Origin of the sequence: Herbidospora yilanensis (assembly GCF_001570565.1) — a bacterium.
In the GTDB taxonomy this organism is placed as follows: Bacteria; Actinomycetota; Actinomycetes; order Streptosporangiales; family Streptosporangiaceae; genus Herbidospora; species Herbidospora yilanensis.
This window is the reverse complement of the sequence record NZ_BBXE01000041.1, coordinates 1-54,666: the sequence shown is the minus strand read 5'-3', so window position 1 is coordinate 54,666 and position 54,666 is coordinate 1. Positions and strand designations below refer to the sequence as shown.

At 71.0% G+C, this 54,666-nt stretch carries 63 protein-coding genes (1 of these 63 only partly in view); 32 read left to right on the top strand and 31 right to left on the bottom strand.

Annotation, left to right across the window (positions count from 1 at the left end; all coding sequences use genetic code 11):
* On the bottom strand, positions 1–113 hold the 5' portion of the coding sequence (locus tag AW273_RS31100) for an alpha/beta fold hydrolase (RefSeq protein WP_269750273.1). The gene continues 775 nt to the left of window position 1, outside the view; only the first 113 of its 888 coding nucleotides appear in the window; the start codon lies at positions 111–113; its stop codon lies beyond the left edge, outside the window.
* Between the two features lie 184 nt (positions 114–297).
* On the opposite strand from AW273_RS31100, the gene AW273_RS31095 reads away from it, so the two are divergent.
* Positions 298–858 carry a hypothetical protein gene (locus tag AW273_RS31095; protein ID WP_062356061.1) on the top strand — a complete coding sequence of 187 codons (561 nt, stop codon included), beginning with the start codon at positions 298–300 and terminating at the stop codon, positions 856–858.
* 141 nt (positions 859–999) lie between these two features.
* Positions 1,000–1,344, top strand: a complete 345-nt coding sequence (locus tag AW273_RS31090) for a hypothetical protein (protein ID WP_062356058.1) — start codon at positions 1,000–1,002, stop codon at positions 1,342–1,344.
* Positions 1,345–1,358: 14 nt separating this feature from the next.
* On the opposite strand, the gene ku is transcribed toward AW273_RS31090, so the two are convergent.
* Entirely contained in the window at positions 1,359–2,189 is an 831-nt protein-coding gene (gene ku, locus AW273_RS31085; RefSeq protein WP_062356054.1) for a non-homologous end joining protein Ku, read from the bottom strand.
* A gap of 77 nt (positions 2,190–2,266) precedes the next feature.
* Here ku and ligD (AW273_RS31080) point away from each other — a divergent pair, with 77 nt between their 5' ends.
* The 5 genes from ligD (AW273_RS31080) to AW273_RS31060 all read left to right on the top strand — a co-directional run bounded on the left by ligD (AW273_RS31080) (position 2,267) and on the right by AW273_RS31060 (position 5,371).
* Positions 2,267–3,196, top strand: a complete 930-nt coding sequence (gene ligD, locus AW273_RS31080; RefSeq protein WP_232327685.1) for a non-homologous end-joining DNA ligase — start codon at positions 2,267–2,269, stop codon at positions 3,194–3,196.
* Positions 3,193–4,059, top strand: a complete 867-nt coding sequence (gene ligD, locus AW273_RS31075; RefSeq protein ID WP_062356052.1) for a non-homologous end-joining DNA ligase — start codon at positions 3,193–3,195, stop codon at positions 4,057–4,059. Before ligD (AW273_RS31080) ends, ligD (AW273_RS31075) begins: the two co-directional genes overlap by 4 nt.
* Positions 4,060–4,081: 22 nt before the next feature.
* Positions 4,082–4,318: a hypothetical protein gene (locus AW273_RS31070; protein WP_157556360.1), complete on the top strand. Its 237-nt coding sequence runs from the start codon at positions 4,082–4,084 to the stop codon at positions 4,316–4,318.
* A 115-nt stretch (positions 4,319–4,433) separates the two neighbouring features.
* Positions 4,434–5,054 carry a TetR/AcrR family transcriptional regulator gene (locus AW273_RS31065; protein ID WP_030451799.1) on the top strand — a complete coding sequence of 207 codons (621 nt, stop codon included), beginning with the start codon at positions 4,434–4,436 and terminating at the stop codon, positions 5,052–5,054.
* Between the two features lie 86 nt (positions 5,055–5,140).
* Complete coding sequence (locus AW273_RS31060; RefSeq protein ID WP_062356046.1) at positions 5,141–5,371, top strand: DUF3107 domain-containing protein; 231 nt, start codon at positions 5,141–5,143, stop codon at positions 5,369–5,371.
* A gap of 288 nt (positions 5,372–5,659) precedes the next feature.
* On the opposite strand, the gene AW273_RS31055 is transcribed toward AW273_RS31060, so the two are convergent.
* Positions 5,660–6,313: a ferritin-like fold-containing protein gene (locus AW273_RS31055; protein WP_062356042.1), complete on the bottom strand. Its 654-nt coding sequence runs from the start codon at positions 6,311–6,313 to the stop codon at positions 5,660–5,662.
* A 351-nt stretch (positions 6,314–6,664) separates the two neighbouring features.
* On the opposite strand from AW273_RS31055, the gene AW273_RS31050 reads away from it, so the two are divergent.
* Both AW273_RS31050 and AW273_RS31045 read left to right on the top strand, forming a co-directional pair.
* Positions 6,665–8,353, top strand: a complete 1,689-nt coding sequence (locus tag AW273_RS31050; RefSeq protein WP_198168450.1) for a DEAD/DEAH box helicase — start codon at positions 6,665–6,667, stop codon at positions 8,351–8,353.
* Between the two features lie 63 nt (positions 8,354–8,416).
* The gene (locus AW273_RS31045) at positions 8,417–9,292 is read left to right on the top strand and encodes an alpha/beta fold hydrolase (protein WP_062356039.1); all 876 of its coding nucleotides are present in this window, start codon (positions 8,417–8,419) and stop codon (positions 9,290–9,292) included.
* A 52-nt stretch (positions 9,293–9,344) separates the two neighbouring features.
* Here the strand turns inward: AW273_RS31045 and AW273_RS31040 are convergent, their stop codons facing one another.
* From AW273_RS31040 to AW273_RS31030, 3 genes are read right to left on the bottom strand one after another with little or no spacing between them, the layout of a single operon-like run.
* Positions 9,345–10,154, bottom strand: coding sequence for a RecB family exonuclease (locus tag AW273_RS31040; protein ID WP_198168449.1), 810 nt, complete (start codon positions 10,152–10,154; stop codon positions 9,345–9,347).
* 29 nt (positions 10,155–10,183) lie between these two features.
* Positions 10,184–10,897 (bottom strand): MBL fold metallo-hydrolase, encoded by a 714-nt coding sequence (locus AW273_RS31035; protein WP_062356160.1) that lies wholly within the window; start codon positions 10,895–10,897, stop codon positions 10,184–10,186.
* Positions 10,898–10,907: 10 nt separating this feature from the next.
* Positions 10,908–11,537 (bottom strand): DUF6758 family protein, encoded by a 630-nt coding sequence (locus AW273_RS31030; RefSeq protein WP_062356033.1) that lies wholly within the window; start codon positions 11,535–11,537, stop codon positions 10,908–10,910.
* Positions 11,538–11,609: 72 nt separating this feature from the next.
* Here AW273_RS31030 and AW273_RS31025 point away from each other — a divergent pair, with 72 nt between their 5' ends.
* On the top strand, positions 11,610–11,969 hold the full coding sequence (locus tag AW273_RS31025) for an NUDIX hydrolase (protein WP_062356029.1): 360 nt from the start codon (positions 11,610–11,612) through the stop codon (positions 11,967–11,969).
* Positions 11,970–11,972: 3 nt separating this feature from the next.
* Here the strand turns inward: AW273_RS31025 and AW273_RS31020 are convergent, their stop codons facing one another.
* Complete coding sequence (locus AW273_RS31020; RefSeq protein WP_157556358.1) at positions 11,973–15,290, bottom strand: beta propeller repeat protein; 3,318 nt, start codon at positions 15,288–15,290, stop codon at positions 11,973–11,975.
* 99 nt (positions 15,291–15,389) lie between these two features.
* Positions 15,390–16,316: a CPBP family intramembrane glutamic endopeptidase gene (locus tag AW273_RS31015; protein ID WP_062356013.1), complete on the bottom strand. Its 927-nt coding sequence runs from the start codon at positions 16,314–16,316 to the stop codon at positions 15,390–15,392.
* Positions 16,317–16,462: 146 nt separating this feature from the next.
* On the opposite strand from AW273_RS31015, the gene AW273_RS31010 reads away from it, so the two are divergent.
* The gene (locus tag AW273_RS31010) at positions 16,463–17,128 is read left to right on the top strand and encodes a hypothetical protein (RefSeq protein ID WP_157556356.1); all 666 of its coding nucleotides are present in this window, start codon (positions 16,463–16,465) and stop codon (positions 17,126–17,128) included.
* A 34-nt stretch (positions 17,129–17,162) separates the two neighbouring features.
* Positions 17,163–17,720 carry a DUF6529 family protein gene (locus AW273_RS31005; RefSeq protein ID WP_062356007.1) on the top strand — a complete coding sequence of 186 codons (558 nt, stop codon included), beginning with the start codon at positions 17,163–17,165 and terminating at the stop codon, positions 17,718–17,720.
* A 7-nt stretch (positions 17,721–17,727) separates the two neighbouring features.
* On the opposite strand, the gene AW273_RS31000 is transcribed toward AW273_RS31005, so the two are convergent.
* Entirely contained in the window at positions 17,728–18,663 is a 936-nt protein-coding gene (locus AW273_RS31000; protein ID WP_083950179.1) for an HpcH/HpaI aldolase/citrate lyase family protein, read from the bottom strand.
* A 115-nt stretch (positions 18,664–18,778) separates the two neighbouring features.
* Here AW273_RS31000 and AW273_RS30995 point away from each other — a divergent pair, with 115 nt between their 5' ends.
* Both AW273_RS30995 and AW273_RS30990 read left to right on the top strand, forming a co-directional pair.
* Entirely contained in the window at positions 18,779–19,339 is a 561-nt protein-coding gene (locus AW273_RS30995) for a biotin transporter BioY (RefSeq protein ID WP_062356001.1), read from the top strand.
* A gap of 32 nt (positions 19,340–19,371) precedes the next feature.
* Positions 19,372–19,737, top strand: coding sequence for a hypothetical protein (locus AW273_RS30990; RefSeq protein WP_062355998.1), 366 nt, complete (start codon positions 19,372–19,374; stop codon positions 19,735–19,737).
* Here AW273_RS30990 and AW273_RS30985 read toward each other — a convergent pair.
* Positions 19,721–20,668, bottom strand: a complete 948-nt coding sequence (locus AW273_RS30985; protein ID WP_062355995.1) for an EamA family transporter — start codon at positions 20,666–20,668, stop codon at positions 19,721–19,723. The genes AW273_RS30990 and AW273_RS30985 overlap by 17 nt on opposite strands.
* An 81-nt stretch (positions 20,669–20,749) precedes the next feature.
* Between AW273_RS30985 and AW273_RS30980 the strand changes: the two genes are divergently transcribed.
* On the top strand, positions 20,750–21,958 hold the full coding sequence (locus tag AW273_RS30980; RefSeq protein ID WP_062355992.1) for a magnesium transporter MgtE N-terminal domain-containing protein: 1,209 nt from the start codon (positions 20,750–20,752) through the stop codon (positions 21,956–21,958).
* Positions 21,951–22,424: a DUF1003 domain-containing protein gene (locus tag AW273_RS30975; RefSeq protein ID WP_062355989.1), complete on the top strand. Its 474-nt coding sequence runs from the start codon at positions 21,951–21,953 to the stop codon at positions 22,422–22,424. Before AW273_RS30980 ends, AW273_RS30975 begins: the two co-directional genes overlap by 8 nt.
* Here the strand turns inward: AW273_RS30975 and AW273_RS30970 are convergent.
* Positions 22,383–22,832, bottom strand: coding sequence for a MarR family winged helix-turn-helix transcriptional regulator (locus AW273_RS30970; RefSeq protein WP_232327683.1), 450 nt, complete (start codon positions 22,830–22,832; stop codon positions 22,383–22,385). The genes AW273_RS30975 and AW273_RS30970 overlap by 42 nt on opposite strands.
* A gap of 64 nt (positions 22,833–22,896) precedes the next feature.
* Between AW273_RS30970 and AW273_RS30965 the strand changes: the two genes are divergently transcribed.
* Entirely contained in the window at positions 22,897–24,036 is a 1,140-nt protein-coding gene (locus tag AW273_RS30965; protein ID WP_083950178.1) for an Mrp/NBP35 family ATP-binding protein, read from the top strand.
* A gap of 140 nt (positions 24,037–24,176) precedes the next feature.
* Here AW273_RS30965 and AW273_RS30960 read toward each other — a convergent pair whose 3' ends face one another.
* From AW273_RS30960 to sigE, 4 genes are all read right to left on the bottom strand, one after another.
* Positions 24,177–24,533 (bottom strand): sec-independent translocase, encoded by a 357-nt coding sequence (locus AW273_RS30960; protein ID WP_062355983.1) that lies wholly within the window; start codon positions 24,531–24,533, stop codon positions 24,177–24,179.
* A gap of 62 nt (positions 24,534–24,595) precedes the next feature.
* Positions 24,596–25,978, bottom strand: a complete 1,383-nt coding sequence (locus tag AW273_RS30955) for a S1C family serine protease (RefSeq protein WP_062355980.1) — start codon at positions 25,976–25,978, stop codon at positions 24,596–24,598.
* 181 nt (positions 25,979–26,159) lie between these two features.
* Positions 26,160–26,693 carry an anti-sigma factor family protein gene (locus AW273_RS30950; RefSeq protein WP_062355977.1) on the bottom strand — a complete coding sequence of 178 codons (534 nt, stop codon included), beginning with the start codon at positions 26,691–26,693 and terminating at the stop codon, positions 26,160–26,162.
* Positions 26,690–27,319, bottom strand: a complete 630-nt coding sequence (gene sigE / locus AW273_RS30945; RefSeq protein WP_062355973.1) for an RNA polymerase sigma factor SigE — start codon at positions 27,317–27,319, stop codon at positions 26,690–26,692. Before sigE ends, AW273_RS30950 begins: the two co-directional genes overlap by 4 nt.
* 127 nt (positions 27,320–27,446) lie before the next feature.
* Here sigE and AW273_RS30940 point away from each other — a divergent pair, with 127 nt between their 5' ends.
* Positions 27,447–28,076 carry an O-methyltransferase gene (locus AW273_RS30940; RefSeq protein ID WP_062355969.1) on the top strand — a complete coding sequence of 210 codons (630 nt, stop codon included), beginning with the start codon at positions 27,447–27,449 and terminating at the stop codon, positions 28,074–28,076.
* Here the strand turns inward: AW273_RS30940 and AW273_RS30935 are convergent.
* The gene (locus AW273_RS30935) at positions 28,060–29,439 is read right to left on the bottom strand and encodes a leucyl aminopeptidase family protein (protein ID WP_062355966.1); all 1,380 of its coding nucleotides are present in this window, start codon (positions 29,437–29,439) and stop codon (positions 28,060–28,062) included. The genes AW273_RS30940 and AW273_RS30935 overlap by 17 nt on opposite strands.
* 131 nt (positions 29,440–29,570) lie before the next feature.
* On the bottom strand, positions 29,571–29,738 hold the full coding sequence (locus tag AW273_RS36680; protein WP_083502187.1) for a DUF3117 domain-containing protein: 168 nt from the start codon (positions 29,736–29,738) through the stop codon (positions 29,571–29,573).
* A 183-nt stretch (positions 29,739–29,921) separates the two neighbouring features.
* Between AW273_RS36680 and AW273_RS30930 the strand changes: the two genes are divergently transcribed.
* The gene (locus AW273_RS30930) at positions 29,922–30,689 is read left to right on the top strand and encodes a PaaX family transcriptional regulator (RefSeq protein WP_062355963.1); all 768 of its coding nucleotides are present in this window, start codon (positions 29,922–29,924) and stop codon (positions 30,687–30,689) included.
* Here the strand turns inward: AW273_RS30930 and AW273_RS30925 are convergent.
* Both AW273_RS30925 and AW273_RS30920 read right to left on the bottom strand, forming a co-directional pair.
* Positions 30,679–31,224, bottom strand: a complete 546-nt coding sequence (locus AW273_RS30925) for a DNA-3-methyladenine glycosylase I (RefSeq protein ID WP_062355960.1) — start codon at positions 31,222–31,224, stop codon at positions 30,679–30,681. The genes AW273_RS30930 and AW273_RS30925 overlap by 11 nt on opposite strands.
* Positions 31,218–31,553, bottom strand: coding sequence for a hypothetical protein (locus AW273_RS30920; RefSeq protein WP_062339040.1), 336 nt, complete (start codon positions 31,551–31,553; stop codon positions 31,218–31,220). The genes AW273_RS30925 and AW273_RS30920 overlap by 7 nt, the downstream gene beginning before the upstream one ends.
* A 44-nt stretch (positions 31,554–31,597) precedes the next feature.
* Here AW273_RS30920 and AW273_RS30915 point away from each other — a divergent pair, with 44 nt between their 5' ends.
* Entirely contained in the window at positions 31,598–31,795 is a 198-nt protein-coding gene (locus AW273_RS30915; protein WP_062355957.1) for a hypothetical protein, read from the top strand.
* Here AW273_RS30915 and AW273_RS30910 read toward each other — a convergent pair.
* From AW273_RS30910 to dapE, 3 genes are all read right to left on the bottom strand, one after another.
* Complete coding sequence (locus AW273_RS30910) at positions 31,792–32,361, bottom strand: LOG family protein (RefSeq protein WP_062355954.1); 570 nt, start codon at positions 32,359–32,361, stop codon at positions 31,792–31,794. The two genes, AW273_RS30915 and AW273_RS30910, sit on opposite strands and share 4 nt — an antisense overlap.
* Entirely contained in the window at positions 32,361–33,131 is a 771-nt protein-coding gene (locus AW273_RS30905) for an LOG family protein (RefSeq protein WP_062355951.1), read from the bottom strand. Before AW273_RS30905 ends, AW273_RS30910 begins: the two co-directional genes overlap by 1 nt.
* Positions 33,132–33,316: 185 nt before the next feature.
* On the bottom strand, positions 33,317–34,363 hold the full coding sequence (gene dapE / locus AW273_RS30900) for a succinyl-diaminopimelate desuccinylase (protein ID WP_062355948.1): 1,047 nt from the start codon (positions 34,361–34,363) through the stop codon (positions 33,317–33,319).
* 47 nt (positions 34,364–34,410) lie between these two features.
* On the opposite strand from dapE, the gene AW273_RS30895 reads away from it, so the two are divergent.
* The gene (locus tag AW273_RS30895) at positions 34,411–35,181 is read left to right on the top strand and encodes a hypothetical protein (RefSeq protein ID WP_063910166.1); all 771 of its coding nucleotides are present in this window, start codon (positions 34,411–34,413) and stop codon (positions 35,179–35,181) included.
* Here the strand turns inward: AW273_RS30895 and AW273_RS30890 are convergent.
* Genes AW273_RS30890 through fdxA form a run of 3 tightly spaced genes read right to left on the bottom strand, consistent with a single transcriptional unit; the run spans position 35,178 to position 37,276 of the window.
* Positions 35,178–35,783: a DUF4178 domain-containing protein gene (locus AW273_RS30890; RefSeq protein WP_062355945.1), complete on the bottom strand. Its 606-nt coding sequence runs from the start codon at positions 35,781–35,783 to the stop codon at positions 35,178–35,180. The two genes, AW273_RS30895 and AW273_RS30890, sit on opposite strands and share 4 nt — an antisense overlap.
* 56 nt (positions 35,784–35,839) lie before the next feature.
* Positions 35,840–36,925 (bottom strand): succinyldiaminopimelate transaminase, encoded by a 1,086-nt coding sequence (dapC, locus tag AW273_RS30885; protein ID WP_062355942.1) that lies wholly within the window; start codon positions 36,923–36,925, stop codon positions 35,840–35,842.
* 24 nt (positions 36,926–36,949) lie between these two features.
* On the bottom strand, positions 36,950–37,276 hold the full coding sequence (fdxA, locus tag AW273_RS30880) for a ferredoxin (RefSeq protein WP_062339033.1): 327 nt from the start codon (positions 37,274–37,276) through the stop codon (positions 36,950–36,952).
* A 97-nt stretch (positions 37,277–37,373) separates the two neighbouring features.
* On the opposite strand from fdxA, the gene AW273_RS30875 reads away from it, so the two are divergent.
* From AW273_RS30875 to AW273_RS30830, 10 genes are all read left to right on the top strand, one after another.
* Positions 37,374–37,580, top strand: coding sequence for a putative acetyltransferase (locus tag AW273_RS30875; protein ID WP_062355939.1), 207 nt, complete (start codon positions 37,374–37,376; stop codon positions 37,578–37,580).
* 47 nt (positions 37,581–37,627) lie between these two features.
* Positions 37,628–38,707 (top strand): ABC transporter substrate-binding protein, encoded by a 1,080-nt coding sequence (locus AW273_RS30870; RefSeq protein WP_083950177.1) that lies wholly within the window; start codon positions 37,628–37,630, stop codon positions 38,705–38,707.
* 83 nt (positions 38,708–38,790) lie between these two features.
* Positions 38,791–39,543, top strand: a complete 753-nt coding sequence (locus AW273_RS30865; protein WP_062355936.1) for a class I SAM-dependent methyltransferase — start codon at positions 38,791–38,793, stop codon at positions 39,541–39,543.
* Between the two features lie 105 nt (positions 39,544–39,648).
* On the top strand, positions 39,649–41,388 hold the full coding sequence (locus AW273_RS30860) for a hypothetical protein (RefSeq protein WP_062355933.1): 1,740 nt from the start codon (positions 39,649–39,651) through the stop codon (positions 41,386–41,388).
* Positions 41,389–41,394: 6 nt separating this feature from the next.
* Positions 41,395–43,449 carry a UvrD-helicase domain-containing protein gene (locus tag AW273_RS30855; protein WP_062355928.1) on the top strand — a complete coding sequence of 685 codons (2,055 nt, stop codon included), beginning with the start codon at positions 41,395–41,397 and terminating at the stop codon, positions 43,447–43,449.
* Between the two features lie 48 nt (positions 43,450–43,497).
* Positions 43,498–45,327 (top strand): sigma factor-like helix-turn-helix DNA-binding protein, encoded by a 1,830-nt coding sequence (locus tag AW273_RS30850; protein WP_062355925.1) that lies wholly within the window; start codon positions 43,498–43,500, stop codon positions 45,325–45,327.
* A gap of 46 nt (positions 45,328–45,373) precedes the next feature.
* A complete protein-coding gene (locus tag AW273_RS30845) occupies positions 45,374–46,336 on the top strand; it encodes a GH25 family lysozyme (RefSeq protein ID WP_062355921.1) in 963 nt (320 codons plus the stop codon).
* Positions 46,337–46,346: 10 nt separating this feature from the next.
* Positions 46,347–47,045 carry a hypothetical protein gene (locus AW273_RS30840; RefSeq protein ID WP_062355918.1) on the top strand — a complete coding sequence of 233 codons (699 nt, stop codon included), beginning with the start codon at positions 46,347–46,349 and terminating at the stop codon, positions 47,043–47,045.
* A 20-nt stretch (positions 47,046–47,065) separates the two neighbouring features.
* The gene (locus AW273_RS30835) at positions 47,066–47,332 is read left to right on the top strand and encodes a FitA-like ribbon-helix-helix domain-containing protein (protein ID WP_198168448.1); all 267 of its coding nucleotides are present in this window, start codon (positions 47,066–47,068) and stop codon (positions 47,330–47,332) included.
* The gene (locus AW273_RS30830) at positions 47,329–47,718 is read left to right on the top strand and encodes a type II toxin-antitoxin system VapC family toxin (RefSeq protein WP_062355915.1); all 390 of its coding nucleotides are present in this window, start codon (positions 47,329–47,331) and stop codon (positions 47,716–47,718) included. The genes AW273_RS30835 and AW273_RS30830 overlap by 4 nt, the downstream gene beginning before the upstream one ends.
* Here the strand turns inward: AW273_RS30830 and AW273_RS30825 are convergent.
* From AW273_RS30825 to mshB, 5 genes are read right to left on the bottom strand one after another with little or no spacing between them, the layout of a single operon-like run.
* Positions 47,711–48,661 carry an MBL fold metallo-hydrolase gene (locus AW273_RS30825; RefSeq protein WP_062355911.1) on the bottom strand — a complete coding sequence of 317 codons (951 nt, stop codon included), beginning with the start codon at positions 48,659–48,661 and terminating at the stop codon, positions 47,711–47,713. The two genes, AW273_RS30830 and AW273_RS30825, sit on opposite strands and share 8 nt — an antisense overlap.
* Before the next feature lie 28 nt (positions 48,662–48,689).
* The gene (locus AW273_RS30820; protein ID WP_062355908.1) at positions 48,690–49,127 is read right to left on the bottom strand and encodes a hypothetical protein; all 438 of its coding nucleotides are present in this window, start codon (positions 49,125–49,127) and stop codon (positions 48,690–48,692) included.
* 15 nt (positions 49,128–49,142) lie between these two features.
* On the bottom strand, positions 49,143–49,631 hold the full coding sequence (locus tag AW273_RS30815) for a flavin reductase family protein (protein ID WP_062355905.1): 489 nt from the start codon (positions 49,629–49,631) through the stop codon (positions 49,143–49,145).
* Positions 49,632–49,636: 5 nt separating this feature from the next.
* Positions 49,637–50,080 carry a DUF6113 family protein gene (locus AW273_RS30810; RefSeq protein WP_062355901.1) on the bottom strand — a complete coding sequence of 148 codons (444 nt, stop codon included), beginning with the start codon at positions 50,078–50,080 and terminating at the stop codon, positions 49,637–49,639.
* Positions 50,081–50,089: 9 nt separating this feature from the next.
* Positions 50,090–50,878: an N-acetyl-1-D-myo-inositol-2-amino-2-deoxy-alpha-D-glucopyranoside deacetylase gene (gene mshB, locus AW273_RS30805; RefSeq protein ID WP_062355898.1), complete on the bottom strand. Its 789-nt coding sequence runs from the start codon at positions 50,876–50,878 to the stop codon at positions 50,090–50,092.
* Between the two features lie 19 nt (positions 50,879–50,897).
* On the opposite strand from mshB, the gene AW273_RS30800 reads away from it, so the two are divergent.
* Entirely contained in the window at positions 50,898–52,931 is a 2,034-nt protein-coding gene (locus AW273_RS30800; protein WP_062355894.1) for a prolyl oligopeptidase family serine peptidase, read from the top strand.
* Positions 52,932–52,939: 8 nt separating this feature from the next.
* On the opposite strand, the gene AW273_RS30795 is transcribed toward AW273_RS30800, so the two are convergent.
* The coding region (locus tag AW273_RS30795; RefSeq protein ID WP_232327682.1) for an ABC transporter ATP-binding protein at positions 52,940–54,666 on the bottom strand (1,727 nt) is incomplete at its 5' end.

Genomic DNA, 54,666 nt, shown 5'->3' with positions numbered 1-54,666 from the left:
GAGCCCGCCAGGCCGTGGATCATCACGGCCTTTTCCCGGGGCCCGTCAGGCGTGGATCGGTAATTCAGCCGCAGATCGCCAAGATCGGCCCGGTCGCTCGGCCAGTCGGGCACCGGGCCCGGAATCTCCGGGGGAATCGGGTTTGTCACGTCACGTCCTCCCGCCGTTTACGGACAATCCACCCCATCGTACTCCATGACTACGCTAAGTGACCGCAAAGGCCGGATACTGCCCGTTTTGTCACGCTGAGTGAGGACATAACACGATCAGGCACCAGCCAATCACAAGGAGTAATTGATGCAGCTCAAGAAGCTCGCCAGCACCCTGGCTACCGCCGCCCTCGTCGGCGGCGGCGCCGTCCTCGCCCTCGCGACTCCCGCCGCCGCCGGCGACGGTGGCTACGAGTGGTCGGGTGACGACTGGGGCCACGGCCACGGCCACCACGGCCACCACCACTTCCACAACCACACCTGCGTCTTCAAGGTGCGGCACGGCTCGCACCACGCCGACCCGAAGCTGCACCACGGCGCCTTCCCGGCCGGCCGGTTCCGTCACTACATCCGGGTGCACCACCGTCCGCACCACCACAGCCGGATCGTCGGTTACCTGCACGCGGGTGGCTACACCATCGGTAAGTGCCACCCGGTCCGCGGCCACCACGGCGGCTGGGACGGCGACGGCGGCGGCTGGGACGGCGGCGGCGACGGCGACTGGGGCGGCAACTGGGGCCACGGCTTCCACGGCGGCCACCACTTCCACAAGGTCAAGTCGCACTTCAAGCGTCACCGCTGGAGCCCGCGTACCGGCTTCACGGAGGGCTGGCACCTCCACAAGCAGTACCGCTGGCACCGCAACTAGCAGGACCTGATCACGGAATGACCTGAGTGGTCTTCTGAGATCCCGGCGACGATCGTGCCGCGATGACTCCGGTCATCGCGGCACGTTTCGTTTGGTCACGCAGGGTTATCACCCAGAGCACCACATTGATTACTGGGAGTGATGATGATAACCCGTCTGACTGGTATCGCCGTCGCGGCGGCCCTCGCCTCCGGCACCCTCGTGACCGCGGCGGCCACCCCCGCGCACGCGGAGGCCTGCTCCTATCAGCTCATGAGGGGCGCCAAGAGCATGTTCAACGCGGCCGCCCCGGTCCATACGGAGCCCAACGTCAGCAGCAAGATCGTTGACGACCTCTACAACCTCGGCGACTTCATCACCGGCAGTTGCCGGCTCTTCGGCGAGGGCGGCAAATGGCGCCGGGTCGTCGGCGTCGGCAACGGCCGCGTGGGCTACACCCAGGACGCCTACCTGAGGAGAGGCAACAGGTTCGAGCTCGACCTCTGACGCGACGAGCGCCGCTAAGCGGTCTTGCGGGCCTTCTTCTTGGGCTCCGCCTTCTTCTTCTGGGCGCCCTCGCGCTCGCGCTTCGCGGCGTCGACGCTGGCCCGAAGGGCGGCCATGAGGTCGACGGCGGGGCCCGCCTCGGCCGGCGCCTCGACCGGCACGACCTCGCGCCCGGCCACCTTGGCGTCGATGACCTCCTGGAGCGCCTCTCTGTACGCATCCTTGTACTCGCCCGGGTCGAAGTCGGCCACCATCGTCTCGATCAGCGACTCGGCCATCTTGAGCTCCTGCGGGCGCAGGTCGATGTCCTCGTCGAGGAACGGGAAGTCGGCGGTGCGCACCTCGTCGGGCCAGAGCATCGTCTCCAGGACGAAGATCCCGTCACGCACCCGCAGGGTGGCCAGCGACTCGCGCTGGCGCAGCGCGACCTTCACGATCGCGACCTGACCCGACCGCTCCAGGGCGTCGCGCAGCAGCACATAGGGCTTCGCGCCCTGGGCGTCGGGCTCCAGGTAGTAGGACTTGGCGAAGTAGATGGGGTCGATCTGCTCCACCGGGGTGAACTGGAGGACGTCGATGCGGCGGGAACTCGACAGCGGCAGGTCGGCGAAGTCGTCGTCGGTCAGCACCACCATGTCGCCGGTGGGCAGTTCGTAGCCCTTGGCGATGTCGGCGTAGGCGACCTCTTCCCCGTCGACGGTGCACACGCGCTTGTATCGGATGCGGCCGCCGTCTTCCCGGTGCACCTGGTGGAAGGAGACGTCCTTCTGCTCGGTCGCCGAGTAGAGCTTCACGGGGATCGTCACCAGGCCGAACGAGATGGCGCCTTTCCAGATGCTGCGCATAGCCACATTCTCGTCTCTGTGTTCGAATATCGCCATGCCGGGATTCGGATGACTTACCTAATGGGCACATACCCCCTGTGGCACTGCCATACCCGGTCGAACCGATGCTCGCCGTACCCGGCCCGCTGCCGTCGGACGGCTCCCGTTACGTGGTCGAGGTCAAGTGGGACGGCATCCGGGTGATCGCCTACCTGGAGGGTTCGCCGCGGCTGTTCGGCCGCAAGGGCGTCGACGTCACCGGGCGTTATCCCGAGGTCGGCCGCCTGGAGGTGCCCGGCCACTCGGTGGTGCTCGACGGAGAGGTCGTCGCGTTCGGCCACGACGGGAAGCCGTCGTTCGAACTGATCCAGCGGCGCATGCACGTCGGCGACCCGGGCGCCCATGGGCTGCTGCGGGTGGTGCCGGTGACGTACATGCCCTTCGACCTGCTCGCCCTCGACGGCGAGGCGCTGCTCGACCGGCCCTACCACGAGCGGCGGGCACGGCTGGAGTCGCTCGGGATCGCGGTCGCGCCCACCTTCCCCTGCCACCCCGACGTCGTGGCCGCCACCCGGGAGCAGGGGCTCGAAGGCGTGGTGGCCAAGCACGTCGACTCGCGTTACCGGCCGGGCACCCGGTCACCCTGGTGGGTCAAGGTGAAGAACATCCGCGAACGGGAGGTCGTCATCGGCGGGTGGCGGCCGGGCCGGGGGCGGCGGTCGGGCGGGATCGGGTCGCTGCTCATGGGCGCCTTCGGGGCCGACGGCCTGGTCTTCCTGGGTCATGTCGGCACGGGGTTCAGCGACGCCGCCCTCGACGAACTCTTCGCGCTGCTCGCGCCGCTGGAGATCACGCGCGGCGCGTACACAAGAGAACTGCCCAGGGAGATCGCCAGAGGCGCGCACTGGGTGCGCCCGGAGCTCGTCGGCGAGGTCACCTACGCCAACCAGACCGCCGAGGGCCGCCTGCGCGCCCCCTCCTGGCGCGGCCTGCGGCCGGACAAGATCCCGGCGGAGGTACGGCTGTGAAGAAGGTCCCCGTCCAGGTCGAGGGACGTGACCTGGTGCTGAGCAACCTCGGCAAGACGCTCTACCCCGAGGCCGGGTTCACCAAGGCCGAGGTGATCGACTACTACACCCGCATCGCGCCGGTCCTGCTCCCCCACCTGCGCGGGCGCCCGCTGACCGTGAAGCGCTACCCGAACGGCGTCGGCGGGGCCTTCTTCTTCGAGAAGAACGCGCCCGCCCACACTCCCTCATGGGTCCGCCGGGTACGCCTGCCCGTCCCCGGCAGCACCAAAGACCGCGAGACCATCGACTTCGCGATCGTCGACGACCTGCCCACGCTGGTCTACTACGCCAACCTGGCCGCCCTGGAACTGCACGTGCCCATGTGGCGGGTGTCGGGCGACGGCGACCCGCTGCCCCCCGACCTGCTGGTCTTCGACCTCGACCCGGGGGCCCCGGCGACGATCGTCGAGTGCTGCGAGGTGGCGCTGCTGCTGCGCGACACCCTGGCCGACGAGGGACTCGACTGCTTCGCCAAGACGAGCGGCAACAAGGGCATGCAGCTCCACGTGCCGTGGACCTCCGAGGTCAACACCTCGCAGTTCGCGAAGGCGGTCGCCGAGCGGCTCGCCCGCCGGCACGACTTCGTCACCGCCGTGATGGCTAAGCGGGAACGCCCGGGGAAGGTGTTCATCGACTGGAGCCAGAACAACCCCGCCAAGACCACCGTCGCCGTCTACTCCATGCGCGCCAACCCCCAGCCGACCGTCTCCACCCCACTGACCTGGGCGGAAGTAGCCGAATGCGACCACCCCGACCAGCTCAGGTTCACCACGTCCGACGTGCTGGCCCGGGTCGAGGCGTGCGGAGACCTGTTCCCGTAGTGTGGGCCGAGAGGAGGACGCCATGTCCGAGACAAGCGAAGAGCGAGACGCCGACGACCGAAGGCCGGCCGTGGCCCGCGCCGGCAATCTGCCGCAGACACCCGACGCGCCCGAGGCCGACGTCGCCGAGCAGAACCGCCCCCTCGACGACGAGCCCGAAGAGAGCCCCTGGCCGGAGGATCTGCCCCTGGAGGCCGACCCGGCGGACACCGCCGACCAGAACCGGACATATGCCGACGACGAGGACGACTATCGCTGACCTGGTGGCCCAGCCGTAGGATGGGGGCCGCCGAAAGCGAGACGCGGACGGCCGAAGGCCGGCCGTGGCTCGCGCCGGGAACCTGCTCGAACAAGCCCGCGTGCAAGGAGAGGCCGTGACCGCAACCCCGGACGCCAAGCCCCGGGGCACCCGGCTGCCCCGGCTCGCCCGCCGTCGCCAGCTGCTCAGCGCCGCCCAAGAGGTCTTCGTGGAGAACGGCTACCACGCGGCCGCCATGGACGAGATCGCCGAACGGGCCGGTGTCAGCAAACCCGTGCTCTACCAGCACTTCCCGGGCAAGCTTGAGCTCTACCTGGCACTGCTCGACGTCCACGTCGACGACATGGTGTCGCGCTGCAAGGAGGCGCTGGCCTCCACGACCGACAACAAGCAGCGTGTCCAGGCCGCCATCGGGGCGTTCTTCGACTTCGTCTCCAGCCAGGGCGAGGCCTTCCGGCTGGTCTTCGAGAGCGACCTGCGCAACGTCGCGGCCGTGCGCGAACGCATGGAGCGCTCGCTGCGGCAGAGCGCCGACGCGATCGCCGAGGTGATCCAGGAGGACACCGGCTGCTCCAGCGAAGACGCCCACCTGCTCGGCGTCGGACTCGTCGGCATGGCCGAGGTGAGCGCCCGCTACTGGCTGACCAGCGGCGGCGCGATCCCGAAAGACGCCGCGGCCGGGCTCATCGCCCGTCTGGCCTGGCGCGGCATCGGCGGATTCCCGCGCACGACCTAGACGCCCCCTGGTTACGCCCGCCGCGATCAGCGCTCTGCCGGAGCGATTTCCGGGGCCACGATGGAACCCTCTCGAAAGGGGCCCAGATGGAAATCAAGATCGGCGTGCAGTCGGTGCACCGTGAACTCGTCGTCGAGACCGACCTCACCGTCGAGGAGATCGAGACGGAGATCCGCAACGCGCTCGCGGCCGACCGCGGCGTCTTCTCCATCACCGACGTCAAGGGAAACCGGGTGATCGTGCCCGTCGCGGCGCTCGGCTTCATCGAGATCGGCGAGGGGGCCAGCCGTTCGGTCGGGTTCGGCGGCACTCTCTAGATAAAACGCCATCGGGCGCCGCTTTTGGACGGCGGCGCCCATTGGCTTCTCTAACGGGGACCGTGGATACAGCCCGGCGGACGTCTGCGTGGGATGTGTGCGTCGTCCCTGCGTCTGCTGATGGTCGGGCATCCTGAGCTCGCCCTGCGCAACACGGCGCGGGAGGCCCATCGGTTCGGTCCACATCTTGTCAAGGAACTGCCGTAGCGGCGCGAGGCCCTCATAACTCGCACGGTACAACCCCATGGCGCCTTCACGCCTCTCGATCATTACTCTGGGACGCCTGATTCAGCCTCCGGGGGTGAGCCCGAGCGCCGACATCCGCTTGCCGTGCTCCTCTGTCAGCTGGGCGAACATCCGTCCGATGGCGGCCAGGTCGTCGCCGTCGACCAGCAGCGCGGCCAGTTCCGGCCGGGCCGTGGCGACCCGGTGGGCCTGGCTCAGCGCCTCGCCGACCAGCCGCCGCGCCCACAGGGCCAACCGGCCGCCCAGGCGCGGATCGTCCTCCAGGGCCTTCCTGACGCGCTCGACGACCAGTTCCGAGCGGGCCTCGTCGGCCAGCGCCTGGTCGACCAGCTTCTGGGTCTCCTCGTCGACCCTGCGCGCCGCCACCCGGTAGAAGTCGCCGGCCAGCCCCGTGCCCACGTAAGCCTTCACCAGGGCCTCGTACCAGTCTCCCGGCTGGGTCTGCTCGTGCCAGGCGTCGAGGGCGTCGGCGAAGGGGGCCATCGCCTCCTCGGGGTCGGATCCGAGGTCGGCGATCCGGTCGCGGACCAGCCGGAAGTGGCCGTATTCGGTGGCCGCCACGTCGCCGAGCGCCGCCCTGTCGGTCAGCGAGGGGGCCAGCACGGAGGCGTCCTGCGCCATCCGGAGGAACGCGGTGAGCTCGGCGTAGGCGAGCACACCCAGAAGGTCGACGACACCGGGCCGGGAAATGGTCATGGCAGCAGGGTAGGGCCAGGGTCTCGCGCAGAAACATGCGAAACACGCCGCAAATCGGTGAGCAGCTGTGGTATCGAGTAGACTGCTCGGTGAGAAGTGCGACCGCACTGTGTTGATCCGGGGTATCTGTTCCCGGTAACCCCCAGAGAGTTTGGCTGCGCGCGGTCGCGTACGACGTCGAAGGCGCCTTTCGTAAGGACCCGGCACGCGAGCCCGTTTGGTCACGAAACCGCCTTCGCCACACGACTGAGGCAGGCGACGATTACGACGTTCCGAGACCTGGGTGTCATCCCAGAGATCGCCGATGCCCTGGAGACCGAGGGCATCGTCTCACCCTTCCCAATTCAGGAGATGGCTCTCCCCCTCGCGCTGTCCGGCCAGGATGTCATCGGCCAGGCCCGCACCGGCACCGGCAAGACCTACGCCTTCGGCGTCGCGATGCTCCAGTCCGTCGGGAAGCCACGCAAGAACCGCAAGAAGCCCCGGGGCCTCGTTCTGGTCCCGACCCGTGAGCTGGCCCTCCAGGTGACCGAAGACCTCGTCCTGGCCGCCGGGAAGCTCGGCTCCCGCATCCTGACCGTCTACGGCGGGCGCGCCTACGAGCCGCAGGTCGAGGCGCTCAAGAGCGGCGTCGACGTCATCGTCGGCACCCCGGGCCGGATGCTCGACCTGATCAAGCAGAAGCACCTCGACCTCAGCCAGATCACCATGATGGTGCTCGACGAGGCCGACCGGATGCTCGACCTGGGCTTCCTGCCCGACATCGAGCGCATCATCAAGCTGGTGCCGGAGCAGCGGCAGACCATGCTCTTCTCGGCCACCATGCCGGGCGAGATCGTGGCGCTGTCGCGGCGTTACCTGACCCGTCCCATCCACGTGCGCGCGGAGACCACCGAGGCGGAGAACGACGCCCCCTCGCAGGTCACCCAGTACGTCTACCGCACCCACCGGATGGACAAGATCGAGATCCTGGCCCGGCTGCTGCAGGCGGAGGGACGGGGTCTCACGATGGTCTTCTGCGAGACCAAGCGGGCCTGCGACATGGTCCACGAGCAGTTGCGCGACCGAGGGTTCGCGGCGGCGGCCGTCCACGGCGACCTCGGCCAGGGCCAGCGCGAGCAGGCCCTGCGGGCGTTCCGCAACGGCAAGATCGACGTGCTGGTGGCCACCGACGTGGCGGCCCGCGGCATCGACATCGACGACGTCACCCACGTCGTCAACTACGACCTGCCGCAGGACGAGAAGACCTACGTCCACCGCATCGGCCGGACCGGCCGGGCCGGTCGCACCGGCGTCGCGGTGACGTTCATGGAGTGGACCGAGATGACCCGCTGGAAGGTCATCAACAACGCGCTGGGCCTCGGCAACCCCGAGCCGGCCGAGTCCTACTCCAGCTCGCCCCACCTGCTCGAAGAGCTGCGCATCCCGCCGGGCACCAAGGGCGTGCTGCCGCGCGCCAACCGCTCGCGGGCCGGCCTCGACGCCGAGGAGATCGAAGACCTCGGCGAGACCGGCCGCACCCGCAGCCGCCGCGACAAAGACCGTGATCGCGACAGAGACCGCGACCGGGACCGAGACAGGGACCGAGACAGGGACCGCGACAGGGAGAAGGACGAGCGCAGAGAGCGCCCGGCCCGCAACCGCCGTCGCACCCGGGGCGGCCACGCGTCCGACGAGGTCGCCGAAACCGTCACTGAAACCGTCACCGAGACCGTCGCCGAAGTCGTCGACGTCGTCGAGGTTCCCGAGGCGGTCGCCCCCTTCGAGGGCGACATCCTCGATCCGATCCACGATGAGATCCACGATGAGATTCACGAAGTTGAGGAAGAGGTGGAGGTGACTCCCATGGAGACCACCCGGCCGGCCGAACCCGAGAAGATCATCCCGGCCAGCCCGTTCGCGATCGTCTTCCGTTCGCCCGACCTGGCCACCGAAGACGACCTGCCCGCGCCCTCGGCAGCCACCGAGCGCAAGGCCCAGCGCGGCAACGGCCGTCAGTCCGGCTCCGGCGGCAACCGCCCGCGCCCGCGCCGGAACTAGCTCGAACACCGCAGGGCTCCGCTCATCTGCGGCGCCCTGCGGGTTTCAGTATCGTGGCTTCACGTGAGTACGCCGAGATTCCTGGACCTGCCACCCGGGGTGAGCCCCAAGCGGATCGAAACCCCTGAAGGGGTGTTCGCCGCCCTGGAGGCCCTGCCCGGCAGCGGCCTGCCCGACCGGTGGCCGGCCCTGCTGGTGCCCGGCTACACGGGCAGCAAGGAAGACTTCCTCTCGGTGCTGCAGACCCTGGCCCAGGCGGGCCGCCGTGTAGTGGCCGTCGACCTGCGCGGCCAATACGAGACACCGGGCCCCGACGACCCCGCCGCCTACACCCGCGCGGCCCTGGGCCACGACGTCGACTCCCTGGTGGCCGTCGTGGGCGGCGGAGAGCCCGTCCACCTGCTGGGCCACTCGTTCGGTGGTCTGGTCACCCGCGAGACCGTGCTCGACGGCACCGGCAAACTGGCGTCCTACACGCTCATGAGCTCCGGCCCGGCCGGGATGGTGGGCGCCCGCGAGCTGGCCGGCCGGCGCATGCTGGAGAAGATGCCCCACCTCGGCCTCGAAGCCATGTGGACCGAGAAGATGGAGCCCGACGCCCTGCGCGCCGGCGTTCCCGAGGAGATCGTGGCCTTCCTGCGCCGCCGGTTGTTCGCCAACTCGCTGGTCGGCCTCGAATGCATGGGCAGGGCGGTCCTCGACGCCGACGACCGCGTCGACGAACTGGCCGAGACGGGCCTGTCGATGCTGGTCCTCTATGGGGAGCACGACGACGGCTGGCCGCCGAGGCTGCAGGCCGAGATGGCCGACCGGCTCGACTGCGAGTGCGTCGTGGTGCCGGGGGCGGCCCATTCACCGGCCGTGGAGGCCCCGGAGACGACGGCGGCCGCGCTCACCCGTTTCTGGAACGCGGCCGAGAGCACCATGCTGGCCCGCTGACAGGGCCGATCACCACGAACCATGTATCGAGCACGGCTCCGTCCGGCGACGCCTAGATGGGCGCCAGGCCGTCCCACGGTTCCTTGTCGGGGGCGGCCGCCTGGCCCTCGGGGCAGTGTCTGCGGAAGTCGCACCACGAGCACAACACGCCGGGCGACGGCGCGAACGTCTCGTCTGTGGCCTCGCCCGCGCGGTAGGCCTCGTCGGCCTCCTGGGCCTCGGCCGCGATCTGGTCGGCCCGGGACAGGTGGCGGGCCAGGGACTCGTCGGTGTGCTCCCACTCGACGACCTCGCCGGTCGGCAGGTGGTGCAGCTCCACGCGGTGACAGGGCCGTCGTAACACCCGGGCCGCCGCCACGGCGTAGACCGCCAGGGCCAGGGAGCCGCGTGCGTCGTCGCTGGTCAGCGGCCTGCGGCCGGTCTTGTAGTCGACCACCACCAGTTCGTCGCCGCGGCGGTCGAGGCGGTCGATGCGGCCCGACAGGGCCATCACCGACGTGCGGGTCGCGACGGTGCGCTCCACGCCGACCGGCTCGGCGGAGGGGTCGAGCGTGGCGGCGTAGCCGGAGACCATCTCGCGGGCCCGGTCGCGCCATCTCAGCGACTGTTCCGAGTCGCGGAAGCCCTCGGTGATCCAGCCGTTGGAGACCAGGATCGCCGCCGACAGCGGGGTGCGGCGCTCGTAAGGCTCCCGCCACCAGGCCGCCAGGGCGTTGTGGACCGACGCGCCCACGCTGTTGTGCGCCCACGGCGGGCCCTTCTGGGGCGCGGGACGGTCGAGGTAGGTGAACCGGTAACGCCGGCGGCAGTCGAGCCAGGAGTTGAGCCGCGACGGCGTGCACGAGAAGAGCCGCCGCGGCATTCCTTCCAGGGGGAGCTGCTCCACCGCGCTCAGTCGTCGTCGGCGTTGAGGCGGATGCCCGACACGCGGGTGCCGTCGGTCAGCGGGCTCTCCTGCTGCTCCTCGGGGGCGGCGGTCAGCGAACCGGAGAGCCACCGGTCGAACAGGGGCTCCAGGTCGCCGATCGTGGTCTCCTCGCCGTGGGCGGGCAGGACCCGGGTCTCGCCCGAGAGGGTGAAGAGCCGCTCGCCGATCGAGGTGAGCTGGTCGGCCAGGGCCGGGTATTCGCCGCCGAGCTTGCCCGGGCCGTCGGCCAGCAGGGTCTTGCCGGTGAAGACGACGCCCAGCGACTCGGCCAGGAGCGACACGCCGCCCGCCGTCACGCCCGGGGTGTTCATGACCTCGAGCTCGGTGTCGGCGACGGCGAACAAGCCCTCGTCCTCCATCTCGATGTCGGGCCAGGTGTCTTCCCAGGTCTGCCGCCACAGGCGCTTGTCTTTGGGGCCGAGGGCGATCACGGCCTCGTCGCGGGCGGCCACCTCGATGGCGCCGCCGACGTGGTCGGGCAGCCCGTGGGTGCAGATGACGGCGAGGACCTGCCGCTCGCCCACCTTCTCCAGGATCTTCTCCGCGTCGCGCGCGGGGTCGATGACGATGACCTCGTCGTCGTCTCCCACGATCCAGGTGTTGTTCTCAACCTTGTGCTCGACGTCGTCGATCTCGACGACCCCCGAGGTCACCACTCGCTCGATACGCGCTGTCACGAACAGCACTCTAGCCCGTTCCCGCCGCGCCTTCCCCCGCCAGACGTGGAGAGAACGCCCCGAACGGCACGTCCCACTCGAGATCGCGGAGATCGGCGAGCGCGAGCTGCATCAGGGTGATCAGATTTCCGGCCTCGGCGGGCCAGGCGACCATCCAGAGCCAGCGCCCGGCGGCCTCGCCGACATAGACGGCCCGGTCTCCCGGCACGCCGTCGGTCACCACCCAGAGCGGTATCGAGTGCCCGTCGACCTCGATCTTGGTGAGGGGAACGCCCGTGACGACGTCACCGGGGTCGGGGCCCGGCAGTCCGGCGTACGCCGACCCGAGGCCGACCCCCGGCTCCTCCGAGACGATCAGTACGTCGGCGGGCCCGTAACTGAGCGACGGCCCCGAGACGGCGACCACGGCGGCCCGGTCACCCGCCTCGGCGAACCCGGTCACCAGCCACCCGGCGGGCAGGGGCCACGGCACCCAGGCGGGCACGGCCGAGCCCCTGATCAGTTCGACGGCGGCCGGGCCGGGCCGGTGGGAGCGATGTGGCAGCACCTCGCCGTGCACGAGACACCGCCAGGCGCTCGACCAGAGGTTGGGTTCGCTCAGCGGGCCGAAGCACCGGGGACAGGTGGGCGCGGCTCTCACAGTTACTCACCGTGCTCCGATGCCCGGGACCCGTCAAGGCCTCCCGGGGCTTTTAGCCGTAATCTTGGTGTTATGCGCTGTGTTGGGGCAATCATCCGCGACACCGAGGGTCGCCTCCTGCTCATCCAGCGTGGCCACCCCCCGTCGGAGGGACTGTGGTCCCTGCCCGGCGGCCGCGTCGAGGAGGGCGAGACCGACGACGAGGCCCTGCGTCGCGAGATCCGCGAGGAGACCGGCCTGGAGATCCAGGTGGGCGCGCTGGCCGGGATGCTCGTGATCGGCTTCTACGAGATCTTCGACTACTACGCCCACGTGGTCGGCGGCGACCTCAGGCCGGGCGACGACGCGGCGGCGGCCGTGTGGGCAACCCCGGACGATCTCGTACGCCTGCCGCTGACGAAGGGCCTCCTCGACTTCCTCGACGAACTCTGATCGTTACGCGTCTCCCGACGACAGGGTGCTGCGCCAGATCGTGATGTTGTCGGTCGTGCTCGTCGTCGAGCGGCCCACCGCGATGACGCGCTGGCCCGAGATCGTCACCGCCTCCAGCCACTGCGCACCCGCCCCGCCGAGCCCGTCTTCCACGAGCCCGTGCCGGACCCACACCAGGCCGTCCTCCGACGCCCACACCGAACTGTCGACCTCGCTGCCGGTCCCGTGAGCGCCCACGGCGACGATGCCGCGCTCGCTCGCCGTCAGGTCGAGGACCACGGCCGGCGCCTCGGCGGGCAACCAGGCGAACTCCCAGTTCTCGCCGCCGTCGCCGCTCACGGCGGAGAACGGCCGGGTGCCGTCGTCGGTCAGGGCGGTCCCGGTCGCGATCAGCCTTCCGTCGCGCGCGACGATGTGGCGCAGCCCGGCCGACTGTGCGTCGTCGGGCAGCACCCGGTTCCTGGCCTCCCACTTCAGCCCGTCGGCGGAGACCCAGACGACCCCGTTCTCCCGTTCTGACCGGCCGGTCCCGCCGATGGCCACGAAACCGTCGTCGGTCGCGGCCACGTCGTGGATGCGCACCTCGGCGGCCCCGGCGGGCAGTTCGCCCACGCGGGTGAACTTCTTCAGGTCGGCGGTGAACCAGAGCGCGGGGCCGATCCCGGCGCCGGTCTGGTCCTCCCCGGCCAGCACGTAGCCCTTGGGCCCGGCGGCGACCGTCTGGGGCGCCAGGTAGTAGTGGCCCTCGGGCGCGGACATCTCCGGCCCCGGCCGCCACCCCTTGCCGTCGGACGACACCACCAGCAGCGGCTTGGTCACCAGCAGGTCGGCCATCGTGCTGCCGACGGCGAGCCAGCCCTTGGGACCGTAGGCGACGTCCGAGAGCGCCTGCCGGCCGGACCCGCCGAGCCACTGGGAGTTGATCGCCCGCCAGTTGGCCCCGTTGTTCCCGCTGGTCCAGATGCCCGCGTCGCCGTTGGCCGAGCCGACCGCCACGAACGCGCCCCCGGCCGCCAGCACGCCCGAGGTGTGGCGCGCCAGCCGGTTCAGGCCGGGCACGCTCTCCAGCGGCACGGCGCGGGCGGCCTTGCCCTTCTCGGCCGTCATCAGGACGGGCAGGTTCTCCACGTCACCGGCCCCGCGTTTGTCGCCACCGGCGACCAGGCGTCCGCTGTCGGTGATGGTCAGCCCCCGCAGCGTGCCCGGGATGACGCCGAGGTCGGCCCGTTTGCGCCAGTCGCGGCCGTCGTCGCTGGTGAAGAGGGCGTACTCCTCCCACGCCGACTCCACGACGGCGGCCAGGCCCGCTCCCGAGGCCGACAACCCGCGCACGCCGCTACCCGCCGGGCTGAGGGGCCCGATCGTCCCGCACGCGGTCCAGTTCTGGCCTTCGGGCGAGCAGTGGACCCGTACACCCGGACCGGGGAACCGCTGCCCGGTCGGCACCAGCACGAAGCCGTCGCCCGACGCCGCCAGCGCGCCCGTCTCGGGCCTGATGTCGGGCAGCGCCGTCGCCGTACGCAGCCACGACCGCCCCCCGTCGTCGGAGCGGAGGATCACCGTGGCGGTGCCGGACCCGGGTTCGGCCAGGGCGACGACCCGGTCTCCCTTGGCCACGACGGCCTTGACGGTGCGGATCATGTCGGGGGTGCCGATCCTGGGGGTCTCCACCCGCGTCCACGCCTGACCGTCGGCGGAGGTCCAGGCGACCGCGCCCGGCGTGCCGTCGGCCTGGACGGTGCTGCCGACGGCGACGAAGCCGGTGGCGGTCCGGGCCAGGTCGGTCACCCGGTCGGATTCGAGGAACATCCCGAGCCGGGCCGGATCGACCGCCGCCCACGACCGGCCGTCGGCCGACGTCCACATGCCCCGGCCCTCGGGCCCGGCGGGGTCGGTGCTGACCGCCAGCCACTTCCCGCCGCTCCCGACGACCCGGCCGGGCGATCCCGGCGCGGCCTCGTAGCCGGGCGGCCCGTTGACCTCGCCGAGCGTCCAGTCCTTGCCGTCGTTGGCCGAGACGATGAAGAGGGGCCGCGCGATGGCGCCGGTGGTGTCGGTGCCGACCGCCACGATCGTCGACCCCGACGAGGCGACCGAGGTCAGCACCTGCCGCGACCCGTTGCCGGGCAGCCCCGGGGCCTGGAACGCCGAGTCCCCCGACTGCCCGTCGCCGACCGCCAGCCGGATCCCCGACGTGGCCGGGGCCGTGGCCCACCGCACCACGAACAGCCCGAACGCCGCGGCCGTGATGACCGCCACGACGACCAGCAGCGGCAATCCGATCCTCGGCCGCCTGCGCTGCGCCCGGACCCCGCGCCGCCCGTGCTTCCCGCCCCGCGGCGGCCCCAGCGTGGCCAGCACGTCGGGCCGCAACGGCCGGCCCCCGGGCGGCTTCCCGATCCGCTCGGGCGAGGCCTGCCGAACAGCCGGAACCGCCGCCGGTACGTCCTTCTCCCGCCGCCCCGGCCCGAACTCGGGCTCGGGGACGAACTCGGGCTCCGCGGCGATGGCGGGCCGGACCCGGATGCCGTGCTCACGCGGCGGCCCGGAGGCGACCAGCTTGTCGGGATACTCCCTGCGCTCGGACCTCTCGTCGTCGTCGGGCCGCTGCGGGGTCGAGTAGGGCCGGTGATGCCGGGGCGGAAAATCAGAGGGGCGGTTCTGCCGCAAGGAAGGGTCGGGCGGATAGATGCCCTCGGGCGTCGCCTCTTCGCTCCGGAGGGCGGGGTCGACGGGATACATGGGCTCGACACCGGGCGGCAGTGCCCCCTCCCGAGCGCCACGGGACCCCGCGTCACTCGCCGCGCCCAGCGATCGACCGGTCTCGGCATAAGGGTCGGCACCCCGCGAACTGCCGAGCCCTTCGACCGCCGCGACCTCTCGTGGCCGCTCGGGGCCAGGCAAGGGCCCCTCCGGTCCGGCGGAGTCGCCCTCGCCCGAGGGCGCCGGCGGCGGGGGTAACGGGGATTTGCCGAGGGGCCAGATCACCTGGTCCTGGGGTTCGCCCGGTCGAGGGCCGATCGGGCCGTGGCGGCGTTCGCCCAGGGCCTCGAAGGGTAACGAGCCGATCGCGCGCCGGGGCTGGGTCGTCTCCAGGTCGCCCGGCCGGGGCTCCGGCTCGTCGAGGTCGGCCGCGGCGTCGTAGGGGCGGCGGCCGCGTACCGGAGGGTCTTCGGGCGTCGGAGCGGCGAAGGGGGGCAGGGCCCAGGGTGAGGTGCGCGGGCGGGGACTCTCCTCAGGGGTCGTGGCAGGGCCCGGTGGCGAGTGATGGAGCTTCGGGGGCACATCCGGCTGCTCCTCGTCTTCGGGGGGCACGGCCACTTACCTCCTCTATCAGGACCGTTCCACATATGTCTGGGAGGGACGTAATCCCTCTGATACCCCTCCCGCAACCCACGATCACCTCCTCTCTAGTGAGATTTATCCGCCCTCCACCGAAATTCCCGACTTACGAGCAAGAACCACGACACCAACCCCAAAAACGCCAAATTGCACGATCGTTCCCACCAGGGTCTGCCAGGGCAGCGAACCCTGCTCCAGCGCCGAGCCGAGTTCCCCCGCCACCGCCGCGATCCCGAACGCCCCCACGTTGTTCACCGCGTGCAGCGCGATGGCCGCCTCAAGCCCGCCGGTGCGTACCGACACCCACCCCATCAGCACGCCGAACCCGAACGTATAGGCGATCCCGAAGTCGGTGTAGCCGTGGAAGGCCGCGAAGACGGCCGCCGAGATGACGATCCCCCACCAGGGATTGCGCAAATAGGCGCCGAAAGCCTGAACCACCCAGCCCCGGAACGCGTACTCCTCTGCAGCCGCCTGCACGGGCACGAGGACAAGGATCACCACCAGCGGCACGAGCAGATTCGACCAGCCCGCCCAGCCGTATCCCGGAGAGACCCCCGTCGCCAGCAGGGTCAGGCTCTGGGCCGCCTCCCCCAGCACCACCGCGAGGACAGCCAATGGAACGCATCGCAGGAGCCACCGCCATCGCAGCCGTCCCGCGACCGAGGAAAGGGTGCCGGGCGGGCGCCGCTGCACCAGCCAGGCCGCCCCCAGCACGATGGGGATCATGATCGCGATCGCCACGAGCTGGAAGGCGAGGTCGAGCACGGGGTTCTCGAACAGGATCCGGCCCGGGGACGTCGCCGTCGGCAGGCCTCCGGCCACGGCCAGGAGCACCGCGGCCAGGCCCATCGCCGCCGTCAGGGCGACGTAGACGACCACGATCAGCAGAGTCCCGAGCGGAGGCCGCCACCAGCGGTGCACCGGGGTGCGCGCGAGCTGGTCGTACCGCGAACCCGGAGGCGGCGGGACGATCCACGACGTGAGCGATGGCTGCTGGATCACGCCCCCATTCTCATCCCAGACGAGTGCGCATTAGTCCACAGACAGACGCGCCCCGCCGCGATTCACTCTGGGGCAGTAAACAAACCCAGGAGAGACGGAACATGAGCCGGCTAGGACCCATTTACACATTGGCCGTCGGAGTGGTGATGACCGCGGGCCTGACGGTGGCCAGCGCGACCGCCTCACCCCAGATCCAGGAGACCTCGGCCGTCCCGGCGGCGGCCGGGGCCGACCCGCTCGCCACGCCCGGGGTGACCGAGGAGGCCACCCCCGACGCGACCCAGGAACCCGAAGAGGTGGCCGCCCCCGAACCGGAGGAGGACCCCACCCCGAAGAAGGCCGACTACGCCGGCGTCGTCGACCAGAACGGCGGCCTGATCGCCATCTCGATCAGGAACGGCAAGGTCGTCGGCTACTTCTGCGACGGCAAGATCGAGGCGTGGCTGAGGGGCACCGCCGCGGACAACACGGTCACCCTCGAAGGCAAGGACACCCTGGTCACCGCCGCCCTGCGCGGCGGCAAGGCGCAGGGCCGCATCGAGTACAAGGACAAGAGCTGGCGCTTCTCCGCCGCCACGGTGAAGAAGCCCTCGGGTCTCTACCGCGCCACCGCCCAGGTCCGCGGCGCCCGCGTCGTCGGCGGCTGGATCAAGCTGCCCAACGGCCAGTCGGTCGGCCGCATCATGCTCGGCGAGAACTCCGGCGAGGCCGCGGCGGCCTTCGACGGCGGCGTCCAGGAGTGGTACGGCATCCCCCTCACCCCCCAGGACCCCGACCAGTTCATCGACTCCTTCCTGGCCCCGGCCTCCTGAATCCCGACGCCCCCCGAACGCTTGAGAGCCTGAGATGTCTCACACCCAAGTCGCCCCGCAGAACCGTGGCGCCGTCGCCCTCCTCGTCGTCCCCGTCTTCGCCGGCGGGCTGGTCGCCGCCGCCCTCGGCGTGTACGGCGAACTGCACCCCCCGACCGGTTTCGCCTACGGCCTGGCCGGGTTCTCCGGCCCGCTGGCCATGAAGGTCTGGCTGACCACACTCGCCGCGCTGCTGGCGATCGTGCAGGTGTTCTCGGCGTTCGCCATCTGGGGCAGGATCCCGGTGCGGGGTTCCTGGCCCGGACCGGTGCACCGCTGGTCGGGACGCCTGGCGTTCCTGGCCACCGTGCCGGTCGCCTTCCACTGCCTCTACTCGGTGGGCGCGCGCTACGACGACCCGCGCGTCATGTTCCACTCGATCTTCGGCTGCCTCTTCTACGGCGTGTTCGTCACGAAGATGTTGTCGCTGCCCAAGCGCGGCCTGCCCGGCTGGGTGCTGCCCGTGGCCGGGGGGCTCGTCTTCACCCTGCTGATCGGCCTCTGGCTGACCTCGTCGTTCTGGTTCTTCACCACGATCGGCGTGAAGTTCTAGGCGCGCTTCAGGGCCGCTCGAAGCTCTTCTTCCGGGCGAGCCCTGCGGCGCGGCCCTTGGCCGCCACCACCAGCGCCATCTTGCGCGACGCCTCGTCGATCATCTCGTCGCCGAGCATGACCGCGCCGCGCCGCTCGACCGTCGTGTAGTAGTCGTAGGCGTCGAGGATGAGCTCGGCGTGGTCGTAGTCGTCCTGCGCGGGTGAGAAGACCTCGTTCCCGGCGTCGATCTGCCCGGGGTGCAGCACCCACTTCCCGTCGAACCCCAGCGCCGCCGCCCGCGCCGCGACCCGGCGGAACCCGTCGACGTCCTTGATCTGCAGGTAGGGGCCGTCGATCGCCTGGAGGCCGTGGGCCCTGGCCGCCATGAGGATGCGCATCAGGATGTAGTGGTAGGCGTCGCCCTCGGCGTAGCCGGGCGGCTGTTCCCCGACCACGAGCGTGCGCATGCCGATCGACGCCATGAAGTCGGCCGGCCCGAAGACGAGCGTCTCGACCCGGGGCGAGGCCCGGGCGATCTCGTCGACGTTCACCAGCCCCCGGGCGCTCTCGATCTGCGCCTCGATCCCGATTCCGCCGACGGGCAGCCCGGCGGCCTTCTCGACCTGGGTCAGCAGCACGTCGAGCCACCGGACGTGGGACGCGTCCTCGACCTTGGGCAACATCAGGCAGTGGAGCCGGTCGCCCGCGCCCTCGACCACCTCGATGACGTCGCGGTAGGTCCACGAGGTCGACAGGTCGTTGACCCGCACGACGACGGTCTTCGCGCCCCAGTCGCCCTCTTTCAGCGCGGCGACGACGTTGCCCCGCGCCGACTCCTTGGCCAGCGGGGCCACCGAGTCCTCCAGGTCGAGGAACACCTCGTCGGCCGGCAACCCCTGGGCCTTCTCCAGGAATCGGGGGTTGCTCCCGGGGACCGCCAGACACGTACGACGCGCGCGCATGGGCCCAACCCTACAAAGCGGGGCGGTGGACGTTGTGCCGGGGCGCATACAGGCTCTCCAGGTGGTCTATGTGATTAATAGGGAGGTAATGCCTCTTCCATCAGGGAGTCCAGAGATGTCCCGAGCCGTCGCCGCGAGCCGTCCCGCGGTTCTGTCCGACCTCATCCCCGGCACGATCGTCCGCGACGTCGCGCTCGTCGTCGGCGCCGCCGCGCTGACCGGTCTGGCCGCCCAGGTGGCGTTCCCGGTGCCGGGCAGCCCCGTGCCGGTGACCCTCCAGACCTTCGCCGTGCTGCTGTCGGGCGCCACCCTCGGCCTGTGGCGGGCCGCCGCCGGCATGGCCCTCTACCTGCTCGCGGGCCTGGCGGGCGTGCCGTGGTTCACCGCCGCGGGCGACGCCACGCTCGGCTACGTCGTCGGCTTCTTCCTGGCCGCGTCGGTCGTCGGCGCGCTGGCCGGGCGGGGCGGCGACCGCACCGTCGGCAGGACCGTCGTCACCATGGTCGTCGGCACGGTCCTGATCTACCTCGTCGGCGTGCCGTGGCTGGCCGTGGCCGCCGACATGAGCCTGGCGACCGCGATCGAGAAGGGCGTCGTGCCCTTCCTCGTCGGTGACGGGCTGAAGATCCTGGTCGCCGCCGGACTGCTTCCCGCGGCGTGGAAAATCGCCTCCTGACAGGCGTTTTGACCTGTGGAAAACTGGCGGTCATGAGCCTCGCGTTGATCGAAGACGCCGCGAAGCGGTCGAGCGTGTTGTGGGTGGTGCTGCCCGAGGGCACCCGCCTGGCCTGGCACGTCTGGCATGACGACGCCATCTACATGGTGGTCGGGGGCGGGGAGCAGAACCTCCCCGGCCTCACCGCCCAGCACGAGATCGAGGTCGTGCTCCGGAGCAAGGACAACGGCGCCCAGCTCGTCCGCTTCCCGGCGGCGGTCGAGGTCGTCGACCAGAAGACCAGCCCGGAGGTGGTGGCCGCCCTCGCCAAGGAGCGGCTGAACGCCACCGACGCGGCCGGGCTGCCCGCCCGGTGGGCCAAGCGGTCGTCGGTGGTCCGGCTCAGGCCGACGGGTTGAGCACGGGCTCGCGCGCGGCGGGCGCCTCCGCGGGGGCCCGCCGTACGGTCGCCGTCTGGGCCAGCAGCGCGCCGAGCAGCACCACCGCGCCACCGATGATCTGGTAGGCGCCCAGCGCCTCCCCCAGCAGGACATAGGCGATCAGCGCGCCGGTGATGACCTCCAGCGAGGCCACCGTCGCCCCCACCGCCGCCGAGAGCCGCCGCACCGCCGTCACCCCGGCGATGTACGCCACCACCGTCGCCACCAGGATCAGCCAGCCGGCCGCCCCGGCGACCGGCAGGGTGTTGCCCGCCACGGTCACCGCGTCGCCGAAGACCGCCCACTCGATCGACCAGGGCCGGGCGAACGGCAGCAGCACGACCGCCGCGCCGATCATGCCCCAGGCCACCAGGCCCAGCGGGTCGACGTGCAGGTTGTCGCTCATCAGGAAGTATCCGGCGCAACACGCCGCCGCCAGCAGGGCCAGGATCAGCCCGATGGCGTCGAGCCGCAGCCCGTCCCAGACCTCGACCACGACCGCCAGCCCGGCCACCGCGATCACCGCGCCGATGTAGGCCCCCTTCGGCAGCCTGATCCGGCGGACGAACCGCACCCAGAGCACCACCAGGACCGGCGAGGTGTACTCGATCAGCAACGTGACGCCGACGGGCAGCCGCTGGATGGCCAGGAAGTACAGGGCCTGCACCCCGGCGACGGCGACCAGGGCGTACACCCCGAAGAAGAGCCACTGGGAACGGGGGATGCGCAGCGCGGCGGGCCGCAGCAGCGCCAGCGCGGCCAGGAGCAGCAGCCCGGCGCCGGCCATGCGCACCCACACCGACTCCAGCGGGGCGAGCCCGGCGGCGTTCAGATACTTCGCCATGGGTCCGGAGAACCCGAAGCACACGGCGGACACGGCCGCGATTCCAAGGCTGACTGACCGGATCATGACTCTTCCCTGTAACTACCGTTGACCTACTTTGATCCTGTCATATCCAACCCGACCGGGGCATCCCCATAACCTGCCAGCGTGGAGCGGATCTTCGTGGCCCGGCTGGCCGGGCTCGCGGTGTTCGATCCCGCCGGTGACAAGATCGGCCGGATCCGGGACGTGGTCGTCGCACTGCGCGGCCCGCTGCCCCCGCGCGTCCACGGCTACGTCGTGGAGGTCCAGCCCCGCCGCCGGGTCTTCCTGCCCGTCACCCGGGTGATCTCGGTGGAGGCGGGGGCGGTCATCTTCACCGGACGCCTCAACCTGCGCCGCTTCGAGCAGCGCGAGTCGGAGACCCTCGCGATCGGCGAGCTCCTCGACCTGAAGATCACTGTCGAAGGCGAGCCAGGCACCGTCCTCGACCTGGCCATGGAGCAGCCGAACCCGCCCGACTGGCTGATCACCAAGGTCGCCTTCCGGCGCGGCACCCGCCGCAGGGGCGAGACCACGGTCGTCGACTGGGGCCAGGTCAGCGGCTTCGAGGTGGCGCAGAAGGACCAGGGCGCCCAGAGCCTGCTGGCCGCCTTCGACGCCATGCGCCCCGCCGACCTCGCCGGCGTGCTCCAGGAGCTCCCCGGCAAGCGGATGGCCGAGGTCGCCGCCGCGCTCAACGACGACCGGCTGGCCGACGTGCTGGAGGAACTCCCCGAACGCGACCAGGTCACGGTGCTGGGCAACCTCGACGTCGAACGGGCCGCCGACGTGCTGGAGCACATGGGCCCCGACGACGCCGCCGACCTGCTCCAGGAGCTCCCGTCCGAACAGGCCGAGCGCCTGCTGGCCCTGATGATCCCCGAAGAGGCCGATCCGGTACGCCGCCTCCTGGGCTACGCCGAGGACACCGCCGGCGGCATGATGACCACCGAGCCCGTCATCCTGCCCCCCAACGCCACCGTCGCCGAGGCGCTGGCCCGGCTGCGCGTGCGCGAGCAGCCGCCGTCGATCGCCGCCCAGGTCTTCGTGGCCCGCCCGCCGACCGAGACCCCCACCGGCCGCTACCTCGGCATCGCCCACATCCAGCGGCTGCTCCGCGAGCCCAGCTTCGCCCTGATCGGCTCCCTCGTCGACGGCAGCGTCGACCCGATCAGGCCCGAGTTCTACCTCCCCGAGGTGGCCTCCTACCTGGCCACCTACAACCTGGTGGCGGCCCCGGTGATCGACGAGGACGGCCGCCTGATCGGCGCGGTCACGGTCGACGACGTCCTGGACCACCTGCTGCCCGAAGACTGGCGGGAGCGACATGACTGAAGGCCGGCTCGACCAGCCCCGCGAACTGCGCAGGCAACTGCCCATCCGCTACGACCCCGAGGCGTTCGGCAAGTGGTCGGAGAAGTTCGCCCGCTTCCTGGGCACGGCCCGGTTCCTCGTCTACATGACCGCCTTCGTGACCGTCTGGGTCGCCTGGAACACCCTGAGCCCACTGCGGTTCGACCCCTACCCCTTCATCTTCCTGACCCTGATCCTCTCGCTCCAGGCGTCGTACGCCGCCCCGCTGATCCTGCTCGCGCAGAACCGGCAGGACGACCGCGACCGCGTCCAGGGCGAGCAGGACCGCCACGCGGCGGAGCAGAACCGGGCCGAGCTCGAATATCTGACCCGGGAGATCGCCTCGCTGCGCATCGCCCTCGGTGAGGTCGCCACGCGCGACTTCATCAAGGCCGAGGCCGAGTGGCTAGTCGACCAGCTTGACGGCAAGAGCGGCACACTGCCCTAGCTCGGCCCCGCTCAACCGCTCGACGAACTGGGCCCGCACACCACGCAGGTAGGTCGGGGTGGCCTCGTCGAGCAGAGCCGTGCCCTTGTCGGTGAGCACGGCGTAGAGGCCGCGCGCATCGCTCGGGCAGGCCTGCCGTTCGACCAGGCCGTCGCGTTGCAGCCGGTCGATCAGCCGGGTCAGCCCGCTGCGCGACAGCAGCACCCGGTCGGCGAGGTCGTTCATCCGCAGCCGCTTGTAGGGCGCCTCGGACAGTTGGAGCAGCACGTCGTACGAGGCCATCGCCAGATCGTGGGACTCCAGGAGGTCGGATTCGATGCTCCGGGTGATCCGCATCTGGGCACGCTGCATCGTGCGCCAGACCTCGATTTGTTCCGCCGACAGGACAGGCGGACTTGTCGGACTCACGCGCGCAATCTTAGAGGTGCGACCTCGATTCGTAGGACTGGTCGCCAGTTCGTAGCATGACTACATGGCACCGACCCCAGAAGTGGTGACCGCGGCCCTGGCGACGGTCAACGACCCCGAGATCCGCCGGCCGATCACCGAGCTCGACATGGTCAAGAGCATCGACATCGCCCCTGACGGGCTGGTGCGCGTAGGCGTCTTCCTCACGGTCGCCGGCTGTCCGATGAGAGACACCATCACCCGCGACATCACGGCCGCCGTCTCCAAACTCGACGGCGTCACGCGCGTCTCCGTCGAGATGGACGTGATGAGCGCCGAGCAACGTAAAACTCTGCAAACGAAACTGCGCGGCAACCGGGGCCCCGAGAAGGAGATCCCGTTCGCCCAGCCCGGCTCGCTGACCCGCGTCTTCGCGGTCGCCAGCGGCAAGGGCGGCGTCGGCAAGTCGTCGGTGACGGTCAACCTGGCCGCCGCGATGGCCTCATCGGGCCTCAAGGTGGGCGTCGTCGACGCCGACATCTACGGCCACAGCATCCCGCGCATGCTGGGCGTCGGCGAGCGGCCGACCAAGGTCGAAGACATGATCATGCCGCCGGTGGCCCACGACATCAAGGTCATCTCGGTCGGCATGTTCAAGCCCGAGGGCAACAACCCGGTGGTCTGGCGCGGCCCCATGCTCGACCGGGCGCTCCACCAGTTCCTCGCCGACGTGTTCTGGGGCGACCTCGACGTCCTGCTGATGGACCTGCCGCCGGGCACCGGCGACATCGCGATCTCGGTCGCGCAGCGCATGCCGTCGGCCGAGATCCTCGTGGTCACCACCCCGCAGCAGGCCGCCGCCGAGGTGGCCGAGCGGGCCGGTTCGATCGCCGCCCACACCCACCAGCAGATCGCCGGCGTCATCGAGAACATGTCCTGGTTGCCCTGCCCCCACTGCGACGAGCGCATCTCGGTCTTCGGCGAGGGCGGCGGCCAGACCGTCGCCGACGCCCTGACCCGCACCCTCGGCTCCCGGGTGCCGCTGCTGGGCCAGATCCCGATCGACACCCGCCTCCGCGAGGGCGGCGACGAGGGCAAGCCCCTCGTCCTCACCGACCCCGACGCCCCGGCCGCCGCCGAACTCCGCCGCATCGCCGCGGGCCTCAGCAAGAAGAAGGGCGGCCTCAAGGGCATGAAGCTCGACATCAGCCCCGCCGGCCGCTAGATCTCCTTCTTCTCCGTTACGGCTCCGCCGACCCTGGCAGCCGCCCGCCGCCTCCGGTCCGCGCCGTAACCGCCGCCGACCGGCCGCGCCCGGGCAAAACGAAAGGCCCGCTCCTCTGGGAGCGGGCCTTTCCGTTCGCCTCAGGTGGCCTCGTTGTCATAGGGCGGGATCTCGCCCGCCGTCAGCTCCACCGTCACCGGAGGGGGCGGCGGGTCGGCCGCGGCCGTCTCCTCCGGGGTGGCGTTCCAGTCCTTCTCGACGTCGTCGAGCAGGTGCTTGCGGACGAAGTTCTTGGGGTTGAGGTCGGTCGGGTCGAAGTTCTTGAACTCCGGCCCCAGGTTGGCCTCAAGGTCGGTGCGCGCGTTGTTGGCCATCTGCCGGAGCTGCCGGAGCGTGCGGCCCGCCTGCGAGGCCACTCCCGGCAGCTTCTCCGGCCCGAACACGAGCAACGCGATCACTACAAGCGCCAGGATCTCCGCCCAGCCGAGTCCGAACACCGTAGATCTCCCTTGCCCTGCCCTAACCGTCGTGAATCAGACTAGTACCAGGGCAGGCGTGCTCACGAGGGCTGGGCCGACGGAGCCGGCGCCGCCCCTATCACGACATCGACTGTTCGCTCGGCGCCCGCCCGGCTGTATTTGAACGGGACCCGGTCACCCGGCGTCTTGCTGCGGATCGTGACGATCAGCTCGCGGCTGTCGCTGATCGGCTGCCCGTCGACCTCGAGGATCACGTCGCCCGCCCGGAGCCCGGCCTTGTCGGCGGGCCCCTGCGGGGTGATCGGCGGAACCCCCCGATCGGGCGCGTCGGCGATCCGGACGCCCTGACCCTGGTAGTTCTGGTCGATCGTGATCCCGATCCGGGACGTGCGGGCCGAGCCGGTCGAGATGAGCTCCTCGGCGATCCGGCGGACCTGGTTGACCGGGATGGCGAAGCCCAGGCCGATGCTGCCCGACTGCTGCCCGCCGAGTTGCTGACCCGCCCCTATCGTGGCGATGGCCGAGTTGACGCCGATGACCTCGCCCCGGCCGTTGACCAGCGGGCCGCCCGAGTTTCCGGGGTTGATCGCCGCGTCGGTCTGGATGGCGTTGATCAGCGCCGAGTCGCGCCCGCTCTCACCGCCCGCCTCGACGGGCCGGTTGAGCGAGCTGACGATGCCGGTGGTGACCGTGCCGCTCAGGCCGAGAGGCGAGCCGATCGCGATGACCGGGTCGCCGACCACCATCGAGTCGGAGTTGCCCAGCGCCACCTCGGGCGAGCCGAACGTCTCGTCGGGCTTCACCACGGCGATGTCGGAGTTGGGGTCGCGTCCCACGATCTGCGCGCTGGTCGACTCGCGGTTGGCGAACCGGATGCGGATCCCCCCGCCCGACCGAGCGGCGGCGGCCACGACGTGGTTGTTGGTGACGATGTAGCCGCCCCGGATCAGGAACCCCGACCCGGTGCCCGACTGCCCGCTGCCCTGCACTTCGAGCGAGACCACGCTGGGCAGCACCTTGGCCGCCACCCCGGCGACCGACTCGGGCGCCCGCCCCGTCGGCGCGGCGGCCGGGGCCGGGATCGCGTAGCCGGGGTCGATGCCGGCGGTCGGGCGGGTCAGCAGATAGGTCCCGCACGACGCCGCGCCTCCGGCCACCAGCGCGACCACCAGGCCCAGCGCGGCCAGGGTGCCGGTCCGGGGACCGGCGCGGCGCTCCCGCCGGGGCAACTCGGGCATCCCGCCGGGCGGCGGCGCCCACCCCTGCCCCATGCCATAGGCGTTGGGCGGCGGGGGCGGCGGGAAATAGGTCTGGGTCGGCTCTCCACCGGGAAGCGGAGGCGGCGGATGGGCCGCGCCCGGCTGCTGGGGCCGACGGGGGGCGTGCTCTTCCTCGCCCCACTCGCCCGCCGGATAGAACTCAGGCCGCCCGTACGCGTCGTCGTCACGCGTGTCGTCGGTCATCGGTGCAGTCACTCCCAGCGGTTGTGGCGGGGCCGCCACCCAGTCTCGGCTACCTCGGGGCAGATTCCGACGCGGGCCACCCCCGGCTTTCGGCCGTCAGCGTCTCGCTCCAGGCATACGACCCGTGTCACGCCAGATCGTATGCCGTCTCACTGCCCAGACGCGGTGCCGGTTAGTCGCGTCAAGGAACAAGCTTGGGCGAGGGACCGGGCGACGGAGAACCCGGCAGCCGGCTGTGGGGCGACGCGGTGACCTGCGGGGGGAACATCATCTCAGGCGCGGGGGCAGGGCGAGGTTCGCCGTTGACCAGGAAGAGCGACCCGAGGGCGACCGCCGCCGAGGCCACCCCGACCGCGACGTAACCGGCCGCGCGGCGGCGGGGGCTACGGCCGGGGCCGGTCGCGCCAAAAGGACGGCGGGCCGGGCGGGTGTCGGCGGGCGCGATGCTGTAGGGGCCGGGAAGCTGCCGGGGCGGCTGACCCGGTAGCTGGCGGGCCGGAGGGCCCATGTCTCCCAACCGCAGCAGCGACATCGTCAAATCGGCCGGCATGGCGGGCGGGTCGAGGGAGCGCAGGCGGCTCTTCAGCGCCCGCATCCCGTCGACCTCGGCCCGGCAGTCGGCGCAGAACGTGAGATGGGCGAGGGCGCGCTCGCGCTCGTGGTGCGCGAGCTCACCGTCGATCAGCGCGGAAACGCGCTCACCAAGATGCGTCATGCTCCCTCCCGGGTGAACGATGAAGGGGGAAGCTGGTCACCGCGCGGCGCGCGGTGATCGAGCGCGTCACGCAGTTGCGCGCGCGCCCGGTGGATGCGGCTGCGGACGGTGCCGAGCTTGACGCCCAGCGTCGCCGCGATCTCCTCGTAGGAGAGGCCCTCGATGTCGCAGAGCACCACGGCGGCCCGGAAATCAGGCGCCAGCGCGTCGAGCGCGGCCTGGATGTCGGCGTCGAGGTGGTTGTCGTCGTAGGCCCGCTCGGGGGACGGCTCGCGGCCGTGCATGCGCTCGGCGGCGTCGTCGGCCAGCCCCTCGAACCTGATCCGCTGCTTGCGGCGGGCGCCGTCGAGGAACAGGTTGGTGGTGATGCGGTGCAACCAGCCCTCGAACGTGCCCGGCTGGTAGCTGGACAAGGAGCGGAACACCCGGACGAAGACCTCTTGGGTCAGGTCTTCGGCGTCGTGGACGTTGCCGGTCAGCCGGTAGGCCAGCCGGTATACCCGTGCCGAGTGGTTTCTGACGACCTCCTCCCAGGTGGGAGGTGTCCAGGTGGACGCCTCAGCACCCGCCTGGTGGTCGTGATCGTCCACCGGCAATCCTCTCTCCAGGACCGTTGCTACAGCCATAGTGCCTGGTTTCGCCCCTTCCTGCGTACCAGCGGCGAACGGGCTGAACAAAGACCGTTCAAAGCTGCAACGTCCCCGTTGCGGCGTGAGTTCCCGATCGGGGCGTACTCCCCTACGCTTGCCAACCATGAACACGGCGAGCCTGGCCCATGCGGAGGACTTCGTCCCGGAGGACGACGTCCTGCGCAACGCGCGACAGCGCGGCGAGGAGGTGGGCGCCCCGCCCATCCTGCCCGGCGGGGGCGCCGCGCTCTGTTTCCTGGCGACCGCGGTCAACGCGCGGTCGGTGGTCGAGATCGGCACCGGCTGCGGCGTCTCGGGCCTGTGGCTGCTGCGGGGAATGCGTTCTGACGGCACGCTGACCAGCGTCGACGTCGAGCCCGAACACCAGCGGCTGGCCCGGCAGACCTTCGCCGAGGCGGGGTTCGCCAGCGGGCGCACCCGGCTGATCGTCGGGCGGGCCCTCGACGTGCTGCCGCGGCTGGCCGACGGCGGCTACGACCTGGTCTTCTGCGACGCCGCCAAGCAGGAATACGGCGACTACCTGAGCGAGGCGCTGCGGTTGCTGCGGCCCGGCGGGATCGTGGCCTTCGACAACGCCCTGTGGCACGACAGGGTGGCCGACCCCACGCAGCGCGACCCCGAATCGGTCGCGGTCCGCGAGGTCGGCCGTCTGGTCAGGAACGACGAGCGGCTGCGCCCGCTCATGCTGCCGCTGGGCGACGGCCTGCTCGCCGCCGTCAAGCTGACGAACTGAGCCAGTCGAGCAGCAGCCGGACGCCGAAGCCGGTGCCGCCCTTCTCGTTGCGGGCCGGGCCGGCGATGTCGAGGTGGGCCCAGGGCCGGTCGCCGGTGAACTCCCGCAGGAACAGCGCGGCCGTGACCGAGCCCGCCCCGGTGCCGCCCTTCGTCTCGATGTTGGCGATGTCGGCGACGTCGGAGTCGAGACCGGCCCGATAGTCGGCCAGCAGGGGCATCCGCCACAACCGCTCGCCGGTCCGGCCCGCCGCCGCCAGCAGGCCGCCGGCCAGGGCGTCGTCGGTGGCGTAGAGCGCGCCGAAGCCGGTGCCCAGGGCGACCTTGGCGGCGCCGGTCAGGGTGGCGATGTCGATCATCACGTCGGGGTCGAGGTTGCGGTCGGCGTAAGCCAGCGCGTCGGCCATCACCAGGCGGCCCTCGGCGTCGGTGTTCAGCACCTCGACGGTCCGGCCGCCGTACTGGGTGATCACGTCGCTGGGGCGCTGGGCGTTGCCGCCGAAGGAGTTCTCGGCGCAGGCGATCAGGCCGGTGACCTTGACCGGCACGTCGAAGGCCGTCAGAGCCGAGATGACGGCGATCACGGCGGCGCCGCCGGCCATGTCGGTCTTCATGTCCTTCATGGACGCCGACGGCTTCAGCGACAGGCCGCCGGTGTCGAAGGTGATGCCCTTGCCGACCAGCACGACGTGGCGGGTGGCGCCCTCGGGGGCGTAGGTCATCGTGATCAGGCAGGGCGGGTTGACCGAGCCCTGGCCGACGGCGCGGATGCCGCCGAAGCCGACCAGCTCGGTGTCGACGGTGACCTCGACGCCCTCGCCCGCCAGCGCGATCGCCTGCTCGGCCAGCCAGGCCGGGGACTTGATCGAGGCGGGGGTGTTGGTCAGGTCGCGGGCGTCGCTGGTGGCCTTGGCCACCGCCTTGCCGCGGGCGACCGCGGCGGCGTCGGCGCCCGACAGGACGATCTCGTGGACGGGCGTGGTCTTCGGCTCGCCCAGCTTGAAGGTGTAGGTGCCCAGGAGGGCCCCGGCGACCAGTTCGGCCACGTCGCCCTCGGGCGGGGCGACGATGGTCAGGCGGTCGCGGCCCTGGACGCGGCCGGCCAGGGCGGCCCCCGCCTTGCGGAGATCGGCCGCCGCGGGGCCGGTGCCGTACAGGAGGACGCGGCGCACGCCGTCGGCGGCGGCGACGGGTATCTCGACGACCTCTCCGGGCTCGCCCTTGGCCTCGTAGTGCGCGAGCAGGGCCGGCGCGGAGACCGGCAGCTCGACGTCGGGGGCCAGGTCGGGGCCGAACGGGACGGCGAGGAACTCGGCGTCGCCCTCCGCATGCGCCACGGTGGTCACGGTGGTCTCTATGGGCACGGTCTCTCCACGTCGGGATGGAAGCAGGACACGGACCGCGCAGGCCGACCGTGCCCTGCCCCAAAGAAAGGAATGCGGCCCCGGCGCGGAGATCCGCGGCGGGGCCGACGTCGCTCGATATCCGGCTGTAGTCAGCCGACCACGTTCTTCAGCGCGTCACCGAGGGCGCTGGCCTCATCCGCCGATAGCTCGACGACAAGCCGGCCGCCACCTTCGAGCGGGACCCGCATGACGATGCCCCGGCCTTCCTTGGTGACTTCCAGCGGACCGTCACCAGTCCGCGGCTTCATCGCCGCCATGCGTGTATCCCTTCCCGCGTTGTCGGCCGTCCAATGAAGGGTGGCCGGCGCATTCACGTCTTCTGTGATGTCCTATTATCCCGCCTCCGGGTTCAAAAAGGTAACGGGAGAGGACTCGGTTGAGGATCAAAGCGGTTCGCCTATGGATTGTGGGCGGCAGTTCCTGACTCCACACTGGGTGAGATGAACGCCCGAGCCGCGCTTTTCGACCTCTACGGCGACCATCTGCGCAGCCGGGGAGGCCAGGCGTCGGTGGCCGCCCTGGTCCGGCTGCTGGCGCCCCTGGAGATCGCCGCGCCCGCCGTCCGGACCGCGATCTCGCGGATGGTCCGGCAGGGGTGGCTCGATCCGGTCCGGTTGCCGCACGGCCCCGGCTACGCGGCCACGCCGAAGTGCGTGCGCCGTCTCGACGAGGCGGCGGCCCGGGTCTACCGGGGCGGCACGATCACCTGGCCGGGCCGCTGGCACCTGCTGGTGATCGAACCCGTCCGCGACCGGGCCCGGCGGGAGCGCCTGCGGGCCCACCTGTCCTTCCTCGGGTACGCCCCCCTCTCGGAGACCACCTGGATCGGCCCCCGGGCCTCGCCCGAACTCGACCAGCTCGACCTGCGCGCCGACCGCTTCGAGGCGGTGCTCGACGGAGATCCGGTCGATCTGCTGGCCAGGGCCTGGGATCTCGACGCGATCGGCCGCGCCTACGAGGAGTGGCTCGCGGGGGCCCGGCCGCTGGTCGACGAACTGCCCGACGACGCCCCCGACGACCAGGTCTTCGCGGTCAGGTCGCGGCTCGTGCACACCTGGCGCAACTTCCTGTTCCGCGATCCGGGGCTCCCGGCGGCGCTGCTGCCCTCGGGCTGGCCGGGCGACAAGGCGCGGGCCTATTTCGAGCAGGAGGCGTCGCGGCTGATGCCGAGGGCGGCGGCGTTCGTGGAACGGACCCTCACGTCCTAGCGACGCAGCCCTCGATGTGGTCGTCGACCAGGCCGATCGCCTGCATCAGGGCGTAGGCGGTGGTGGGGCCGACGAACCGGAAGCCCTTCTTCTTGAGCTCCTTGGCCAGCGCTTGGGAGTTCACCGTGGAGGAGGGGATGTCGGCCATGGTCTTGCGCACCGGGGAGTCGGGCTCGGCGTACTTCCAGACCAGGGCCGACAGGCCTTCGGGGAGTTCCAGGGCGGCTCTCGCGTTGGCGACGGCGGCATCGACCTTGGCCCGGTTGCGGACGATCCCGGCGTCGGCCATCAGGCGTTCGACGTCTTTCTCGGTGTAGGCCGCCACCTTCTCGATGACGAAGCCGTCGAAGGCCCGGCGGAAGTTCTCGCGCTTGCGCAGGATCGTGATCCACGCCAGGCCCGACTGGAAGGCCTCCAGCGTGACGCGTTCGTAGACCTTGTCGTCGCCGTGGACCGGACGGCCCCACTCGTGGTCGTGGTAGTCGAGGTAGAGCTGATCGCTGGTGGCCCAGGCGCAGCGGACGATCTCTACCATGCCTCTTCCGAATCGAGCGACTTGGCCTGGAGGCGGCTCGCCATGAGCTCGGCCACCTTCTGCTCCAGGACGGCGATGCGGGTGTCTCGGTCGCGGATGGCGGTCGCGGCCCGCTGGAGGGTCTCGTCGACGGAACCGGTGTGGTAGCCGACCAGGCCGACCGGGAACTGCACGGTCACCAGGTCGACGGCGGTCACCTGGGCAGCGTCGGGGAGCTCCAGCGGCGGCACGTCGGGCGGGAACTCCGCCATCGCCCCGCCCTGGCCCATAGACACCCAGACCACGCAGCCCACGACCGCGAGCGCGGCGAGAACGAGTACGACCAGCACATACGAATCGTGCCACATGTGCCGAGCGTGAGAGCATCGAGGACGTGGCAACAGAGATCATCGAGCTGCCGGCCGACCTCGACGAGGCCATCGCCGTGGCCGCCGTCGTCACCTGGCGCGGCCCGGCCGAGTTCCGCCCGGCCGACCCGGCCCACGCCGAGGCGATCGCGCAGGCGGTGGCCATGACCGAGGCCATCGCCGGGCGCAGGCCACCGGCCCTGGCCCGGCGCGGGCTCGCCTAAGCCTCGTCGAGCCCGGGGATGATCCGGGGGACGGAGTGTTCCAGCAGGTCGAACGCCTCTTCGACGGTCGTGGCCCACGAGATGCCGTCGAAGACGTCGGGGCGGGTGAAACCCTGGTCGTACATGCCGTCGACGAGGGTTCTCAGCGGGCTGTAGAGGCCCCACGGGTCGAGCAGGACCAGGGGCCTCTGGTGGATGCCGAGGACCCGGGCGGTCCAGATCTCGAAGAGTTCCTCCATGGTGCCGATGCCGCCCGGGAGGACCAGGAAGGCCTCGGAACGGGCGTCCATGACGCTCTTGCGCTCGCGCATGCCGGTCGTTACGACCAGCTCGGTCGAGTCGGTGTCGGCGATCTCGATGTCCACCAGGACCTGGGGGATCACGCCGATCGTCTGGGCGCCGCCGGCGCGGGCGGCGCGGGCGACCTCGCCCATGCACGACACGATCGCGCCCCCGCTGACGAGGTGGTGGCCGCGCCGGGCCAGCTCGGCGCCGACGTCGGCGGCCAGCCGGAAGTACTTCGGGTCGATCTTCTGGGAGGAGGCGCAGAAAACGCAGACGAACATTACTGCGCGTCTCCCACGAGGCTGGCCTCCTCCTCGCGGCGGCGGTCGGCCTCCACGATGATCCGCACGGCCTCGTCGACGTCGTCGGTGACCCGGATCAGGTCGACGTCCTGCGGGGAGATCTTGCCCTCGCCGAGGAGCGACGAATTGATCCAATCGACCATCGGGCCCCAGAACGACGAGCCCATGAGGATCACCGGGAACGAGGTGACCTTGCGGGTCTGGACGAGCGTCAGCGCCTCGAACAGCTCGTCGAGGGTGCCGAAGCCGCCCGGGAGGGTGACGAAGCCGCACGAGTACTTGACGAACATGGTCTTGCGGACGAAGAAGTAGCGGAACTCGACGCCCAGGTTGACGTATTCGTTCATCGACTGTTCGTGGGGGAGCTCGATGCCGAGGCCCACGGAGATGCCGCCGGCCTCCACGGCGCCCTTGTTGGCGGCCTCCATGCAGCCGGGGCCGCCGCCGGTGATGACGCCGTAGCCGGCGTCGGCGAGCGCGGCCCCGAGGCGGACGCCGAGCTCGTAGTCGGGCGAGCCGGGCTTGGTGCGGGCCGAGCCGAAGACGGTGACCGAGGGCGGGATCTCGGCCAGGGAGCCGAAGCCCTCGACGAACTCGGCCTGGATGCGCAGCACCCGCCACGGGTCCATGTGGAGCCAGTCGGCCGGTCCGCGCCGGTCGAGCAGGCGCTGGTCGTGGGTGGAGTCGGGCACCATCTCGCCTCGGAGGAGCTGGGGGCCCTGGCGACGTTCACGGCGAATCGTGTTCATGGGACGCCACGCTAGCCCCTCAGGGTGACCGTGGAAAAAATCTTGAGAATCCGCACGGAACCGTGGAACCGGATTTCGTTCAGGCCTCGTCTAACAGTCGAGGGTGCTGCTCGGGACGGAAAGTGGCTTTCCCCGCCAAATGGCCGGCGAGGAAAGCCACTTTCTTCTTTCTGCGGCCAGTTTGCTCAGGTCAACCACTGGGTCATGACCCGCTCGGCCTCGACGATCTTGTCGAGTTCGACGTATTCGTCGACTTTGTGGGCCATCGCGGGATCGCCCGGTCCATAGTTCACCGCCGGAACTCCGAGTGCGGAGAAACGGGCCACATCGGTCCATGCGACCTTCGCCCGGGGTTCGCCGCCGACCACTCTCGTGAATGCCGCCGCGACCGGGTGATCGAGGCCGGGCCGGGCGCCGGGGGCCGAGTCGGTGATCGTCACCTCGAAGCCGTCGAAGACCTCGCGCAGGTGGTTCTGGGCCTGCTCCTCGGTGAGGTCGGGGGCGAAGCGGTAGTTGACCGTCACCACGCACTCGTCGGGGATGACGTTCCCCGCGTGGCCGCCGCGGATCAGCACGGCGTTGAGGCCCTCGTGGTATTCGAGGCCGTCGACGACGGGCCGCCTGGGCTCGTAGCCGGCGAGGCGGTTCAGGATCTGGGCGGCGCCGTGGATCGCGTTGAACCCCAGCCAGCTCCGGGCGCTGTGGGCGCGTACGCCCCGGGAGAGGATCTCGGCCCTGATGGTGCCCTGGCAGCCGCCCTCGATCACGCCGTCGGTCGGCTCCATCAGCACGGCGAAGTCGCCGCGCACCCAGTCGGGGTGTTCGCGCACCAGCAGGGCGAGGCCGTTGCGGGCCGCCTCGACCTCCTCCTGGTCGTAGAAGACGAGCGTCAGGTCGCGGTTGGGGGCGCTGAGAAGGGCCAGTTTGAGCTGTACGGCCACGCCGGCCTTCATGTCGGTGCCGCCGCAGCCGATCAGGCGGTTCCCCTCGACCCGGCTCGGCACGTTGCCCGCGATCGGCACGGTGTCGAGGTGACCGGCCACGACGACGCGCTCGGCCCGGCCCAGGGAGGTGCGGGCCACCACGTTGTTGCCGTGGCGGTCGACGGTCAGGTGGGGCAGCCGCCGCAGCGCCTCCTCGATCGCGTCGGCCAGGGCCTTCTCGTCACCGCTCTCGGATCGGACGTCCACCAGATCGGCGGTCAGCGTCCTCACGTCCTGATCAAGTCGCATGTCTGCCGAGCCTACGGCAGGGCCCCGAGAAGGTAGGTTCTTGGGCTGTGACGAGCCGTCCCTCCAGAACAGCACTGACCATCGTGGCCATCGTGGTCGTTTTGGCGGGAGCGATCTTCTTCGCCGGTTACCAGCTGATGAAGAAGACCGAGCCGTTCGTGCTGGGCGAGGGCTGCACGGTCACCGTCCCGTCGGGCACGCTCGACCTCGATCTCGAACAGTCGCAGGTGGCGGCCACCATCGCGGCCGTCGCGGCCCGGCGCAGGCTGCCCAAGCAGGCGCTGGAGATCGCCTACATCACGGCGATCCAGGAGTCGAAGATGACCAACATCGCCTTCGGCGACCGCGACTCGGTCGGCATCTTCCAGCAGCGGCCCTCCCAGGGCTGGGGCACGGTCAAGCAGATCATGGACCCGGTCTACTCCACCCGCCGCTTCTTCGCCGCCCTGGAGAAGGTCGACGGCTACCTCGACATGAGCCTCCACGACGCCGCCCAGGCCGTGCAGCGGTCGGCCGACGGCGGCGCCTACGCCGACCACCGGCGCAGCGCCGAGATCCTGGCCACCGCCTTCCGCGGCGACCAGCCCCGGGCGGTCCACTGCTGGTATCCGCCGAAGGAGTCGCCGCCCCCGCCGCAGGAGGCCGCCGCGAAGAAGGAGTTCACCCGGGCCAGGGGCGCCTCCAGGGAAGACTGGCTGAAGGCCACCTGGTTCGTCACCCACGCCCCCGTCTACGGGCTGCGCCAGGTCGTGCACGACGGATACGTGTGGACCGCCTCCGCCGGTCAGGACGGCTGGCAGCCGGTGCCCGAGGGTTAGGGCTTCCTGTCGACCTGGATCGAGCCGGGCGTCAGGGGTGAGGCGTAGGAGGCGACCCACTGGCCGCCCTGGACCCGCTGGAACGACAACAACCGCCCGTCGTGGGCGCGGTAGTCGGCGAAGTCGAGCAGGCCCCGCTCGGGCAGGCCGGTCATGCCCTCGGCCCGGTAGGCGACGGTGCCCCGGTCGCCGGGGAAGAACTCGACGCCCTCCATGATCAGCATGCTCTTGGCCGGGACCATGCCCTGGGCCGGGACCGGCGTCCACAACATGACCTCAAGGCCCTCAGGCCGCTCCTGGACCGAGAGCCAGTGGACCCGGCGGCTGCCGTCGTCGAGCAGGTGCTCGGTCCACTCGTCGCCCTGCCGCATCAGGTGCAGCGCGCCGATGGCCTTGAACCGGGTCCCCTCGACGGTGGCGGTGTCGCCGACCTGGAGGGTGCGGGGATCGAAATAGTCGAGTTCGTCGAATTCGTCGAACACGTCGGCCTCGACTGCCGTACGGGCCCGGCCACGCCCCTGCCGGCGAGCGGTGGCGAAGTAGGCGACCAGCACGACGACCACCGCCGCGAGGCACAGAACGAGCACCACCGCTGTCGTCATGGCGCGCGATCCTATCAACACAAACGCGCCATATCCGCCCGTATGAGGGCGGCTCGCTATGCCGTTGTGAGGCGTGCGACCGCTGCGGCGATTCTTTCGTCCGTGGCGGTGATCGCGACCCGGACGTGGCCCTCTCCGGCGGTGCCGTAGAAGCTGCCCGGCGCCACCAGGATGCCCAGTTTGGCCAGCCGGGCGACCTGGTCCCAGCAGCCGGTGCCGTCGGTGGCCCACAGGTAGAGGCCGGCCTCCGAGTGGTCGACGCGCCAGCCGGCCGCTTCCAGCGCGGCCCGCAGGACGGTGCGCCGGGCCGAGTAGCGCTCGCGCTGCTCGTCGGCGTGGGCGTCGTCGTCGAGGGCGGCCGTCATCGCGGCCTGGACGGGCTCCGGCACGATCATGCCGGCGTGTTTGCGCACCTCCAGCAGGCGCTTCACCAGGGCCGGGTCACCGGCCACGAAGGCGGCGCGGTAGCCCGCCAGGTTGGAGCGCTTGGAGAGGGAGTGGACGGCCAGCAGGCCCTCGTGGGAGCCGCCCGACACGTCGGGGTGGAGGATCGAGACGGGGCGCTTCTCCCAGCCGAGCTCGATGTAGCACTCGTCGGAGGCGACGATCGCGCCGTGCTCGCGGGCCCAGGCGACCACCTTGGCCAGGTGTTCGGCCGGGAGCACCTTGCCGGTGGGGTTGCTCGGCGAGTTGACCCAGACCAGGGGCACCCGCTCCGGGCCGAGCGAGAGCAGGCCGTCGGTCGGGAAGGGCTCGGCGCCGGCCAGCCGGGCGCCCACGTCGTAGGTCGGGTAGGCCAGCGCCGGGAAGATCACCTTGTCGCCCGGGCCGACGCCGAGCAGGGTCGGCAACCAGGCGACCAGTTCCTTGGAACCGATCGTGGGCAGCACACCGGCCGGGTCGGCGGTCACGCCGTGGCGGCGGGCCAGCCAGCCCGCCGCGGCCTCGCGCAACCGGGCCGTGCCGTAGGTGAGCGGGTAGCCCGGGCTGTCGGCGGCGTCGGCGAGCGCCCTGCGCACGACTTCGGGAACCGGATCGACGGGGGTGCCGACCGACAGGTCGGCGATGCCGTCGGGATGAGCCTCGGCGCTCGTCTTGTACGAGGCCAGGCTGTCCCACGGGAAGTCGGGCAGGGCGATCACGAAGGACTCTCCAGTGCTAGAGCGTCAGTGGTCTTCCGCCTGCGGCGGCAGCGCGGCCACGATCGGATGGTCCTTCTCGATCTTGCCAACCTTCGAGGCGCCGCCGGGCGAGCCCAGGTCCTCGAAGAAGTCAACATTGGCCTTGTAGAAGTCCTTCCACTGCTCGGGCAGGTCGTCTTCGTAGAAGATGGCCTCCACCGGGCAGACCGGCTCGCACGCCCCACAGTCGACGCACTCGTCGGGGTGGATGTAGAGCATGCGCTCGCCCTCGTAGATGCAGTCGACAGGGCACTCTTCGATGCACGCCTTGTCCAGGACATCCACGCAAGGCTGCGCGATGACGTAGGTCACCTCTAGCTCCTTCTTTCCGGCACGACATGGGCCGCAGGTTGCTCCGTCCTAGTATTGCGGTGACTGTCAGGTGGCCGGAACAGGAGGGGCCAATGTCATGGCCTTCCAGCTCAAGGTGACCATCACGCCGGCCGACGTCGGCAGGCGCGTCACCGTCCGCAGGGCGCTGCCCGAGGGCTTCCGCGACGTCGTGGGCGTGCTGGAGGCGTGGGAGAACGGCCTGCTCTCGGTGCGGAAGCGGGACGGCACGCTCGTGGAGTTCCCAGAGAACGTCATGGCCGCGGCAAAGGTCGTCCCAGGCTGAGGCGTGCCGTCTCGACGCGGCGTGGCCCGGCCCCAAGCATTCGATCCGTGACCAGACTCGTGACCACTCCCGCGCTGGCGGCCCTGCTGGCCCTCGCGGCCTGTTCGTCCCAGGGCGGCGAGACCAAGGCCCTCCCGCCGGTCAACGTGAAGGGCGCCAGCCTCCAGGCGGGCTTCGGCAACTTCGACCGGCTGGTCGAGGCCGCCCAGAAGGAGGGCAGGCTCACCGTCGTCGGGCTGCCCCGCGAATGGGTCAACCACGGCGAGCTGATGGACGTCTTCGCCGACAAGTACGGCATCCAGGTCGAGTCGCTCAACCCGGCGGCCAACAGCCAGCAGCAGATCGACGCCGTCGCCACGGCCCAGAAGCCCGACGTGTTCGACCTGAGCGTCGACGTCGCCCTGGCCAACGCCGCCAAGTTCGCCCCCTACCAGGTGACCGGCTGGACCGACATCCCCGACGAGGTCAAGGCCGCCAACGGCACCTGGTACGCCGGCTACGGCGGCTACATGTCGATCGGCTACGACCCGCGCAAGATGAAGGCGCCGGCGTCGTACGCGGAGCTGCTCCAGCCCACCGGCCGCCCGGCCGGCACCACGGTCGCGCTCGCGGGCGACCCGCTGAAGAACGCGAGCGGCTTCAACGGCGTGATGGCGGCCTCGATGCAGGGCGGCAAGTTCGACGCCCGCAAGGGCGTGCAGGCCTTCGCGGCGCTGAAGAAGGCCGGGGCGGTCGCCGCCGCGCCCGAGCAGGCCACCGCGGTGCTCGACTGGGACTACCTGAACGCCGCCCGCTCGGCCGCCAACAAGGCCAACTGGCAGGTGACCATCCCGGCGGGCTCGATCCTGGCCTCGCCCTACGTGCAGGCGATCAGCGCGAGCGCGCCCCACCCGGCGGCGGCCCGCCTGTGGACCGAGTTCCTGTTCTCCGACGAGGGCCAGAACATCCTGCTCAGGGGCTACGCGCGGCCGTCGCGGATGGAGGCCATGCAGATGAAGAGCACCCTCGACAACGAGGCGGCCGGGAAGCTGCCGAAGGTCAACGGGACGCCGGTCTTCCTGACCATCCCGCAGCAGGACGCCGCGAAGGTGTATCTCCAGAAACACTGGTCTCAGCAAATGAGCTGAAAAACACTGATTCCACGGCTGGCGTACTCTATGCGGACAACCGTGGAAGTGAGCCCATCTTGCGATATGACACACCTCCGCTCATGAGGTGGAACGCTCGCGCCTACGACAGCTCATTCGGCTACGTCTCGGCGCAGGGCGCTCCGCTCGTGGAGCTGCTCGACCCGCAGCCGGGTGAGCGCGTGCTCGACCTCGGCTGCGGCACCGGCGTGCTGAGCGGCGAGATCGCCATCCGCGGGGCGTACGTGCTGGGGATCGACGGCTCACAGGCGATGATCGAGACGGCCATCGCCCAGTTCCCCCGGCTCGACTTCACCGTGGGCGACGGCCACGACTTCACCGTCGCCCAGCCGTTCGACGCGGTGTTCTCCAACGCGGCCCTCCACTGGATGAGCCGCGACCCCGACGCGGTCATCGACTCGGTCCGCGACGCGCTGCGGCCCGGCGGCCGGTTCGTGGCCGAGCTCGGCGGGGCCGGCAACTGCGCCGCCCTCACCTCGGCCATGCTGACCGCCTGGCGCGAGCACGGCCTGCGCGAGCCCGAACTCCCCTGGTATTTCCCCAGCCCGGCCGAGTACGCCGTCCGTTTGGAACGCGCCGGGTTCACCCTGCGCATCCTGGAGCACTTCGACCGGCCGACCCCGCTCGACGAGTGCCCCAACGGCGCGGCCGACTGGGTGCGCATGTTCGCCGGTTCGCTCCTCGACGGCGTGCCCCCGGCGACGGTCGAGCCACTACTCCGGCGGGTGAACGAACTCGCCGCCCCGGCCCTGCGCCACGACTCGGGCTGGATGGCCGATTACGTGAGACTGCGTTTCGCAGCGGTGCGCCACTGAAGGGTGACACCATCGTTTGTGGCTGTTCGTCACGGATGAAACTCCCGCCACGGCAGGGGATTTGCCAGACTATGGTCTGGTCTTACGGAAGTGATGGGGATAGCGATGAACTTCTGCCTGAGTGACCTCGTGCCACCGCTGCGCTGGAGTGACGCTGCCACCATCCTGGCCGGCCGGGCCGGATTACCCGACGCGTGGTGGCGCTCGCTCCCGATGGGCCGTGTGCTGCCCGCCTTCGGGGTCGACGCGCTCGCCGGGTTGCTGACCGATCTGACCCTGGAGCAGTGGCCGGCGGCGGCGGTGGGCGACGTGCTGCCCGCGCTGCACGTGCTCGACCCCGACGACGCCGACGACCCCCAGGTGGGCATCGCGCTCGACCGGGCGGGCTCGTGGCCCGGCCTGCTGGCGCTGACCGGCCGGGAGCTGACCGAGCAGCCGTTCGTGAAGGCCCGTCCGTTGCTGGCGGCGCTCTATTCGGCGGTGCTGGCGAAGCTGGCGGCGACCGAGGCGCCGTCCAGGACCGCGGAACCCGAGCCCGAGGCGCCCGCCGAGGAGCCCTACGAGACCAGGGCCGCGCTCAGGACCCCCTACCGGGCGCCCTTCGAGACCAGGGCGCGGGCCGAGGAAGCCGCGGCGGCCGACGAGCCCGAAGAGGCCGACGACGAGCCCAGCGGGCCACCCACCGGACCACCCGTCGCGCCGGTCGTCCCGCAGCCCCGGCTCACGGGCGAGGACGACGCCCCCGACTTCCCCGAACTGATCGACCGGGTCTTCGCCTCGCTCGACGACCAGAGCTGGATGGTCGCGCAGAACCGGGTCTTCACCGACTCCCCCACCTCGCCCGAGTCCCTCTCCAAGCTGCTGGGCGTGCCCGCGAGCCTCATCGAGGTGACCGAGAACACGCTGCGCGCCCGGCTCAGGGAGTGGCTCGCCTCTCCGCCGGCCGCCCGCTACCGCGGCTACCTGCTGAACCTGACCGACCTCCTCGGCGTGGCCGCCCCCAAGTCGCGGCTCGTCAACGCCGCCGAATGGCACACCCGCGAGTTGTCCTCCCTCGACGTGCTCGCCTGGCAGTTCGTGCTGGCCACGCTGCCCGGCTACCAGGTCTCCGGCGACTGGGTCGTCCAGGGCGACCTGGCCGAGCTGCACGAACGGACCCGCGGCCTGATCGTGAACGCCGACCGCCCGCCGACCGTGTCGCGGGCCCTCGAACTCGTCTCCTCCCTCGGCATCCACCCCGAGGTCGCCAAGGAGTGGCTGGAGAACGTCCCGCAGTTGCGGATACAGAGTCCGAACGGCGCGGCGCCGGCGCCGGCTCCGGCGGCTCCACCGCCACGGCCGTCCGACGTGTCGCAGACGCATCGCTGCTTCCGCCAGCCCGACGGGCGCTGGTGGTTGCGGGTCGACGTCGACGCCGGGCATCTGGCGGGGACGTCGGTCGGCCTCCCGGAGGGCTTCGCCCTCTACCTGGGGTTGTCGCCGGGTGGCGAAAGAACGGTGCGCAGCGCCGCCGGAGACGTCACGATGACCTGGCGGGAGTCCCCCGCCATCGACTCGCTCGGCCGCATCCTCAGCGAGGTCGCGGCCAAGGAGGGCAGCCACATCTTTCTCACCCTCTCCGACGAGGGCATGCTCAGGGTCCGCCATCTCCCCGCCGCGAACTCCGGCGACACGATCGCGCGGGCGCTGCGCCTGGTCGGTTACACGGCCCCCGGCGGCAACTCCGACCAGGCCGACCGCGTGATCGCCACGCGCATCGGCCTGACCGGCCCGACCCCGCCCGACGAACTGCGGGCCCGCCTCCGAGAACGTGGGGACAGAGACCTGCTGTCCCTGCTGGGTTAGGCCCCCATGCCCCGCCTCGCCGTCTCCCTGGACTTCACTCAGGAACTCGCCGCACTGGCCCGCCCCGTGCGGCGGGACGCCGTGGTGTCCGTCAGACGGTTCCTGCACAACTCGCCCGCCGGCCCCGTGCCCGAGCGGGTGCGGAACGCGCGCGACCCCCGCGTGACGACGTTACGCCTGGCCGACCGGCACCGGGCGGTGGCCGTGCGTCAGCGCGACGTCTACTGGCTCGTCACGATATTGCCCGACGCCGAGGCCTACACCTACGCGCAACGGCACCGCTTCACCGTGAACTCCGCGATCGGCGTCATCGAGGTCTGGGACGCCGAGGCCCTGTCCCGCGTCGAGCCCGCCCTCCGGCGGTCGGCGGCCGGATCGAGCAAGCGCCTCTACGGCCACATCTGCGAGACCGACCTCATCGACATCGGCATCGACCAGGAACTGCTGCTGCCGATGGTCCGGATGATGGCCACCGACGCCCACCTGGCCGCCGTGGAGCCCCTGCTGCCGGAGAGCCAGTACGCCCCCCTCGCCGTCCTCGCCCGGGGCGGATCGCTGGCCGAGGCCTGGCGCGAACTCGACGGCTGCCGGGTCACCTCGGCCGAGAACATCGACCTCGACGACCTGGAGGCCGCGCTCCACCGCTCCCCCGGCCAGGCCGCCTTCGCCGCCGACCGGGTCGAGCTCGACCGGGTGCTGACCAAGCCCCACTGGTGCACGTTCCTCTACGCCCCGCAGCACACCTACGCCAACTGGCCCGTCTACGACCGGCCCGTCCTGGTCACCGGCGGCGCCGGGACCGGCAAGACGGTGATCTCGCTGCACCGGGCGGCCTACCTGGCCAAGGAGAACAGCGGGCCGATCCTGCTGACCACCTTCTCCCAGGTGCTCGCCAACGAGTTGTCGGCCAAGCTCGACCTGATCATCGACGACGAGGTCGTGCGCAAGCGCGTCGAGGTCACCAACGTCGACCGGCTGGCCCACCGCATCGTCGCGGCCCACGAGGGCAAGGCCCCCACGCTGGTCGGCGACGTGACCAAGTTGTGGGAGGAGGCGGCCGGAAGCCGCTTCGGGGCGGCGTTCCTGCTGCGCGAGTGGGAGCAGGTGATCCTCTCCCAGAACCTGCGCACGCTCGACGAGTACCTGGCGGCCGAACGGCCGGGCCGGGGCGTCCAGCTCAACTCCGACATCCGCACCAGCGTGTGGCGGGCGGTGGAGCACGTCGAGGGCCGCCTGCGGGAGTCGGGGCGGCGCACCCTCCTCCAGCTCGCCTCCGAGGGCGCCGAGTTGCTGGGGCGCACGACCGACGTGCTGGAGAGCGACGCGCCCCGGCGGGAGCCGTACAAACACGTGGTGATCGACGAGGCGCAGGACCTGCACCCCGCGCAGTGGCGGTTGCTCCGGGCCGCGGTGCCACCGGGCCCGAACGACATGTTCATCGTCGGCGACCCCCACCAGCGCATGTTCGACACGCGCGCGGCGCTGGCCGGCATGGGCATCCCGGTCCGCCGGTTCCACCTGAAGATCTCCTACCGGCTGCCGCACGAGATCCTCTCGTTCGGCGTCCGGCTGCGCGGCGGCGGCCCCGTCGACGGCCTGGTCGAGGGCGCGGCCGAGATGTACGGCTACCGCTCCACCGTCCACGGCCCGCGCCCGCTGGTGCGCGAGTACGTCTCCCAGGACGCCGAGATCGGCGGCCTGGTCGCCCATGTGAGCGACTGGCTGGCCGACGGCGTCGCCCCCGAGGAGATCGCCGTCACCGCCCGCACGGTCGAGATCGTCCGGATCGCCCGCGCCGCCCTGCGCGACGCGGGCATCGAGGTGAAAGTCACGATGCTGCACGGTATGAAGGGGCTGGAGTTCCGGCGGGTGGCCGTGATAGGTGTCGCTGAGGGGATCATCCCGGCGCCCGACGCGCTCACGCCCCACGCCGAGGATCCGATGGCACGAGCGCACGACCTGCAGCGAGAACGGGGGTTGCTCTATGTCGCGTGCACGCGGGCGAACGAGCTGCTCTACGTGTCCTACTCCGGTCGCGCGAGTCCCTTCCTTCCTGCCTGATCCCCTAATCTGAACTGCGGATATATTCCCCTTGCCGGTTGGACCTGCATGAATTTGAGCCTGAGCGACATCGTGCCCCCCCTGCGCTGGACCGCGCCCAGCCAGGTGGAGCCGATCGCCAGCGATCCCGGCCTCCCGAACTCGTGGTGGCAGGCGCTCCCGATCGACCGCGCCTGCGCCACGGTCGGGCCGGCCCAGATCGCGGCCAAACTGGCCGACCTCACGTCCGCCTGCTGGGGACACCTGATCCTCGGCGACATCATGCCGCTGCTGCGGTTCACCGCCCCGGCCGAGAGCCAGCGCACGCCGGGCAGCCGCGACAGCGTGCGGCTGCTGTTCGCCGGGGTGCTCGACCGGCTCATGGACACCGAGCCGCTCAACCCGCTGGCGAGCGTGCCGCCCGCCGTCCCGGAACGGCCGCTGCCCGAGATCATCGACGAGCTGTTCCAGCGGCTCGACGACCGGCAGCGCGCGATCGCCCGCGACCGGCTCTACGCCGAGCACCGCGCCACGCTCGACGAGCTGGCGCAGCGGTTCTCGGTCACCCGCGAGCGCATCCGGCAGATCGAGCGCGATCTGCGCGACCACGTCGACAACTGGCTGCGCGGCCAGGAGGCGACCCCGCTGACCGCCCACCTCACCTGGTTGCGCACCCGGCTGGGGTCGGCGGTCCCGGCCGACGACCTGATGGCGGCGGTGCCCTGGCACCGCACCGAGCTGGCCACTCTGGGCATCCCGGCCTGGCGGTTCGTCCGCACCCTGCTGACCGGCTACGACCAGGTCGACGGGTGGCTGGTGGCCGGGGGCGCCGACGAGCTGCGGGAGAAGACGCGGCAACTCTTCACCGACGGGCCCGTGCCGCTGGCCGAGGCGGTCGGCATGGTCGCCCAGCTCGGGGTCCGGGAGGACGTCGGGGAGCGCTGGCTCGGGGCGGTGCCACAGTTGCGGCTGCTCGAAGGCCATGTCGTGCCGTGGCCGAGGAGCGTGAACGACAAGGCCGAGGCGGTCTTGGCCGTGGCCGGCACCCCGCTCACGCCCGAGGAGATCCAGAACCGGATCGGCGAAGACTACAGCCTGGTCGGCATCCGCAACCAGCTCACCGCCGACGACCGCTTCCTGCGGCTCGACCGGAACAAGTACGGCCTGGCCCGATGGGGTGGCGAGGAGTACCTGGGCATCCGGGAGATGATCGCCCGCGAGATCGAGAAGGCCGGCGGCGAGGCCTCGGTCAACACGATCGTGGCGTCCCTGACCTCCCGCTACGAGGTGAGCGAGAGCTCGGTGCGCGCCTACGCCGGCGGCCCGGGGTTCGAGCGCACCCAGCGCGGCTGGATCCGGGTGGCGGGCGCCGAACCGGCCGACTACCAGCCCCGCCGCGACGTGTCGATGACCCGCCGCTGCTTCCGCAGCCGCGACGGCCGCTGGTGGCACCGGGTCGACGTGAACGCCGAGCACCTGCGCGGCTCGGGCTCCCCGCTGCCGACCGGGTTCGCGGCCCACCTCGGCATGGCGCCCGGCGGCCAGCTCACCGCCTCGACCCCGCAGGGGGAGGTGGTGATCTCGTGGCACAACCAGCCGACGATGGGTTCGATCCGGCCGATCCTGGCCGAATACAACGCCGGCGAGGGCGACCACGTCTTCCTGACCGTCTCCGACGGCGGCGAACTGCTGACCCGGTTCCTGCCCCAGGGCGCGGCCGGGCTGCCGCCGCTGAACAAGGCCCTCCACCTGATCGGATACACCGCCCCCGTCGCCTCCGAGGCCGAGGGCCTGCGGCTGATCGGCGCCCGCATCGGCATGCCCGACGGCGCGGGCAGGGACGACGTGCTCGGAAGGCTGAGAGAACGCGGGGATCGCGACATTCTTCTCTATCTGTAAAGAAGGTTTGTGGGACGATCGTTCTCCGCACGGGGAAGGATCATGAATGTACGCCGCTTTGTTACTGGTCGCGTCGACGACCGTGATGGGGGCCGACGTCAGCAACTGGACCGGTGACGTCGACTGGACCGACGTGAAGGGCAAGGGCGCGGAGTTCGTCTTCGCGCACGCCACCGAAGGTCCCAATTACAAGAGCCCGCGCTTCGGCGCCCAGTTCTCCGGGGCACTCACCGAGGGCATGTACCGGGGCGCCTACCACTTCGCCCAGCCGCACGAGTCGGGTGGCAAGGAGCAGGCCGACTTCTTCGTCCGCAACGGCGGCAACTGGACCGCCGACGGGCGCACGTTACCGGGGGTGCTCGACGTCGAGGACAACCCCTACAACAACCGCAACGGCCTGAACAGTTGCTACGGCCTCGACCAGGACGAGATGGTCAAGTGGATCGGCGACTGGTTGTCCCGCTACAAGGCGTGGACCAAGCGCGACGCGATCATCTACACGACCACGTCGTGGTGGAAGACCTGCACCGGCGACACCAGGAAGTTCGCCAAGAACCCCCTCTGGATCGCCCGCTGGGGCGCCGACCCGGGTGAGCTGCCGGCGGCGTGGCGCAAATGGACGTTCTGGCAGAAGGCCGAAAAGGCCGACCACGCCGGGGGTTCCGACGTGTTCAACGGCTCGTTGTCGCAGCTCCACGCGCTGGCCGACCCGCCGGTCCGGCTGCTGATCTCCGGGGGCGCCAAGAGCCGGTCGCAGTACGTCCTCAAGCTCTCCAACACCGGCGCCAAGCAGGCCACGAAGATCAACATCTCGGGCAAGACCTTCGGCGACAACCGCCTCACCTACGCGCCGAAGGCCTGCAAGCGCACCGCGACCACGGTCAAGTGCACGATCAACGGCCTGGCCCCCGGCCGCAGCGTCACGCTGAAGTTCTCCACGAGGCCGAGGGGCGCCAAGCCGGTCGGCATCAACTTCCTCGTCGGGTCGACGAAGGTGACCCTCAAGTAATGTCGGGAGCATGTTGCGGCTCTATGACACCCGTCACCGGCTCGTGGAGCCGCTCCTGCCCCCCGGCTCGCGCGCGGTGCGCGCCTACACCTCCGCCGATCTGCCGGGGCAGGTGCACGCCGACCTGATCCGGCGGGTGCTCGAACGGTCGGGCGTCCGCGTGCTCGCCTGCCGCGACCTCGCCGCCGACCTGACGCCGCTGAACGTGCGCCCCGCCGAGCCTGTCCTCGACGGGATGGCCGGGGCCCTGCGCCTTCTGGGCGGCCGCGTCGACCTCTACCTCAGCGACACCGGGGAGGCGGTCGACGACGCGGCCGTCGGGCACCACGCCAGGAGCGCCGCCACCCTGAACGCGCCGATCCCCGACGACCCCCTGCCGGTCCGCCTCGCGCTCATGGAGCACCGCTACCGCGACGCGGCCGGCATCACCCCGGACGACCTCCGCGAGGCCGGCGACACCATCCGCCGCTGGCGCGGCAAGGTGGCCGAATGGGCCGAGCAGCCCAGCTCCCCGATCGCCAAAGACCGCGCCGACGCCATGAACGAGGCCTTCGACGACGACCTCGACACCCCGAGGGCGCTGCGTGTCCTCCGCGAACTGGAGGAGGATCCGGGGGTGCCGCCGGGCTCGAAGTTCGAGACCTTCCTGCACGCCGACCACATCCTGGCCCTCGACCTGTCGGCCGACATCGGCCGCCTCCCTCGCTAGCAGGTTGCTAGCATGAATTCGTGGCGGGAATCATCTACATCCGGGACGTCGACGACGACGTCATCGAGACGCTGAAACACCGGGCCGCCGAGGCGCGCATGTCCCTGTCGGCGTACGCGGCGCAGCAGCTCACCATCGCGGCCCGGCGGCCGAGCAACGCCGACGTGATGCGACGGGCCCGCGATCTGGCCGCCGCCAGGCGTGGCCGAGGCGCGGTCACACCGACGACCGAGGAGATCGCCGAGGCGGTCAGAGCCGACCGCGACCGCGACGGCGGCGCCCGGTGATCGTCGACTCCTCCGCTCTGATCGAGGCGTTCACCTCCGCCGACCCGAACGACGACCTGCTGAAGACGCTGGAATCCGGCGACCTGCACGCACCCCACCTGCTGGAGCTGGAGTTCGCCTTCGTCCTGCGGGGGCTGGTGCTGGGCGGCAAGCTGGACGCGGCGACCGCGGAGGAGAGCAGGCAGCTCTATGCGGAGACCTGGATCCAGTTGCAGCCGGTGTCGGGGTTCATCGACCGCATCTGGGAGTTGCGGCACAACTTCACGCCCTACGACGCCGCCTACATCGTGCTGGCCGAGGCGCTGGAACTGCCGCTGGTCACCTGCGACGCCAAGCTGGTGCGGAAGGGCGGCAACCACGCCGCCCAGGTCCTGCTGTTCAGGTGATCACGCGGGTCTCCCCCACGGCCAGGTCCCACAGGTCGGCGGGCGGGAGGCCGCGGCGGGTCCACTCGCGGCGGGCCTCCTCGACCGGTTCCAGCAGGGGTTCGCCCGACAGGACGAAGGTGCCCCAGTGCATGGTGGCCATGCGGCGGGCGCCCACGTCGAGGGTGGCCTGGACGGCCTGGGCCGGGTCGACGTGGAAGCCCTTCATGAACCAGCGGGGTTCGTAGGCGCCGACCGGCATCAGGGCCACGTCGATGCCCGGGTGGCGGCGGCCGATCTCGGCGAAGTGGTCGCCGTAGCCGGTGTCGCCGGCGAAGAGGACCCGCTGGTCGTGCCACGACAACAACCAGCCGCCCCATAACGTCCGGCAGGTGTCGAACAGGCCCCGGCGCGACCAGTGGCGGGCCGGGACGAAGTCGAAGCGGACGTCGCCCACGTGGACCGACTCCCACCAGTCGAGTTCGACGACGTTGGTGAAGCCGCGCCGGGTGAACCACGAGGCCAGGTTCGCCGGCACCAGGACGGCGGTGTCCCTCGGCAGGCGGCGTACGGTCGGGGCGTCGAGGTGGTCGTAGTGGTTGTGGCTGATGACCACCGCGTCGACCGGCGGCAGGTCGGACCAGGCGACGCCGGGAGGGGTGAGGCGCTGGCGGACGCCGGGGATCTTCCGCGACCACACCGGGTCGGTCAGCACGGTCAGGCCGCCGATCTGGACGACGTAGGTCGCGTGGCCGACCCACGTGACCAGGGCGTCGGTGCCCGCCGGGACGGGCAGGCCGTCGCGGTGGACGGGGATCTGGTCGGCGTCGCCGATGTCGGTGCGCAGTTCGCCGTGCCCGACGACCGACGCCAGTTCCTTGAACGAGGCGAGCGGAGAGAGCAGCCGGTCGGCGAAACCGCCGTTCCAGCGCGGGGCTCCGAGGGGAATGTGCGTCTGGGTCACCCTCTTGAAGATCCCCCTGACACGGGAATTATGCGTCGCCGCGCGAACGGCCGCGCCGGCGCCACCACGGGGGCACCCGGGCGTAGCCGCCGTCATCGAGGTCGGCCAGCCGCTCGAACGGGTTGTACGTCGCCGGGTTCCCGCACGTCAGCACCGACACCAGCACCGACAGGACGTAGAGCGGCAACATCGGCAGGCCGACGCAGGCGGCGTACTGGCTGGCGTGACGGGATTCGTGGAGGAGCAGCCGGCCGCTCAGATAGCCGTGGGGATGCTTGGTCAGCACGACGTTCCCGACGGTGAAGGCCCCGGCGACGGGGAACGGCAGGCGGTAGCCGTGGGCGTAGACGAGGCCGAGTTCGCCCTGGTGCAGGGTGGCCCCGCCGACCCGGGCGATCAGCAGGCCCAGCGGGGTCGAGAGGTTGATCCAGTTGACGGCGCGGCGGAAGCGGAAGTACGGCCCCATCAGCACATCATGCGCTCACTCCGCCAGGAGCGAGTAGTGACCCCGGTGGTAGATCAGCGGCGCGGCGTCGCGGGGGGTCGCCACGGTCTCGACGCCGCCGACGACGATCGAGTGGTCGCCCGCGTCGTGGACGGCGACGGTCCGCAACTCCAGGGTGGCGATGGCCCGGTCGAGCAGCGCGACGCCGAGCGTGCCCCGATGGTAGGGGAACCCGGTCAACTGGCCCTCCAGCGGCCGGCCGCGCTTGGCCAGGTAGCGGGAGACCTCCTCGTCGTCCTCACCGAGCACCGAGACGCCCCACACGCCCGCCCTGACCACCGTGTCGTGGAAACGGGCCACCTTCTCGGCGCAGAACAGGGCCAGCAGGGGATCGAGCGACACCGACGCGAACGAGTTGACCGTCATCGCGTGGTCGGTCCCCGATGGGTCGACGGTCGTGACGATGACGATCCCGGTCGCGAAACGGCCGGCCACCTTCCGGTAAAGATCCCTGTCGGCGAGCACGCACCTTACCTTATGCGGACGTTCTGCCTGAGCAGCCAGGACCCTCCCGTGGACGGGACGAGGACGACGGCCAGGGCGACGGCCACCAGACCGCCGTAAAGGTAGATGTATCCGCCCAACGTGGCCGCGATGGCCAGGTCGCCCTCGGGGCGGGGGCCCGCCAGGATCATCGAGGGGATCACCCAGCCCACGGCCACCACCCCGGCCGCCATGCGGGTGCGCATCAGACGGCCCATCGCGTAGGGCAGGGCGAACAGGGCCAGCACCGCCAGGACTCCCCCGATCGGCAGGGTGCCGAACAGGTACCACTCGTGTTCGAAGGCGCCGATGACGCCCACGACCAGGCCGAGCATGAACAACACGCCGTAGGCGGCGCCGGTGACGGCGGGCTCGGCGCCGCTCGGACCGTCGTCGTGTTCGGCGGTCTCGGGAGCGGCGTTCACCATCATGGGGTGAGGCTAGCCGATGCCGGCGAACAGGTCGTCCTCGTGACCCGCTACGGAGGGTCCCGCTTTGCGTACGAAGTGTTCGACGCCGCGGGCCTCCTGGCCGACGCCGTTCGACAGGGCGAAGCGGGGCGCGTCGACGGTGATCTGGGTGCCGTGGGCGCGCAGGGCGTTGAGTTTGGCGTCGAGGTGGGGGCGGGCGTCGATCGAGGTGGTGACCGTCTCGCGGCCGTAGCCGAGGGCGTCGACGTCTTCGGGCCGGAAGACCTCCATGCGGGCCGCCGCCGCCAGCATCTCGGAGCGGAGCTGGGCGGTCTGGTAGAACTTCGCGACCGTGCCGGCCTGCTCGAACGCGCGCCAGGCCACGCGGTGGGCCTGGATGTGGTCGGGGTGGCCGTAGAGACCGTTCTCGTCGTAGGTGACGATGACCTGGGGGCGTACCGCCTCGATGATCTCCAGAAGCCGCTCGGCGGCCTCGTCGACCGGCGCGCGCCAGAAGCAGCGGGGGTCGTCGTTGGAGGCCGCGCCCATCATGCCGCTGTCGCGGTAGCCGAGGAAACGGTGGTCGTCGACGCCGAGGTTCCGGCAGGCGGCGGCCAGTTCCCGCTCGCGGTAGGCGCCCAGGTCGTCGGGGCCCAGGTGGGCGAGGGTCGAGGGGATGATCTCCCCCATCTCACCGCGGGTGCAGGTGACCAGGGTCACGTGGGCGCCCTCGGCGGCGTAGCGGGCCATCGTGGCGCCGGTGCCGATCGTCTCGTCGTCGGGATGGGCGTGCACGAGGAGGAGGCGTCGGTCGAGCATGCTGGCACTATAAGGGGCTATGACTGAGAGCTTCCCTCGCCTGCATGCCCGGACCCGCCGGTTCACGCTCGGGGTGCCGCGCGGATTCACCCTCACCCCCTCCGGTGACCGGGTGATCTTCCAGCGGACCAAGTCGGGCACCGACCCCGTGACCTGCCTGTGGGAACTCGACGTCGCCTCGGGTGAGGAGCGGCTGCTCGTCGACCCGCTGATCCTGGGCGCGGCCGAGGAGGAGCTGCCGCCGGAGGAGCGGGCGCGGCGTGAACGGGCCCGCGAGTCGGCCGGCGGCGTGGTCGGGTTCTCCCACGCGGGCCACCGGATCGTCTTCACGCTCTCCGGCGCCCTGTACGTCTGGGAGGCCGGCGAGATCCGCTGGCTGAAGACCCCCGGCGGGGTGATCGACCCGCGCCTGTCGCCCGACGGCGGCAAGGTCGCCTACGTCAGCGGCGGGCGGCTGCGGGTGCAGGACCTGGAGACCGGCTCCGACTTCGAGGTGGCCGGGGAAGACGGCGCGACCTGGGGCCTGGCCGAGTTCATCGCCTCCGAGGAGCTCGACCGCATGCGCGGCTACTGGTGGTCGCCCGACGCCTCGGCGCTGCTGGTCGCCCGGGTCGACGACTCTCCGGTGCAGATCTGGCACATCGCCGACCCGGCCAACCCGGGCAACGACCCGGTCGCGATCGCCTATCCGGCGGCCGGCACCGCCAACGCGCGGGTCAACCTCTACATCGTGGGCCTCGACGGGATCCGCACCGAGGTGCCGTTCGAGCACGAATACCTGGTCACCGCCTCCTGGGACGCGTTCGGGCCGTTCATCGTGACGCTGGCCCGCGACCAGCGTTCGCTCCGGCTGCTCGCGGTCGACCCGGCCACGGGCGGCAGCACGCTGATCCGCGAGGACGTCGACGACAAGTGGGTCGAGGCCGCTCCGGGCGTGCCGGCGCACACCGCCGACGGGGCCGTGGTCTGGGTGGCCGACGCCGACGGCGGGCGGCGGCTGTTCGTCGGCGCCGGCCCGGTGACGCCGCCGTCGCTGCAGGTCCGCAGCGTGGTCGACGTCGACGACAACGTGGTGCTGTTCACGGCGAGCGGCGGCGACCCGGCGCAGGTGCAGTTGTGGTCGTACGCCGGGGGCACCCTCAGCCCCCTCTCGACCGACGCGGGCGTGTTCACCGGACGCCGCAGCGGCGGCGTGACCGTCGTGGTGGCGCAGTCGCTCGACCACGAGGGCGTGTCGGTGCGGGTCATCCGCCTCGACGGGAGCTCGGTGCCGATCGCGAGCGTGGCCGAGCGGCCCGGTCTCGACCTGCGCGTCTCCCTGTCGCGGGCGGGTTCACGTGAGCTCTCCACGGCCGTCCTGCTGCCGTCGTGGCACGTCGAGGGGTCGGCCAGGCTGCCGGTCCTGATGGACCCCTACGGCGGGCCCCACGCGCAGCGGGTGCTCCACTCCCACCGGATGTTCCTGGAGCCGCAGTGGTGGGCCGAGCAGGGCTTCGCGGTGATCGTCTCCGACGGGCGCGGCACGCCCGGACGCGGCCCGGCCTTCGAGCGCGAGGTCCACCACGACTTCACCGTCACCCTCGACGACCAGGTCGAGGTGCTCCAGTCGATGCCCCACCCCGACCTCGACCTGACCAAGGTCGCGATCCGGGGCTGGTCGTTCGGCGGCTACCTGGCGGCGCTGGCGGTGCTGCGGCGGCCCGACGTGTTCCACGCCGCCATCGCGGGCGCGCCGGTCACCGACTGGCGGCTCTACGACACGGCCTACACCGAGCGTTATCTGGGCCACCCGTCCGAGGGTCACTACGAACATTCCTCGCTTCTCGCGGCCGACGCGGAGAAGCTGGAGCGCCCCCTCATGCTGATCCACGGCCTGGCCGACGACAACGTGGTGGCCGCCCACACACTGCGGTTGTCGTCGGCGCTGCTGGCCGCCGGGCGGCCGCACACCGTGCTGCCGCTGTCGGGCGTCACCCACATGACGCCGCAGGAGGTCGTGGCCGAGAACCTCCTGCTGCTCCAGGTCGAGTTCCTGCGGCGCGCCCTGGGCTGATCGCCGCGTTAACGCCGCCAGCTCTCCCACAGGGCCGCGTAGGGGCCGCCGGCCTCGACCAGTTCCTCGTGGGAGCCGAGTTCGCTGATCCGGCCGTCCTCGACGACGGCCACCCGGTCGGCGTCGTGGGCCGTGTAGAGACGGTGCGCGATGGCGATCACGGTGCGCCCGTCGAGGACCGCCGCCAGCGACCTCTCCAGGTGGCGGGCCTGGCGGGGGTCGATCAGCGAGGTCGCCTCGTCGAGCACCAGCGTGTGGGGGTCGGCCAGCACGAGCCGGGCCAGCGCGAGCTGCTGCGCCTGCGCGGGCGAGACCGCGGTGCCGCCCGAGCCGACCTCGGCGTCCAGGCCGAGCTTCTCGGCCCACTCCCAGGCGTCCACCGCTTCCAGGGCCCGCTGCACGGCGTCGTCATCGGCCTCGGGACGGCCGATGAGGACGTTGTCGCGCAGCGTCCCCTTGAACACGTGGTGCTCCTGGGTGACCAGGGCGACCTGGCCGCGCAGCTCCCCGAGCGGCAACTCGATCAGCGAGGCCCCGCCGACGGTGACCGTGCCGGTCCGAGGGCCGTGGACGCCGGCCAGCAGCCGCCCGAGGGTCGACTTGCCGGCGCCCGACGGGCCCACCATGGCCAGGCGTTCGCCCGGCCGGACGTCGAGGTCGATGCCGTGCAGGACGTCGTGTCCCTCGCGGTAGGCGTACCGCACGTCCTCGGCCCTGAGGGCGTCGCCGTCGGGCGTCACCGCCGTGGGAGCCCGGTCGTCGGGCACGTTGGCGACGCCCAGGAGACGGGCCATCGAGGCGCTGCCGACCTGGAGCTCGTCGATCCACGACAGCAGCCGGTCGAGCGGGTCGACGAGCTGCTGGATGTAGAGCGTGCCCGCGGTGACCTGGAACAGCGTGACCCAGCCCTCCAGGTAGAACAGGCCGCCGATGAGCAGGGTGGCGACGACCGGGATCACGTAGCCCATCTCGACCGACGGGAACCAGACGGTCCGCAGGCTGAGCGAGTAGCGCTCGGCGGCGTAGGACTCCCGGATGTCGTCGTCGGTCCGGTCGCGGCGGCGGCCGGCCAGGCCGAGCGCCTCGACGGTCCGGGCGCCCTCGACGGTCTGCGCGAGTCCCTCGGTGAGGTTGGCGTACGCCGCGCCCTCACGCAGGTAGGCGGGCCCCGACCGGTTCAGGTACCACCGGGTGGAGATCCACAGCAGCGGCACCGCCAGCAGCGACGGCAGCACCATGAGCGGGCCGACCACGAACAGCGCGCCGATCATGAACACGCCGGTGACCAGCGCGATCAGGATCTCCGGCACGGCGTGCCGGACGGTCCGCGACAACGAGTCGACGTCGCGGGAGGTCCGGGTGATCAGGTCGCCCGAACCGGCCCGCTCGACCGTGGAGAGCGGCAGCGCGAGCACCCGGTCGACGAACTCCTGGCGCAACTCGGCCAGGACCTTCTCGCCGAGCCGCGACGAGGCGTAGACGGCGAACCGGGTCAGGATCCCCTGGGCGATCACGAATCCGGCGATGGCCAGCGCGATCGTGTCGACGCGCACGTCGTGGGCGCCGTCGGCGACCGACTGCACGAGGCTGCCCAGCAGGGCCGGGCCGGCCAGGCCGGTGAGCGCGGCCAGGCCGTGGAGGCCCAGCGCGAACGACAACTCCTTCGGATACTTGACCATCAGGCGCCGGGCGTAGGCGCGCACCTGCGCCTTGTCGGCGACCGGCAGGATCTGGC

Bases quoted from the DNA above. Each gene is read 5' to 3' on its own strand.
- AW273_RS31095 (WP_062356061.1), top strand. From the start codon at position 298: ATGCAGCTCAAGAAGCTCGCCAGCACCCTGGCTACCGCCGCCCTCGTC.
- AW273_RS31090 (WP_062356058.1), top strand. From the start codon at position 1,000: ATGATGATAACCCGTCTGACTGGTATCGCCGTCGCGGCGGCCCTCGCC.
- ku (WP_062356054.1), bottom strand. From the start codon at position 2,189: ATGCGCAGCATCTGGAAAGGCGCCATCTCGTTCGGCCTGGTGACGATC.
- AW273_RS31070 (WP_157556360.1), top strand. From the start codon at position 4,082: ATGTCCGAGACAAGCGAAGAGCGAGACGCCGACGACCGAAGGCCGGCC.
- AW273_RS31060 (WP_062356046.1), top strand. From the start codon at position 5,141: ATGGAAATCAAGATCGGCGTGCAGTCGGTGCACCGTGAACTCGTCGTC.
- AW273_RS31055 (WP_062356042.1), bottom strand. From the start codon at position 6,313: ATGACCATTTCCCGGCCCGGTGTCGTCGACCTTCTGGGTGTGCTCGCC.
- AW273_RS31050 (WP_198168450.1), top strand. From the start codon at position 6,665: ATGGCTCTCCCCCTCGCGCTGTCCGGCCAGGATGTCATCGGCCAGGCC.
- AW273_RS31040 (WP_198168449.1), bottom strand. From the start codon at position 10,154: ATGCCGCGGCGGCTCTTCTCGTGCACGCCGTCGCGGCTCAACTCCTGG.
- AW273_RS31025 (WP_062356029.1), top strand. From the start codon at position 11,610: ATGCGCTGTGTTGGGGCAATCATCCGCGACACCGAGGGTCGCCTCCTG.
- AW273_RS31010 (WP_157556356.1), top strand. From the start codon at position 16,463: ATGACCGCGGGCCTGACGGTGGCCAGCGCGACCGCCTCACCCCAGATC.
- AW273_RS31005 (WP_062356007.1), top strand. From the start codon at position 17,163: ATGTCTCACACCCAAGTCGCCCCGCAGAACCGTGGCGCCGTCGCCCTC.
- AW273_RS31000 (WP_083950179.1), bottom strand. From the start codon at position 18,663: ATGCGCGCGCGTCGTACGTGTCTGGCGGTCCCCGGGAGCAACCCCCGA.
- AW273_RS30995 (WP_062356001.1), top strand. From the start codon at position 18,779: ATGTCCCGAGCCGTCGCCGCGAGCCGTCCCGCGGTTCTGTCCGACCTC.
- AW273_RS30990 (WP_062355998.1), top strand. From the start codon at position 19,372: ATGAGCCTCGCGTTGATCGAAGACGCCGCGAAGCGGTCGAGCGTGTTG.
- AW273_RS30985 (WP_062355995.1), bottom strand. From the start codon at position 20,668: ATGATCCGGTCAGTCAGCCTTGGAATCGCGGCCGTGTCCGCCGTGTGC.
- AW273_RS30975 (WP_062355989.1), top strand. From the start codon at position 21,951: ATGACTGAAGGCCGGCTCGACCAGCCCCGCGAACTGCGCAGGCAACTG.
- AW273_RS30965 (WP_083950178.1), top strand. From the start codon at position 22,897: ATGGCACCGACCCCAGAAGTGGTGACCGCGGCCCTGGCGACGGTCAAC.
- AW273_RS30955 (WP_062355980.1), bottom strand. From the start codon at position 25,978: ATGACCGACGACACGCGTGACGACGACGCGTACGGGCGGCCTGAGTTC.
- AW273_RS30950 (WP_062355977.1), bottom strand. From the start codon at position 26,693: ATGACGCATCTTGGTGAGCGCGTTTCCGCGCTGATCGACGGTGAGCTC.
- sigE (WP_062355973.1), bottom strand. From the start codon at position 27,319: ATGGCTGTAGCAACGGTCCTGGAGAGAGGATTGCCGGTGGACGATCAC.
- AW273_RS30940 (WP_062355969.1), top strand. From the start codon at position 27,447: ATGAACACGGCGAGCCTGGCCCATGCGGAGGACTTCGTCCCGGAGGAC.
- AW273_RS36680 (WP_083502187.1), bottom strand. From the start codon at position 29,738: ATGGCGGCGATGAAGCCGCGGACTGGTGACGGTCCGCTGGAAGTCACC.
- AW273_RS30930 (WP_062355963.1), top strand. From the start codon at position 29,922: ATGAACGCCCGAGCCGCGCTTTTCGACCTCTACGGCGACCATCTGCGC.
- AW273_RS30925 (WP_062355960.1), bottom strand. From the start codon at position 31,224: ATGGTAGAGATCGTCCGCTGCGCCTGGGCCACCAGCGATCAGCTCTAC.
- AW273_RS30910 (WP_062355954.1), bottom strand. From the start codon at position 32,361: ATGTTCGTCTGCGTTTTCTGCGCCTCCTCCCAGAAGATCGACCCGAAG.
- AW273_RS30905 (WP_062355951.1), bottom strand. From the start codon at position 33,131: ATGAACACGATTCGCCGTGAACGTCGCCAGGGCCCCCAGCTCCTCCGA.
- dapE (WP_062355948.1), bottom strand. From the start codon at position 34,363: ATGCGACTTGATCAGGACGTGAGGACGCTGACCGCCGATCTGGTGGAC.
- AW273_RS30890 (WP_062355945.1), bottom strand. From the start codon at position 35,783: ATGACGACAGCGGTGGTGCTCGTTCTGTGCCTCGCGGCGGTGGTCGTC.
- AW273_RS30875 (WP_062355939.1), top strand. From the start codon at position 37,374: ATGGCCTTCCAGCTCAAGGTGACCATCACGCCGGCCGACGTCGGCAGG.
- AW273_RS30865 (WP_062355936.1), top strand. From the start codon at position 38,791: ATGAGGTGGAACGCTCGCGCCTACGACAGCTCATTCGGCTACGTCTCG.
- AW273_RS30860 (WP_062355933.1), top strand. From the start codon at position 39,649: ATGAACTTCTGCCTGAGTGACCTCGTGCCACCGCTGCGCTGGAGTGAC.
- AW273_RS30855 (WP_062355928.1), top strand. From the start codon at position 41,395: ATGCCCCGCCTCGCCGTCTCCCTGGACTTCACTCAGGAACTCGCCGCA.
- AW273_RS30850 (WP_062355925.1), top strand. From the start codon at position 43,498: ATGAATTTGAGCCTGAGCGACATCGTGCCCCCCCTGCGCTGGACCGCG.
- AW273_RS30845 (WP_062355921.1), top strand. From the start codon at position 45,374: ATGTACGCCGCTTTGTTACTGGTCGCGTCGACGACCGTGATGGGGGCC.
- AW273_RS30840 (WP_062355918.1), top strand. From the start codon at position 46,347: ATGTTGCGGCTCTATGACACCCGTCACCGGCTCGTGGAGCCGCTCCTG.
- AW273_RS30820 (WP_062355908.1), bottom strand. From the start codon at position 49,127: ATGGGGCCGTACTTCCGCTTCCGCCGCGCCGTCAACTGGATCAACCTC.
- AW273_RS30810 (WP_062355901.1), bottom strand. From the start codon at position 50,080: ATGATGGTGAACGCCGCTCCCGAGACCGCCGAACACGACGACGGTCCG.
- mshB (WP_062355898.1), bottom strand. From the start codon at position 50,878: ATGCTCGACCGACGCCTCCTCCTCGTGCACGCCCATCCCGACGACGAG.
- AW273_RS30800 (WP_062355894.1), top strand. From the start codon at position 50,898: ATGACTGAGAGCTTCCCTCGCCTGCATGCCCGGACCCGCCGGTTCACG.